General features: G+C 70.9%; 42 protein-coding genes (1 of these 42 running past the window's edge). 13 read left to right on the top strand and 29 right to left on the bottom strand.

Annotated elements, in window-relative coordinates; translation table 11 throughout:
* Nucleotides 1-486 precede the first annotated feature (486 nt).
* The 4 genes from ABZ833_RS15620 (at nucleotide 487) to ABZ833_RS15635 (ending at nucleotide 8,327) form a co-directional block, all read left to right on the top strand.
* Nucleotides 487-3,252, top strand: coding sequence for a P-loop NTPase fold protein (locus tag ABZ833_RS15620; protein ID WP_361046395.1), 2,766 nt, complete (start codon nucleotides 487-489; stop codon nucleotides 3,250-3,252).
* A 100-nt stretch (nucleotides 3,253-3,352) separates the two neighbouring features.
* Complete coding sequence (locus tag ABZ833_RS15625) at nucleotides 3,353-6,481, top strand: hypothetical protein (RefSeq protein WP_361046398.1); 3,129 nt, start codon at nucleotides 3,353-3,355, stop codon at nucleotides 6,479-6,481.
* A 231-nt stretch (nucleotides 6,482-6,712) separates the two neighbouring features.
* A complete protein-coding gene (locus ABZ833_RS15630) occupies nucleotides 6,713-7,345 on the top strand; it encodes a YceI family protein (RefSeq protein ID WP_361046400.1) in 633 nt (210 codons plus the stop codon).
* A 445-nt stretch (nucleotides 7,346-7,790) separates the two neighbouring features.
* Nucleotides 7,791-8,327 carry a hypothetical protein gene (locus tag ABZ833_RS15635; RefSeq protein WP_361046403.1) on the top strand — a complete coding sequence of 179 codons (537 nt, stop codon included), beginning with the start codon at nucleotides 7,791-7,793 and terminating at the stop codon, nucleotides 8,325-8,327.
* A 29-nt stretch (nucleotides 8,328-8,356) separates the two neighbouring features.
* Here the strand turns inward: ABZ833_RS15635 and ABZ833_RS15640 are convergent, their stop codons facing one another.
* The gene (locus ABZ833_RS15640; RefSeq protein WP_361046406.1) at nucleotides 8,357-8,962 is read right to left on the bottom strand and encodes a TIGR03086 family metal-binding protein; all 606 of its coding nucleotides are present in this window, start codon (nucleotides 8,960-8,962) and stop codon (nucleotides 8,357-8,359) included.
* A gap of 103 nt (nucleotides 8,963-9,065) precedes the next feature.
* Here ABZ833_RS15640 and ABZ833_RS15645 point away from each other — a divergent pair, with 103 nt between their 5' ends.
* Nucleotides 9,066-10,088 carry an SDR family NAD(P)-dependent oxidoreductase gene (locus ABZ833_RS15645; protein WP_361046409.1) on the top strand — a complete coding sequence of 341 codons (1,023 nt, stop codon included), beginning with the start codon at nucleotides 9,066-9,068 and terminating at the stop codon, nucleotides 10,086-10,088.
* 118 nt (nucleotides 10,089-10,206) lie between these two features.
* The gene (locus ABZ833_RS15650; protein ID WP_361046412.1) at nucleotides 10,207-10,407 is read left to right on the top strand and encodes a hypothetical protein; all 201 of its coding nucleotides are present in this window, start codon (nucleotides 10,207-10,209) and stop codon (nucleotides 10,405-10,407) included.
* Here the strand turns inward: ABZ833_RS15650 and ABZ833_RS15655 are convergent.
* From ABZ833_RS15655 to ureA, 9 genes are all read right to left on the bottom strand, one after another.
* Nucleotides 10,404-11,291: an alpha/beta hydrolase gene (locus ABZ833_RS15655; RefSeq protein ID WP_361046415.1), complete on the bottom strand. Its 888-nt coding sequence runs from the start codon at nucleotides 11,289-11,291 to the stop codon at nucleotides 10,404-10,406. The two genes, ABZ833_RS15650 and ABZ833_RS15655, sit on opposite strands and share 4 nt — an antisense overlap.
* A 157-nt stretch (nucleotides 11,292-11,448) precedes the next feature.
* Complete coding sequence (locus tag ABZ833_RS15660) at nucleotides 11,449-12,813, bottom strand: hypothetical protein (protein WP_361046418.1); 1,365 nt, start codon at nucleotides 12,811-12,813, stop codon at nucleotides 11,449-11,451.
* Between the two features lie 61 nt (nucleotides 12,814-12,874).
* Nucleotides 12,875-14,479 carry a citramalate synthase gene (gene cimA / locus ABZ833_RS15665; RefSeq protein WP_361046421.1) on the bottom strand — a complete coding sequence of 535 codons (1,605 nt, stop codon included), beginning with the start codon at nucleotides 14,477-14,479 and terminating at the stop codon, nucleotides 12,875-12,877.
* A 362-nt stretch (nucleotides 14,480-14,841) separates the two neighbouring features.
* Nucleotides 14,842-16,095, bottom strand: coding sequence for a hypothetical protein (locus ABZ833_RS15670; RefSeq protein WP_361046424.1), 1,254 nt, complete (start codon nucleotides 16,093-16,095; stop codon nucleotides 14,842-14,844).
* A gap of 169 nt (nucleotides 16,096-16,264) precedes the next feature.
* Nucleotides 16,265-17,317 (bottom strand): protein TolB, encoded by a 1,053-nt coding sequence (locus tag ABZ833_RS15675; protein ID WP_361047455.1) that lies wholly within the window; start codon nucleotides 17,315-17,317, stop codon nucleotides 16,265-16,267.
* 142 nt (nucleotides 17,318-17,459) lie between these two features.
* A complete protein-coding gene (locus ABZ833_RS15680; protein WP_361047458.1) occupies nucleotides 17,460-18,005 on the bottom strand; it encodes a TetR/AcrR family transcriptional regulator in 546 nt (181 codons plus the stop codon).
* Between the two features lie 88 nt (nucleotides 18,006-18,093).
* Entirely contained in the window at nucleotides 18,094-19,107 is a 1,014-nt protein-coding gene (locus tag ABZ833_RS15685) for an agmatine deiminase family protein (RefSeq protein ID WP_361046427.1), read from the bottom strand.
* A gap of 56 nt (nucleotides 19,108-19,163) precedes the next feature.
* Complete coding sequence (locus ABZ833_RS15690; RefSeq protein WP_361046430.1) at nucleotides 19,164-20,852, bottom strand: urease subunit alpha; 1,689 nt, start codon at nucleotides 20,850-20,852, stop codon at nucleotides 19,164-19,166.
* Nucleotides 20,849-21,529: an urease subunit gamma gene (gene ureA, locus ABZ833_RS15695; RefSeq protein ID WP_361046432.1), complete on the bottom strand. Its 681-nt coding sequence runs from the start codon at nucleotides 21,527-21,529 to the stop codon at nucleotides 20,849-20,851. Before ureA ends, ABZ833_RS15690 begins: the two co-directional genes overlap by 4 nt.
* A 162-nt stretch (nucleotides 21,530-21,691) precedes the next feature.
* On the opposite strand from ureA, the gene ABZ833_RS15700 reads away from it, so the two are divergent.
* Nucleotides 21,692-23,122 carry a cytosine permease gene (locus tag ABZ833_RS15700; protein WP_361046435.1) on the top strand — a complete coding sequence of 477 codons (1,431 nt, stop codon included), beginning with the start codon at nucleotides 21,692-21,694 and terminating at the stop codon, nucleotides 23,120-23,122.
* Here ABZ833_RS15700 and ABZ833_RS15705 read toward each other — a convergent pair.
* The 8 genes from ABZ833_RS15705 to hrcA all read right to left on the bottom strand — a co-directional run bounded on the left by ABZ833_RS15705 (nucleotide 23,103) and on the right by hrcA (nucleotide 32,847).
* Nucleotides 23,103-23,879 (bottom strand): class I SAM-dependent methyltransferase, encoded by a 777-nt coding sequence (locus tag ABZ833_RS15705; protein ID WP_361046438.1) that lies wholly within the window; start codon nucleotides 23,877-23,879, stop codon nucleotides 23,103-23,105. The two genes, ABZ833_RS15700 and ABZ833_RS15705, sit on opposite strands and share 20 nt — an antisense overlap.
* A gap of 356 nt (nucleotides 23,880-24,235) precedes the next feature.
* A complete protein-coding gene (locus ABZ833_RS15710; protein WP_361047460.1) occupies nucleotides 24,236-27,490 on the bottom strand; it encodes a S41 family peptidase in 3,255 nt (1,084 codons plus the stop codon).
* 51 nt (nucleotides 27,491-27,541) lie between these two features.
* The gene (locus ABZ833_RS15715; RefSeq protein ID WP_361046441.1) at nucleotides 27,542-28,114 is read right to left on the bottom strand and encodes a hypothetical protein; all 573 of its coding nucleotides are present in this window, start codon (nucleotides 28,112-28,114) and stop codon (nucleotides 27,542-27,544) included.
* Between the two features lie 156 nt (nucleotides 28,115-28,270).
* The gene (locus ABZ833_RS15720) at nucleotides 28,271-28,663 is read right to left on the bottom strand and encodes a VOC family protein (protein ID WP_361046444.1); all 393 of its coding nucleotides are present in this window, start codon (nucleotides 28,661-28,663) and stop codon (nucleotides 28,271-28,273) included.
* 27 nt (nucleotides 28,664-28,690) lie between these two features.
* Nucleotides 28,691-29,440, bottom strand: coding sequence for a 16S rRNA (uracil(1498)-N(3))-methyltransferase (locus tag ABZ833_RS15725; protein WP_361046447.1), 750 nt, complete (start codon nucleotides 29,438-29,440; stop codon nucleotides 28,691-28,693).
* Nucleotides 29,437-30,534 carry a nitronate monooxygenase gene (locus ABZ833_RS15730; protein WP_361046450.1) on the bottom strand — a complete coding sequence of 366 codons (1,098 nt, stop codon included), beginning with the start codon at nucleotides 30,532-30,534 and terminating at the stop codon, nucleotides 29,437-29,439. The genes ABZ833_RS15725 and ABZ833_RS15730 overlap by 4 nt, the downstream gene beginning before the upstream one ends.
* A 159-nt stretch (nucleotides 30,535-30,693) precedes the next feature.
* Nucleotides 30,694-31,830, bottom strand: coding sequence for a molecular chaperone DnaJ (dnaJ, locus tag ABZ833_RS15735; RefSeq protein ID WP_249589974.1), 1,137 nt, complete (start codon nucleotides 31,828-31,830; stop codon nucleotides 30,694-30,696).
* Complete coding sequence (gene hrcA / locus ABZ833_RS15740; RefSeq protein ID WP_249589973.1) at nucleotides 31,831-32,847, bottom strand: heat-inducible transcriptional repressor HrcA; 1,017 nt, start codon at nucleotides 32,845-32,847, stop codon at nucleotides 31,831-31,833.
* Between the two features lie 200 nt (nucleotides 32,848-33,047).
* Between hrcA and ABZ833_RS15745 the strand changes: the two genes are divergently transcribed.
* Nucleotides 33,048-33,791 (top strand): MBL fold metallo-hydrolase, encoded by a 744-nt coding sequence (locus ABZ833_RS15745; protein ID WP_361046455.1) that lies wholly within the window; start codon nucleotides 33,048-33,050, stop codon nucleotides 33,789-33,791.
* A gap of 34 nt (nucleotides 33,792-33,825) precedes the next feature.
* Nucleotides 33,826-34,650, top strand: a complete 825-nt coding sequence (locus tag ABZ833_RS15750) for a DUF3097 domain-containing protein (RefSeq protein WP_361046458.1) — start codon at nucleotides 33,826-33,828, stop codon at nucleotides 34,648-34,650.
* 173 nt (nucleotides 34,651-34,823) lie between these two features.
* Here the strand turns inward: ABZ833_RS15750 and hemW are convergent, their stop codons facing one another.
* Both hemW and ABZ833_RS15760 read right to left on the bottom strand, forming a co-directional pair.
* Nucleotides 34,824-36,056, bottom strand: a complete 1,233-nt coding sequence (hemW, locus tag ABZ833_RS15755) for a radical SAM family heme chaperone HemW (protein WP_361046461.1) — start codon at nucleotides 36,054-36,056, stop codon at nucleotides 34,824-34,826.
* Between the two features lie 51 nt (nucleotides 36,057-36,107).
* Nucleotides 36,108-38,030, bottom strand: coding sequence for a SpoIIE family protein phosphatase (locus ABZ833_RS15760; protein ID WP_361046464.1), 1,923 nt, complete (start codon nucleotides 38,028-38,030; stop codon nucleotides 36,108-36,110).
* Between the two features lie 270 nt (nucleotides 38,031-38,300).
* Here ABZ833_RS15760 and ABZ833_RS15765 point away from each other — a divergent pair, with 270 nt between their 5' ends.
* Nucleotides 38,301-42,395, top strand: coding sequence for a HAMP domain-containing protein (locus ABZ833_RS15765; RefSeq protein ID WP_361047462.1), 4,095 nt, complete (start codon nucleotides 38,301-38,303; stop codon nucleotides 42,393-42,395).
* Between the two features lie 12 nt (nucleotides 42,396-42,407).
* Nucleotides 42,408-42,992, top strand: coding sequence for a response regulator (locus ABZ833_RS15770; RefSeq protein ID WP_249593029.1), 585 nt, complete (start codon nucleotides 42,408-42,410; stop codon nucleotides 42,990-42,992).
* 50 nt (nucleotides 42,993-43,042) lie between these two features.
* On the opposite strand, the gene ABZ833_RS15775 is transcribed toward ABZ833_RS15770, so the two are convergent.
* Both ABZ833_RS15775 and lepA read right to left on the bottom strand, forming a co-directional pair.
* Nucleotides 43,043-44,932 (bottom strand): AMP-dependent synthetase/ligase, encoded by a 1,890-nt coding sequence (locus ABZ833_RS15775; RefSeq protein WP_361046468.1) that lies wholly within the window; start codon nucleotides 44,930-44,932, stop codon nucleotides 43,043-43,045.
* 230 nt (nucleotides 44,933-45,162) lie between these two features.
* A complete protein-coding gene (lepA, locus tag ABZ833_RS15780; RefSeq protein ID WP_249589966.1) occupies nucleotides 45,163-47,034 on the bottom strand; it encodes a translation elongation factor 4 in 1,872 nt (623 codons plus the stop codon).
* Nucleotides 47,035-47,324: 290 nt separating this feature from the next.
* On the opposite strand from lepA, the gene rpsT reads away from it, so the two are divergent.
* The gene (rpsT, locus tag ABZ833_RS15785; RefSeq protein ID WP_249589965.1) at nucleotides 47,325-47,591 is read left to right on the top strand and encodes a 30S ribosomal protein S20; all 267 of its coding nucleotides are present in this window, start codon (nucleotides 47,325-47,327) and stop codon (nucleotides 47,589-47,591) included.
* Nucleotides 47,592-47,863: 272 nt separating this feature from the next.
* Here the strand turns inward: rpsT and holA are convergent, their stop codons facing one another.
* A complete protein-coding gene (holA, locus tag ABZ833_RS15790; protein WP_361046472.1) occupies nucleotides 47,864-48,847 on the bottom strand; it encodes a DNA polymerase III subunit delta in 984 nt (327 codons plus the stop codon).
* A 91-nt stretch (nucleotides 48,848-48,938) separates the two neighbouring features.
* Here holA and ABZ833_RS15795 point away from each other — a divergent pair, with 91 nt between their 5' ends.
* Nucleotides 48,939-49,184: a hypothetical protein gene (locus ABZ833_RS15795; RefSeq protein ID WP_361046475.1), complete on the top strand. Its 246-nt coding sequence runs from the start codon at nucleotides 48,939-48,941 to the stop codon at nucleotides 49,182-49,184.
* 56 nt (nucleotides 49,185-49,240) lie between these two features.
* On the opposite strand, the gene ABZ833_RS15800 is transcribed toward ABZ833_RS15795, so the two are convergent.
* The 6 genes from ABZ833_RS15800 to leuS all read right to left on the bottom strand — a co-directional run.
* A complete protein-coding gene (locus ABZ833_RS15800) occupies nucleotides 49,241-50,068 on the bottom strand; it encodes a YceI family protein (protein WP_361046478.1) in 828 nt (275 codons plus the stop codon).
* A gap of 349 nt (nucleotides 50,069-50,417) precedes the next feature.
* Nucleotides 50,418-53,255 (bottom strand): ComEC/Rec2 family competence protein, encoded by a 2,838-nt coding sequence (locus tag ABZ833_RS15805; protein WP_361046481.1) that lies wholly within the window; start codon nucleotides 53,253-53,255, stop codon nucleotides 50,418-50,420.
* A complete protein-coding gene (locus ABZ833_RS15810; RefSeq protein ID WP_361047465.1) occupies nucleotides 53,252-54,124 on the bottom strand; it encodes a ComEA family DNA-binding protein in 873 nt (290 codons plus the stop codon). The genes ABZ833_RS15805 and ABZ833_RS15810 overlap by 4 nt, the downstream gene beginning before the upstream one ends.
* Nucleotides 54,125-55,238: 1,114 nt before the next feature.
* Nucleotides 55,239-56,084: a DegV family protein gene (locus ABZ833_RS15815; RefSeq protein WP_361046484.1), complete on the bottom strand. Its 846-nt coding sequence runs from the start codon at nucleotides 56,082-56,084 to the stop codon at nucleotides 55,239-55,241.
* 99 nt (nucleotides 56,085-56,183) lie between these two features.
* Nucleotides 56,184-56,948: a hypothetical protein gene (locus tag ABZ833_RS15820; RefSeq protein WP_361046487.1), complete on the bottom strand. Its 765-nt coding sequence runs from the start codon at nucleotides 56,946-56,948 to the stop codon at nucleotides 56,184-56,186.
* A 142-nt stretch (nucleotides 56,949-57,090) separates the two neighbouring features.
* Nucleotides 57,091-57,671: the final stretch of a leucine--tRNA ligase gene (gene leuS / locus ABZ833_RS15825; RefSeq protein ID WP_361046490.1), read on the bottom strand. Its footprint extends 2,320 nt past the window's final position; only the last 581 of its 2,901 coding nucleotides appear in the window; the start codon falls outside the window, past its right edge — the gene reads right to left on this strand; the stop codon is at nucleotides 57,091-57,093.

Genomic DNA, 57,671 nt, shown 5'->3' on the forward strand with positions numbered 1-57,671 from the left:
AGCTTGCCCTTCGCGTGCTGGGCCTTCGTCGCCTTCTCACTCGGGCCGCGCAGCGCCTCGGCACGGATCGCGTGCAGCTCCGCCACACGCCCACGCGCGTCGGTGGGCTCGCCCTGGGGAGAAGCGGTGTCGTCCAAAACGGTCATGTAGTGACCTTACGAAGTGGGCCTACGGAAACGGACCGTCGACTCTGAACAGTCTCCGGCCCGTTTTCCTGGCACCCCCGAACAGAAGCTCACTCCAGTGAGTCCGAAGTGACTGCTCAGAGGGCCATCACGCTGTAGGAATTCCACAAAGGGTCAGGTGAGAGACACCTCACACCATCCGGTCCCGCAACCCGGTTCGGCATCGACGACATCGCCCGCACCCTGGCACCGGCGTGGGATGCTGCGGGCGAGGCACGCTCCCCCGAGGAGACATGCGCCTGCCGGATGACCTGCTTGGAGCATCATGACCCACGCAGTAGTGCCCAGCTAGGCACGGACCGTGCCCTGGCCCTGGGAGAGCGACACCGAGGAACGCATCTACCAGGAGTCCGTCCGGGCCTGCCTGGAGGAACCCCGCACGGCGAAGCGGCTCGACGCGCGCCCGGGGATCTCGCCCGAAGCAGTGCTCGACGCCATGGGCACGCAGGCCAACGTCGAACGCTCACTCCAGTCCTGCGACGGGGCCCTCCGGGGCTACCGGGAATCCGTCGCCCGTCAGGAGCGCGTCGGGGAGGCGTTCGTACGCACCAGTGACGGAATCGAGCCGAACGCGCGGACCGCCGTCCTCTACACGCTGGCTCTGACCACCCTGGTCTGCTGGTTCGGCGGTGCCGACTTCCTCTTCACCCTCGTGGTCCTGCTCGCCCTCACCTCCATCGCCCTGGCCTTCGCTCTCCGGAATCCCGACTCGCGGGCGCAGTCCGGGCGTTGGGCGACGCTGGCCGTGCTCGGGCTCATCTGGGCGGCGCTGCGGGTTCCGGTCCGGGCCGGACGGCGTGCCTGGTCCAGGGAACTGCGCCGCGACGGAACGAACCACGTCGTACCGGGAGTTGTCGACGAACTGCTCGGCGACGACGCCGACGCGCTGCTCCTGCCCCGCAGCTCCCACGGGCTGCGCTCGCCGAGGGGCCGACGGTACATCGTCGAGAACGACACCCTGGCACGCCTGCAGCGGAAGCTCGAGCAGATCGACAGCGGGACCATCGCCGTCAGCGGACCCCGCGGGACTGGGAAGACGACGCTCCTGGAGAGCTGTCTGAAGGAGTCGGACTTCGCCGTCATCGAGCAGGCCCCGTCGACGTACGCCCCGCACGACTTCCTGTCCTCCCTGTTCGTGACGCTCTGCACGAGCTACATGCAGTACCAGGACTTCGCTCCCCCCGCGTTCGCCCGGCTGCCCACGTGGCACTGGTGGCTGCGCGTCCGCGTCGTCCAGCCGCTGACCCGCCTGGCCCGCTGGCTCGGATACGCCGTGCCCGCGGCGGCGCTCATCTTCCTCGGGCTGTACGCGGCGGCCAGGTCTCTCCAGGAGGAGTACGGCACGACCGTACGGAATCGGATCACCGACGTGTTCGACGCGGTCGGTGAGCGTGCGTCGGACGTCTGGCAGGGGCAGGCGGTGGGGACCGCACTCGTGGTGACCGGCGTCGGCGTCCTGGTGTGGATGCTGCGCTATTCCTCGACCCTCTCGTGGGTCCTGCGCACCCTGCGCCGCAGGCTGCCCGTTGTCATCGCGTACGGACTGATATGCGGTTCGGCCGTGTTGCTCGCCTTCGATCCCGATGTGCGCCGGCACGCGAGCGAGCTACCCCGCCACGGGACGCTGTACTGGCTGATCGCGCTGGCCGTCGCCTGGTGGATCTGCAACGACCAGTACTGGACGACCTGGTTCGAGACCCTGCGCGTCGGCCGGTGGTCGATACCGAAGAAGCGGATCTACGGCCCGCTCAACCAACTGTTCCTGCCGCTCCTCGCCCTGCTCCTGCTGATCTCCGTCGAACCGTCCAGGCTCATCCTCACCGACCCGGAGAATCCGGCGAGGCTCTGCGCATGGCTAGCCGGAATCCTGCTGCTCCAGCTCACGTCCGGTCCCTGGAGCCTGATGCGGCCGGAACCGGCCCTGGTCACCACCTGCCGCAACCGCCTCTACCGGCTGCAGACCGTGCAGAGTTCGTCGTCCGCCCTCAACACCGCCACCCTGCAGCTCCTCACCCTCGGTGCCACGCAGACGGCCTCGGTGTCCACCGTTCCGCCCAACTACCCGGAACTGGTCTCCGACTTCCGCGACGTGCTCGGTGACATCGCGCGGACCCTGCAACGCCGCGGCATCCGCGTGATCATCGCCATCGACGAGCTCGACCGCCTCGGCACCGATACGCAGGCCCTGGCCTTCCTCAGCGAGATCAAGGCGATCCTGGGCGTGCCGCACGTGCGCTATCTCATCTCGGTCGCCGAGGACGTCGGCGCCGCGTTCGTGCGGCGCGGTCTTCCGCACCGTGACGTCACCGACAGCTCGCTGGACGACGTCATCCACGTACAACCCGGGCTGCTCGCCGAGTCGACGAAGATCCTCACCAAGCGTGCTCCTGACATCACCGCCCCGTACATCCTGCTCGCGCACGCCCTCTCCGGCGGCATCCCCCGCGACCTCATCCGGTACGCACGGCGCCTGCTGGAGGTCCAGAAGGCGACCAGCGCACTCGAACTCACCTCCATATCCCGGTCGGTCATCGCGGAGGAGCTCTCCGAGACGCTCGCCGGGTTCCGCACGCTGCTCGCCAAGCAGCAGTGGACGCCCGAGACCAGCACGATCCTCGGCTCGTTCCGAAGCCTGGTCGGCTATCTGCGCACGACAGGACCGCACCGCGGCCGGGAGCTTCAGGCGGCCCTGGAACACTTCGCGATCCACGCGCCGCGGGGCCGGTGGGCCGAGCTCGGGGAAGGCGATCTGCCCGACGAAGCCCGCGTCCTCATCGACGAAGCGGCCACGTACGCCTACTTCTCCCTCACCCTGCTCGACATCTTCGGGCGCAGGGGGTTCAACCGCCGCCGGACCTCGGCAGCCGGCCGCGGCCCCGACGGCGACCCCGAACTTCTCGCCGAGGCGCGCCTGGAGCTTGCGGTGTCGCCCTACAGTGCGCGCCCGCTCATCGACGGGATACGGCAGGCATGGGGCCTGCTGCTGTCCCCGTCGGCGGACCCGTCGGACCCGCCTGCGGGGCCGGTTCCGCCGCCCTCCCGGCGTCCGCGGAGCCTCCGGGGCTAGGGGGCGGTCATCAACTCCCGCAACGGGAGCGGGGACAGGGGCGGCGGCACTGCGGCAACATGGGGTGCGGAACGGGTCGGCCTGTCAGGGGGAGGCACGGGTGAGCGGACGGAGCCAGCCGTCCCGGCTGGAGCTGGTGCGACGGCAGCGCCGGGACAGCTTCGTGGGACGAGGACACGAACTGGAGTTGTTCCGGGAGAACTTGGCGCGGGCGCCCGAGGACGCGGCGCAGTTCCTCTTCCACGTGCGCGGCCCGGCCGGGGTGGGCAAGTCGACGCTGATCAGCCAGTGGGAAGCGGCGGCCAGAGAACAGCGGGCCGTCACCGCCCGGGTCGACGAGACGGCCACCGGCGTGGCCGAGGCCATGGAGACGATCAGCGCGCAGCTCACGCACCAGGGCGCGTCCATGAACGGCCTCGACGATCTACTGAAGAACTATCGCGACCGGCAGTACGAGGCGCAGGTCGCGGCCTCGGCGGAGTCCGGCCCGGAAGGTGCGGCAGACCCGGGACAGTCGCAGCCCTCCGCGGCCAGTACGGTCACCGCACAGGTCCTGCTCGGCACGCTCGGAGCGGTGCCGGGCCTCGGACCGGTGGCCGGGGCGATCGACCCCAGCCAGGCGGCCATGATGCCGGACCGCATCCGACAGGCCTGGGCGAATGGCCGGCTCCGCAACCAGTCGGACGCCCAGCTCGTGCTCCAGCCGCTCCAGACGCTCGCACCGGTCTTCCTGAAGCACATCAACAAGGCGGCGGAGAAGGCCAGTTGGGTCACGATCTTCTTCGACGCGTACGAGCGGACAGGCCCCACCCTGGACGTCTGGCTGCGCGACACGCTGTTCAGCGACCGGTACGGGGAGCTGGCAGCGAACGTCATCGTCGTGCTCGCCGGTCAGGGCCGCCTGGAGACCCGCTGCTGGGGTGACCAGCTCGCCTTCATCACCGACCTGCCGCTGGACATCTTCACCGAGGCCGAGGCGCGACAGCTCCTGGCGGCGAAGGGCGTCGACGACGAGCGCGTGATGGAGGTGGTGCTGCACCTTTCCCGGCGGCTGCCCGTCCTGGTCTCGATGCTCGCCGACGGCCGCCCTGCGAGCGGTGAGGAGGTCGGCGACCCGAGCGGCACCGCCGTGGAGCGGTTCCTGAAGTGGGAGACCGATCCGGTGCGCCGGGGCGTCGCCCTTGCGTGCGCGCTGCCCCAGGAGCTGAACGAGGACATCTGCCGGACCGTGGTGGGGGCGGAGGGCGCCGAGCTGTTCGACTGGCTGCGCACCCTGCCCTTCGTGCAGGACAGCAGCGGGCGCTGCCGCTACCACGACGTCGTGCGCACCGCGATGCTGCGGCTGCAGCGCATCCAGTCGCCCAGCCGGTGGCAGGCGCAGCACGGCAACCTGGCCAACGCGTTCGCGGGCTGGCAGGCGCAGTTGGAGGACAACGACGGCAAGACCGACGAGGAACGCTGGAGGAGCCAGCGGTGGCGGGACCTCCATCTGCAGGCGACGTACCACCGGTTGTGCGGGGACGAACGAGCCGGTCTGGTCGCGGCCGTGCGCGCTCTGGTGCACGCTTACGTCACTGCGGACAGCGAGTTCCGCCGCTGGGTGCTGATGGTGGGCGCGGCAGGCGACGACGCGGACGCCCGCGCGGTACGGGACCTGGCGAAGCGACTGCTCGGCACCCTGGAGGGGGAAGCGGCGGACGACGGCGGGGCGCTGAACGTCCTGCTGGGGCGGGCCGAGCTGGACACGGAGACGAAGGCCCTGGCCTACACCCTGCGCGCCAAGCGGTGGGTGATCGTCGGCACTCTGGACCGGGCGCTGGCCGATTACGACGCGGCCATCGCCCTCACCCCCGAGTGGGAGCGCGCCTACCGGGGGCGCAGTGAGGTGCACCAGCTCGCGGGCCGCTCCGCACAGGCCATGGCGGACGCCGACCGCGCGGTGGAGCTCTGCCCGGACGAGCCTTCGCCCCTGGTCAGCCGCGCCATGCTGCATCTGCACGTCGCCCGTCATGACGAGGCCCGCAGAGACATGGCCCGTGCCACCGAACTCGACGCCGACCACATCGACACCGCGATGGGCCGGATGCTGCTGCAGGCCATGGACGGGGACGTCCATCGGACCCTCGACGAGCTCGTCGTCCTGCTGCGGGGATCCTCCGAAGAAATACCGGACGAGCTCAGCACCGCGATCCTGGCAGCGCAGGACGGGCGCGTGGACGACGCGAAGGCCGCCCTCGACGTACTGGAGAAGAAGTTCGCGCCGGAGGTGCGGACCGCGCTGGACGGGGTGCGGAGCCCCTCGCTCGTGGGCCTCGCCGGGCGCGTGGCCTCGGGCCGGGACGACGTCATCGCCGGCAACCCCGAACTGCACATGATGCGCGTGAGACGGGCCCAGGAGCACTTCCTCGCGGACCGCCACGACGAGGCGCTGCGCGACCTGGACCACGTCCTGGAGCACGTGCCGGACTTCGGGCAGGCCCTGCTCACCCGGGGAGCGGTCCACGCTCAGCTGGAGAACTACACGGCGTCCCTGCGGGATCTGAACGCCGGGATCAACCGTACGAGCGGCCAGCTCGATGCCTTCCTGGCGCGCGGGAGAGTGCTGGCCTACACCGGGCGCCTGGACGACGCCGAGGCCGACTGCGACGTCTATCTGCACACCTACAACCGGCACGCCGACGCTCTCGGTCTGCGCGCCGACATCCGCAAACAGCTGGGACGCCACGAGGAGGCCATCGCCGACTACACCCTGGCGCTCCGCTCCGACTCGGCAAGCGCGGACCTCCTCACCGGGCGGGCGAGGACGTTCCTGCTCATGGGCCGCTTCCAGGAAGCGCTGTCGGACGCAGGCAAGGCCGCCTGGCTGGACGGGGCGGAGGGGCTGCCCCGCTATCTGAAGGCCCTGGCGCTGCGGGCGACCGGCAAGGCTCGTTGGTCCCAGGTGCTGGCGGAGGCCGTCGCGCTCTACGAGGCCGACACCGCGTCGGACGACGAGAACCATGCCGCGACAGGCACCGGAAATCTCTTCCTGTGCGCGTGCACCGCCGGTGAGTGGGTGGACGCGTGGCGGCCCTTCGAAGAGTTCCTGCGGCGCGGCACCAGCGTCAGGCTGCTGCGTGACGCGGCCATGGCGATGCGGGAGCTGGTGGCCGCCCTGCCCGAGACCGAAGAGCGCATGGCGGACTTCCGGACGCGACTGGACGAGGTGCTCGCGGCGCGGCAGTCCTAGCTCGGCCGGGGCTGCGACCTGGGCGGGGTTCGCTGCATGGGCCGGGCCCACCGCCTGGGCGGGAGCCCCCGAACGGGTGCCTCCTCCCCTCCCTCGGCGCATCACGCCCCGCAACATGTTGAATGTTGAACGAGATGGGTCTATGGTGAATCTCGTTGAACCTTCAACAGATATCCCTCATAGCTCGCAGCCCGGGCTCACCGCCCGCAGCTCGTCCCCCAAGGAGCAGTCATGGGTCTCTTCGGCCGCAAGAACGAAACCGCCACCTCCGCCGCCTCCGCCGTCGGCACCGCCACGGCGCCCGCTCCGGTCAACCCGGACCTGGCCGCGCTGACCGGCGAGTACGCGATCGACCCCTCGCACACGTCGATCGGCTTCGTCGCCCGCCACGCCATGGTCACGAACGTCAAGGGCTCCTTCACCGACGTCGTGGGCACGCTGCACCTGGACGGCGCGGACCCGTCGCGCTCGACGGCTTCCATCGACATCAAGATGGACAGCATCGACACCGGCAGTGCGGACCGTGACGGTCACCTGAAGAGTGCGGACTTCTTCAAGATCGATGAGTTCCCGGAGATGACGTTCCGCTCCACGAAGGCGGAGGCGCTCGGCGGCGACGACTACCGCATCACCGGTGACCTGACGATCCTCGGCACCACGAAGCCGCTCGCCATCGACCTCGAGTTCAACGGCTCCGCCACGGATCCCTTCGGGAACGAGCGGGTCGGCTTCGAGGGCAAGGCGGAGATTCTCCGTTCGGAGTGGGGCCTCACGTGGAACGCGGCGCTGGAGACGGGCGGGGTGCTTGTCTCCGACAAGATCAAGCTGAACTTCGACATCTCCGCGATTAAGTCTGGCTCCTGAGCCTCGCTGGTTCTCTGGGCCGCCGCTTCGCGACGGATCACTCCCACCCACCCACCCGATTACCCCGCAGCACGCGGGGTGGGGTGGGTGGGTTGCCTCGTGTGGGCGCCGGGTGCTGGGGGTGGGTGTCGCCTCGCCTGCGTGCCAGGTGCGGTGGGTGGTTTGGCCTCGTGTGTGCGCCGGGGCGGTGGGTGGGTTGCCCCGCATGCGTGCCAGGCGCGGTGGGCGGGCTGGCCACGTACGTGTGCCAGGTGCGGTGGGTGGGTCGCGCCGCATGCGTGTGGCGTGGGGTGGGTTGCCCGCGTGCATGTGGCGTGGGGTGGGTTGCCTCGTATGTGTGCCGGGTGCGGGGTGGGGTGAGGTGAATCGCATGTGTGCCCGGGGGCCGTGCGTGGGTTGCTTCGCGCGCGTGCTGGGTGCGGTAGGGGTCCTATAGCGTTTGGGTGTGGTCGAGTTCATACAGCAACTGCCTGCCCTGATAGGCGTGATCGTCGGTGCGCTCGGGTCGTATCTGGCGATCACCCGAGGCGACCGGGCCCGCTTTCAGCGGGAGCAGGCCGCCCGTTGGGACGAGCGGCGGCTCACCGTGTACGGCGACTACGCCCGCGTCGTGAAGCAGGCGGTCACGCTCACCTACCGCGTCGCGGCGCACCTCGGCAACGACCCGCACCCGCACCCCCTGACCCCCGAAGAAGCAGCTCCCCACCTGGCGGAAGCCGCCATCGCGCGGGATCCGGCCGGGGAAGCACTGCTGATGCTCGGCACACCCGACGTGGTGGACAAGGCGCGGGTCTGGGTGCTCACGGTCGTCGAGATGGAGCGCTTCTTGCGCGCGGGCACTCACGATCCGGACGCGTGGTCCGTCCTGCTCGATCGTCAGCGGACCACACGCGAGGGCTACTACCAGGCGGTCCGGCGTGACTTGGCGCTCCCGCCCGGACATTCGGGGAGGTGGCGCCTTCCGTCGGCGGACGGCGCCTGAGCCCCCGGCCCTCGGCCTCCGGCTCCCGGCTACGCCCAGTCGGGCCTGCGGCCGAGGTACCTCAGGAGTTCGGCGGCCTCCCCCTTCTCCGCCCCACCCGCTTCCGCCTCAAGGGCAGGCGCGAACGCGAAGGCACGGACCGGCTCGACGATCTGCCGGGCCACGTCGAGCAGCTGCCTCGCCAACTCGTCGTCGAGCGGCGAGGGTTGGCCCGTGGCCACGGCCATGTCCCATGCGTGGACGGCCGCGTCGAGTGCGCACGCGCCGACGCCGAGGGGGGCCGTCATGGTGCCGGGCGGAAGCGGTACGCGTACCTCCTGGACCGACGCGTCGACCGTCCCCCATGCCGCCGCGGCGGCCGCGAGCGCCGGTTCCAGCAGGGCCTCCGGGGAATCCGTCAGCTTGCCGGAGGGTGCGAACGGGTTCTCCGTGGGGCCGGGGCCCCCGGTGAGGGACGAGGCATAGCCGAGCTGGTCGCCCGCGGCGTGCTGGAGGACCTGGGTGACGTTCCACTCCGCGCAGGGCGTCGGGCGGTCCCAGCCCCCGTCCGGTACGCCGGAGACAGCCGTGCGCAGCGCCGCGTGCGCTCGGTCGAGGATGGGCCAGGTGGTGCTGTTCGTGCCGTGCTCGCTCACTGTCTTCCCCCGCTTGCTTGTCGGTGTGCGCCCCGGAGAGAGCCCTCCGCCGGTCAGGGCTCACCTTGCCCTAGAGCGCGGTCCAGCTTCTAGCGTCACGCACATGACCACACAGCAGGGGCAACAGCAGGTGCGACAGCAGGCGCAACAGCACAGGATCGGCAGCGGGTTCGGCGCATCGAGCACGGCGGACGACGTACTCGCCGGGATCGACCTCTCGGGCAGGACGGCGCTGGTCACCGGCGGCTACTCGGGGCTCGGCCTGGAGATCACCCGGGCGCTCAGCCGTGCGGGCGCGCACGTCGTCGTCCCGGCGCGCAGGCCCGACACGGCGAAGCAGGCGCTGCGGGGCACGGACCGCGTGGAGGTGCGGGCGCTGGACCTGGCGGATCAAGAGAGCATCCGGCACTTCGCGGAACGCTTCCTGGCCACGGATCGCGCCCTCGACATCCTCATCAACAACGCGGGTGTGATGGCGTGCCCCGAGACCCGGGTCGGCCCGGACGGCACCTGGGAGTCGCACTTCGCGATCAACCACCTGGGCCACTTCGCCCTGGTCAACCGCCTCCACCCGGCGCTGAGTCCGGGTACCGCACGCGTCGTGTCCGTGGCCTCGTCCGGGCACTTCCTCTCCGACATCCGCTGGACGGACCCGCACTTCCACGAGGGCTACGACCGCTGGCTGGCCTACGCCCAGTCCAAGACGGCGAACGCCCTCTTCGCCGTCCACCTCAACTCATTGCGTACGACCGACTCATTGCGTACGGCCGACACCGGCCGCCCGCGGGCCTTCTCCGTCCACCCCGGCAGCATCCTCACGCCCCTGCAGCGCCACATCCCCCGCGAGGAACAGATCGCGCAGGGCTGGATGTCCGCCGACGGCACACCGGCACAGGGATTCAAGACCCCGGCGCAGGGTGCGGCCACCGCGGTCTGGGCCGCGACGTCACCGCTCCTGGACGCCCAGGGCGGCGCGTACTGCCAGGACTGCGACATCGCGGAGCCCGCCACCACGGAGGACATGCTGATCGGAGGCGTCAAGCCCTGGGCGACGGACCCCGATGCCGCGGCCCGCCTCTGGCAACTGTCCGCGGACATGACGGGGTTGGGCGACCTGGCATCATGACGGCATGACCCCGAACCGCCACGAGTGGATCACCGTCGCCGCGTACGAGAACACGTCCGGCGCCCCGCGGCCCCTTGCCGCCCTCCGCGCTTGACTGCGTGAGCGCGGCATCGACTGGATGCCGTTCACACCGGACGAGGTGTACTGGGACCACATGTGCGGCCGCGGCTCCGACGGCCACTGGCACGGCTCCTTCGTGATCCACGTCCGGGCGGACGCCCTGCGCCCCCTGGGCCTGCACCCGAGCCAGCCCTCGTCCCGGGCGGTCGGCCCCTCGCCACCGGGCTGGTGGCACGCGGCGGCGGAACGGCGAGGCTAGGCCCCGACGGCATCCGTGTGCGTCAGGATCGCCTCCGCGAGCGGGCCCTGCACCGCCGGGGGCAGTGCGTGCCCCATGCCCGCGATCTCCACCACGCGTGCGCCGCCGGCTCCGATGACCTGGGCCAGGTGGCGCGGGTGCGGGGGCGGGAACACCGGCTCGGCCGGGCCGGAGATGACGAGCGTGGGGACCTTCGTGTCGGCCAGTTCCTCGGTGCGGAGCATGTGGGAGTCGTCGGCTCGGGCGTGTGCGGTCGAGGCGACGTGGGTTCCTGTGTGCGCGATGATCCGGGCCTCCAGGTCGCGGAAGTACGCGTCTTCGACGGGGAGTTGGCCGCCGTTCAGGACACGCCAGTGCTCCACGCGGCGGTCCAGTTCGGCCTCCGGGCCCCTGTCCTCGACCGGGCGGGACCACATCTCCAGGACTTCCGGGGCGATGCCGGGGAGTTCACCGACGGGCACCCGCGTGCCGTCCGGCGCCTCGTACGGGGTCTCACTGAGCGCGCAGGTGCCGATCAGGGTGGCGCTGAGGACGCGCTCGGGGTGGTCGGCGAGGACCAGCTGGGTCAGCATGCCGCCGAGGGACATGCCCACCAGGTGCGCCTTCTCGACGCCGAGGCCGTCAAGGACCCGCACGGCATCCCGGGCCAAGTCGGTGATGGGGTAAGGGTGTTGATCGAAGGCGGTGGTGGAACGGCCGGTGTCCCGGTGGTCGTAGCGGATGACCTGATGCCGGGCCGCGAGCGCGTCGACCAGGGCGTCGGGCCAGCCGAGGCCGGAGGCCTGGGCGCCCATGACCAGGAGCAGTGCGGGGGCCTCGGGGGCTCCGCGCCGCTCCGTCCACAGGCGGACGCCGGGGGCGGTTTCGACGTACTGCTGCTGCATGGGGTGACCTTCCGGTTCGACGACGGCTCAACGGAACGAAACGTATCGTCTCGCTAACCCGCTGGAACGTCAACCCCGGCATCACCACATCACGGCATCACGGCGTCACAGACAGACCAGCACCCCCCGGCGCCCCCGCACCCCTCAGCCGATCCCCCTAGAACCCCCCACCCCCGAAGTCCCCACCACCCCCGAAGTCCCCACCGCCCCCAAAGTCCCCGCCACCCCCGAAGTCCCCAGGATTGAAGTCCGACCCCGAGTAGTCCCCGCCGTCGTACCCTCCCCCGCCCCCGAAGTCCCCGTACCCCGACCCGTAGTCCGCCCCGTACGCCGGGCTCGCCATCATTCCGCCCAGCATCGTGCCGACCAGGAGACCCGGCAGCATGCCGCCGCCGAAGTAGCCACCCGCCCACGGGCCGTAGGCCGGGCCCGCCTCCCAGTACGGGCGTCGCTCCCCCGACTCCGTGGTCACCGTCCGCGCCATCGGCTCCTCCCCGTCCGCGAGGCGCGTCGCGTCCGCCAGGCAGACCGGGACCGAGCGCTCGGCCCCGCCCTGCGGCGCCCACTGCGCGTCCTTCACCGACGGGCCGTGGCGCGGGTCGAAGAAGCAGGGGGCCCGCCGCTCCGGCAGCGGGCGGCCCTCGCGTCGTGCGGCCAGGAGCGCGAGCGAGAAGCGGCCGTCCTCCAGGGACTGGGTGACCGCCCGCACCTCCTCGGGCCGCTCCGCCGCCGCCATGAACGACTTCGCCTTCTCGTACGAGTCGAGGGCCCGTTCGTAGTCCGCGCGCATCGTGTCGTCGGCGCCCGCCTCCGCGGGGTGGAAGTCGAGACGGTCCAGCTCCTCGCCGTACGCCGTGATGTCCTCGTCCACCACGACCCGCAGCTTCTCCAGGGCGACCCGCTGCTCCTCGGCCTTCCGCCGCCGGTTGCGCCGGACCACCGCGTACGTGGCCCCGCCACCCGCGACGAGCACCGCGCCGACACCGATCAGCGCACCCACGGGAGTGCCGCCGTCAGAACCCGCGGCGTCGTCCCACGAAGCCGGCGCCGAGCCGCGCGCGTCCTTCACCGCCTGGTCGACGAAGTCGTTGAGCTGGGTCTTGGTGTCGCCCACGTCCTTGTACGTCGTGACGAGGTTCGCGACGGCCGCGTTGCTCAGGACCGCCCGGTCGGCCTTCGCGTCGAAGGCGTCACCGAGCCGTACCCCGTACACACCCGTCACACCGGTCTCGGTGCGCAGCTTCTGGAAGAGGTCCTGCTTCGGGAAGTCCGCGGGCAGGACCGCCACGAACACCGGCTTGTCGGCGTCCTTGATCTTCTCCGCGATGGCGTCCGCGTCGGACCCGGACAGCTGGTCCGATGCGGCCGGATCCACGTACACCGGGCTCTTCTCCCAGGCGTCGGCCACCGCCGGGACACCGGTGGCAGCCGCGGCCCCGGGCGCTGCGGTCAACGACACGGCACCCAGGGTCACGAGAAGCCCGGACAGCGCGACAAATATTCGCTTCGTCCCATTGCTCATACTTCGAAGCTAACTCAGTCGGGCCCCCGACGGAGGTCCGGGACGACCCCAGTTCCGGCGACTACTCCACCGGCTCGACGCCCGCCCGCAGCAGACCGAACGTGTACGCGTCCTCCAGCGCCTGCCACGACGCCGCGATCACGTTCTCCGCCACACCCACCGTCGACCACTCACCGTCACCGTCACTGGTGGAGATCAGCACCCGGGTCGTGGACGACGTGCCGTGCTTGCCCTCCAGGATGCGGACCTTGTAGTCGACCAGCTCCATCTTGGCGAGCTGGGGGTAGATCCGCTCAAGACCCACCCGCAGCGACCGGTCGAGCGCGTTGACCGGGCCGTTGCCCTCCGCAGTGGCGACGATGCGCTCACCCTTGGCCCACAGCTTCACGGTCGCCTCGTTCGCGTGCGTGCCGTCGGGCCGGTCCTCGACGATGGCCCGCCAGGACTCGACTCGGAAGTAGCGCCGGGCCCGCCCCTCGGCCTCTTCCCTGAGGAGCAGTTCGAAGGACGCGTCCGCGGCCTCGTAGGTGTAACCCCTGAGCTCCCGCTCCTTCACCCGCTCGACGACCCTGCCCACCAGCGCCCTGTCGTCGCCCAGGTCGATCCCGAGCTCCTTGCCCTTGAGCTCGATGGAGGCGCGCCCCGCCATGTCCGAGACCAGCATCCGGATGCGGTTGCCCACCAGGTCCGGGTCGATGTGCTGGTAGAGATCCGGGTCGACCTTGATCGCGGAGGCGTGCAGGCCCGCCTTGTGGGCGAAGGCCGAGACGCCTACGTACGGCTGGTGCGTGGAGGGCGTGAGGTTCACGACCTCGGCGATGGCGTGCGAGACGCGGGTCATCTCGCGCAGCGAGCCCTCGGGCAGGACCTGCTTGCCGTACTTCAGCTCCAGGGCACCGACCACGGGGAAGAGGTTGGCGTTGCCGACCCGCTCGCCGTAGCCGTTGGCGGTGCACTGCACGTGCGTGGCGCCCGCGTCGACGGCGGCGAGGGTGTTGGCGACCGCGCACCCCGTGTCGTCCTGCGCGTGGATGCCGAGCCGGGCGCCGGTGTCGGCGCGCACGGTGCCCACGATCGCCTGGACCTGGGCGGGGAGCATGCCGCCGTTGGTGTCGCACAGGACGACGACATCGGCGCCCGCCTCGGAGGCCGTGCGGACGACGGACTTCGCGTACTCGGGGTTGGCGCGGTAGCCGTCGAAGAAGTGCTCGCAGTCGACGAAGACGCGCCGCCCCTGGCCGGTGAGGTAGGAGACGGTGTCGCGCACCATCTCCAGGTTCTCCTCCAGGGTCGTGCGCAGAGCGAGCTCGACGTGCCGGTCGTGGGATTTGGCGACGAGCGTGATGACCGGGGCGCCGGACTCCAGCAGGGCGTTGACCTGCGGGTCCTTTGCCGCCGAGCCACCCGGGCGGCGCGTGGCCCCGAAGGCGACGAGCTGGGCGTGCCGGAAGGTGATCTCTTGCGATGCGCGGGCGAAGAACTCGGTGTCGCGGGGGTTGGCGCCCGGCCAGCCGCCCTCGATGAAGCCCACGCCGAAGTCGTCCAGGTGCCGGGCGATGGTCAGCTTGTCCGCGACGGTCAGGTTGATTCCCTCGCGCTGCGCGCCGTCGCGCAGCGTGGTGTCAAAGACGTGGAACGTATCGTCGGGTGTGCTGGTTTCCGTCATGCTGATCTGGCTCCTGTGTCGGATCTCGGTCTACCGGAATGACCGGCTCCACCGCCTCAATGATCCCTCGCGCTCCGCGTCCGGCTGATGTTGGGCCAGGAAACGAAAAAACCCCTCGTGGGTACGAGAGGTTTGCGCGCGGGTCGAGAGACGACGGTGTCCGCCCGTACATGGTGGTACGAGACGGTCACTGCGGACCGGCGCGCCTGCTGCCAATAATCATGGCGAACGAGAGCACGGTGGCAGCCTGCCACAGTCCGCACACACCGCGCTGCCCCGTCTCACGATGCGGGCGCACGTGGACCACGGCACGTTGCCGTACGGGCGGCGCGTGTGACGCGCCGCCCGCACGGCATGGGACGTCAGCGCACGTGGCGCACGAACGTGTCGTAGCCGTCGTTCGTGTCGCCGCTCAGGAGCGACGCGTCACCGGAGAGGAAGGCGATCCTGCGGCCGTCGGCCGAGATCCCGCCGGGGGCGACCTGGGCCGAGGCCGCGCCGCCCGTGGTGTCCGGCGTGACCAGCGTGGTGGTGCCCTTCTTCAGGTCACGCAGATAGACGGGCCACTCCTTGCCGTACTCCGATCCGGCTTCGGTCAGCTCCGACATGAACGTCAGGCGGCGGCCGTCGGCGCTGATCGCGGGCGAGCGGGTGTAGGCCTCGCCGGGGCCGCCCTGGGTGCCGTGGATCCGCTGGTTCTTGCCGGATGCGACGTCGTGCACGAAGACGTTCCAGGCCACGTCGTCGTCGTTCGGGACGAGATGCGTGTCGCGGGACTCGAAGACGACGGTGCGGCCGTTGCCGCTGATCGACGGCTCGAGGGACTCCTTCTCCGTCTCCGACCCGTCGTGGGAACGGTCGACCTCCGTCAGCTCACCGGTCTTGCGGTCCCGGAGCAAGACGTCGCTCCAGTCGTCGCCGCGCGGGCCGTTGAAGTAGTTGTACGCGTAGACGACACGGCTGCCGTCGTCGCTGACGGTCGCCCCGTGCGCGGTGCGCCCCTCCCTTGCCGGGTCGGCCTCGCTGATCCGCTCGGTCGTACCGGTCTTCCGGTCGCGCAGGAAGACGACGCCGCCGGGACTGCCCGCGCTCCGGCTGACGTCGAAGACGGCGTACCGGGCGTCGGGCGTCAGCGAGACGCTGCCCGCGCCCGCGGCGCCGTCGGGCAGCTCGACGTCGAGCCGTTCGGTCTTCTTGGTCCTGCGGTCGTAGAGCCGGACGTCGGAGTCCGAGTAGGAGCCCGCGGGGCTGGTGATCACCGCGACGTAGCGCCCGTCCGCACTCAGTGAGGGGCTCCTGACGTCACGCCCTTCGAGGGCGATCCGCTCGGTCTTCCCGGTGCGCAGATCGCGTACGAAGACGTCGCTGAGGCCGTTCGTGTCGCCCGCAACCAGATCGGTGGCCTCGGAGTCGAAGGCCGCGAACCGGCCGTCGCGGCTGATCACGGCGCCCGCCGAGCGGTCGTTCGCGGCCTTGCCGTCGGCCGTGACGCTGACGCCCTCGGTGCGGGGCGCGTCGGCGGCGGGCGCGGCGAAGGCGGCGGGCAGCGTCGTGGCCGTGACGGCGGCCACGAGTGCGGCGGCGGCCAGGGCGGCGCGGCGCTTGGTGCTGTGCATGGTCAAATCCCCCGTGTTTTCTTGGTGTTCGGTGCGGATGCCGCGTTCAGTGGCATGCGGCGTTCAGTGCGTGCAATGTCTGTGATACGCGAGATGGGCATATGGTTGCGGGCCTCGTGGAACTGTCCGCACGAAGATGTCCGCACGAAGATGCCGGAGCTGCCGTCCGTCAGCGCGCCGTCCACTTGAACACGTCGCCCACGCCGTTCGTGTCCCCCGGCACGATGTCCGCGTCGTCCGAGGAGTAGACGACGCTGCGCCCCTTGTCGGCGATCGCCCCCACCGCGGCGCCTCCGCCGTGGCCGATCGTCCGCTCATGGCCGCTGGGCAGGTGGCGCAGCCGGATGTCCGACCGGCCTTCTCCGTAGAGCCCGTAGACGAGCTGACGGCCGTCCCGGCTGACCGCCTGCGCGCTCGCCCCCGGGAAGTGCTGGGTCTTTCCGGTGCGCAGGTCCCGTACGTAGGCTCCGTCCGCGCCGTTCATCGCCACCGTGCGGCCGTTGACCTGCACCACCTTGGACGCGGTGCCGTCGTCGACGCGGGTGAGGCGGCCGGTGGTGCGGTCGTGGAGCCAGACCTCGCCGGTGCCCTTGTCCTCGTAGGCGACGTAGCGGCCGTCGGCGCTGATGGACGGGTCCACCATGTCGCGGGCCGAGTCGGGCGGTCCGTCGCTGACGACCTCGCGGGTGTCGCTCTCGCGGTCGTAGACCTCGACCCGCTGGGGGTCTCCGGGGTGCTGCGGCTGCAGGTCGTAGGCAACGTGGCGGCCGTCCGCGCTGATGGACGGCGAGGACGCGCTGTACTTGAAGCCCCGGCCGTCGATCTGCTTGATCTCCCCCGTGCTCAGGTCGGTGAGGAAGACGTTGATGCCGTGCGAGCCCCAGCCGGTGTGCGCCGCGTATCGACCGTCGTCGCTGATCACGGGGGCGGCCATGGAGTTCTTGAGGCGCTTGACCTCGCCGGTCTCCAGATCCTTCACGAACGCCCAGTCGTACGGCCCCTGATGACCCTGAGTCAGATTCTCCGCGTCGCTGTAGAAGGCGACGTAGCGGCCGTTCGCGGAGATGGACGCGGTGCGCGATGCGCCGTCGGCCTCGGTCCCGTCGGCCGCGGTGCTCACGCGCTCCACCTTCGGCGCCGGCGGCTCGTGCGGCGCGGCCTGCGCCGCGGCCGGTAACACCGTGGCGCCGAGCGCCGCGACCAGTAAGGCGCTCAAGGACACACGTCTTGCAGTGGACATGGCTTCCCCCAAAACCTGTCATTCCCCCCGGCCCGGTACCGAAGGCCCACGGGGATACAAGCGCACCGCCAGGTCACACGCAATCCGCCGGAACGCGTACAACCTAGACGGGGGCAACGCGGTCCTACGAGCCGGAGGCGAGTGCTCCGTCCAGGAACTCCCGTACATGCGCGAGGATCTGGTCACGTCCCGTGCCGCGCAGGCCGATGGCCACATGGATGGAGAACCCGTCGAGCAGCGCCCGCAGCCGCGCAGCGAACCGGTCGGGGTCAAGGGGCCCGAACTCACCCCGCGAGACGCCCTCGGCGAGCAGCGCCACCAGGTCGCGGTGCCAGGCGCTCTCGATGGCGACCTGCCGGTCGCGCTCGTCCTCGTCGGCGTTCAGGGAGCGGTTCCAGACCTCCAGCCAGAGGGTCCAGTGGGGGTCGCCGGGGGCGTCGGGGACATACAGGTCGACGTACGCGTCGAGCCGTTCGCGGGCCGTGCCCCGCCGGGCGAGCAGCCGGCCGCGCTCGGCGCCGAGCGCGGCCTCGCTCCACTCCAGGGTGCGCAGGAGCAGCTCGTCCTTGGTGCGGAAGTAGTAGAGGAGGTGGCCGCTGCTCATGCCGACCTCGCGGCCGAGCGCGGCCATGGTCAGCTTCTCCAGGCCGCGCTCGGCGATCATCTCCATGGCAGCGGCCAGCACGTCCTCGCGCGGTGGTGCGTTCTTCCGGCGGGCGGCCTGGGCCACGGGGACTCCTGCGGTGACTCGTCTGACGCTAGATCTTCGGCTGCTGCTGGGTGATGCAGTGGATGCCACCACCCCCGGCAAAGATCGTACGGGCGTCCACGAGCGTCACGGTCCGCTCCGGGAAGAGACGGCGGAAGATACCGGCCGCGATCTCGTCGCGCGGGTCGTCGAAGGCGCACAGGACGACGCCGCCGTTGCAGAGGTAGTGGTTGATGTACGAGTAGTCGACCCACCCCTCGTCGTCGGTGAGGACGGTCGGCGCGGGCACCTCGACGATCTGCAGGGTGCGGCCCCGGGCATCGGTCTGCCCTTGCAGGACCCCGATGATCTCCTTGCTGACCTCGAAGTCCGGGTGGGCGGGGTCCTGCTGCGAGTGGACGAGCACGATGCCGGGCGCGGCGAAGGCGGCGACGATGTCGACGTGCCCCCGGGTGCCGAACTGGCCGTAGTCGCCGGTCAGGCCCTTCGGCAGCCATAGCGCCTTGCGCGTGCCGATGCGGGCGTGGATCGCCTCCTCGGCCTGCTCGCGGGTCAGTCCGGGGTTGCGTCCGGGGTCGAGCTGGACGGTGTCGGTCAGCAGGACCGTGCCCTCGCCGTCGACGTGGATGCCGCCGCCTTCGTTGACCAGGGGCGAGGAGTGGACGGGCACGCCCGCGATGTCGGCGACGTGCCGGGCGATCTTCGCGTCGTGCTCCCAGCGGGCCCAGTCCTGGCCGCCCCAGCCGTTGAAGATCCAGTCCACGGCGGCGAGTTGATCGCCGTCGCGTACGAAGGTGGGGCCGATGTCACGCATCCACGCGTCGTCCAGGTCCCGCTCGACCAGTTCGATGTCGGGACCGAGGAGCGCGCGGGCCGACTCGCTCTGGCCGGTGCCGACGACCATCGTGACGGGTTCGAAGCGGCGTACGGCACGGGCGACGCCCGCCCAGGCGGCCCGGCCCTCGGCGAGCTCACGCTCATTGGTGAACGTGGGATTGGGGCCCGGCCAGGCCATCCAGGTGCGCTCGTGCGGGGCCCACTCGGCGGGCATGTGGAAGGTCATGGTGATCCCTACGGGAAGGACTGACGGGACGGACTGCAGGACTGACGGAACGGGAACTACAGGAAGTAGAGGCGGTTGAGCGAGACGGAGTCGGCGGGCTCGGACCTGACCGGGTCGCCGTCGAGCGTGACCAGGCCGGAGCGCTGGTCGACGTCGATGGATCCGGTGCGGGAGTTGAGCCGCAGATCGGCGGGGCCGATGCCCCGGGTTCCCCGCACGGCGACGCGGCGCCGCCGGGTCGGCATCTGGTCGTTGCCCTGGTCGACGGCGGCCTGCGCGACGAAGGCCACCGAGATGTCGGCGGGCGTCGCACCGTACGCCCCGAACTGCGGGCCGAGGACGAGAGGCTCGCACGTGTCGGTCGCGGCATTCGGGTCGCCCACGACGCCGTAGGCCGGGAAGCCGGACTTCAGCACCAACTGCGGCTTGGCGCCGAAGAATTCGGGCTTCCACAGCACCACGTCGGCCATCTTGCCGACCTCGATGGAGCCGACCTCGTGGGCCAGGCCGTGGGCGATGGCGGGGTTGATGGTCAGCTTGGCCATGTAGCGCAGGACGCGCGCGTTGTCGTCGCCCGCGCCGTCCCCGTCCATCGGACCGAGCTCGGCCTTCATCTTCCCGGCCATCGCGAACGTCCTGCGTACGGTCTCGCCCGCGCGCCCCATGCCCTGCGCGTCCGACGAGGTGATCCCGATGGCACCCAGGTCGTGCAGCACGTCCTCCGCGCCCATCGTCCCGGCCCGGATCCGGTCACGCGCCATCGCCGCGTCACCCGGCAGATCCGTCTTCAGGTCATGGACCGAGACGATCATCCCGTAGTGCTCGGCCACCGCGTCACGCCCGAAGGGCAGCGTCGGATTGGTGGACGAGCCGATCACATTCGGCACGCCCGCCATCTTCAGCACGTTCGGCACATGCCCGCCGCCGCACCCCTCGATGTGGAAGGCGTGAATGGTCCGCCCCTCCAGCACCTTCAAGGTGTCCTCGACGGACAGACACTCATTCAACCCGTCGCTGTGCAGGGCGACTTGGACGTCATGCTCCTCCGCCACCCGCAACGCCGTGTCGAGTGCCCGCGTGTGCGCGCCCATGTCCTCGTGCACCTTGAAGCCCGACGCACCGCCCTCGGCGAGCGCCTCGATCAGCGGGGCGTCGTGCGAGGACGAACCCCGGCCCAGGAAGCCGATGTTGACGGGCCAGGCGTCGAAGGCGTTGAACGCGTGCTTCAGCGCCCAGGGCGAGTTGACCCCGACGCCCCACACGGGCCCGAACTCCTGGCCGATGATCGTGGTGACGCCGGAGGCCAGCGAGGCCTCCATGATGCGCGGCGACAGCAGATGGACATGCGTGTCCACGGACCCGGCGGTGGCGATGAGCCCCTCGCCCGAGACGATGGACGTGCCGGTGCCGACCACGACGTCCACGCCGTCGAGGGTGTCGGGATTGCCCGCCCGCCCTATGGCGTGGATCCGCCCTTCCCTGATGCCGATGGACACCTTGCGGATGCCCTGCACGGCGTCGATCACCAGCACATTGCTGATCACGACGTCACAGGTCTCACGCACCGCGGCGGCCTTCAGGTGCAGCCCGTCACGGGCCGTCTTGCCGAACCCGGCCAGGAACTCCTCGCCGTACTCCTGCGAGTCGGACTCCACCCGGACCACCAGGCCCGAGTCGCCGAGCCTGACCCGGTCGCCCGCGCGGGGCCCATGGGTGGCGGCGTACGCGTACGGATCGATGCTCATCGCTCAGCTCCCAGATATCCGCAGGCCACGGCCCTGCGCAGGGCCTCTTCCTTGGCGCCGGGCGCATCGAGCGCACCGTCCACCAGACCGGCGAAGCCGATCGCGACACGCTCACCGCCGATCGGCACCAGCCCGACCTCGACACTCTCGCCGGGACCGAAACGGACCGAGGACCCGGCGGGCACCGCCAACCGCATGCCATAAGCGGCCGAGCGGTCGAAATCGAGCCGCGGATTGGCCTCGAAGAGATGGAAGTGCGAGGTCACGGAGACGGGTACGGACGCGGTGTTGTGCACGGTGAGCGTCACGACGGGCGTGAGCTCCGCGTGCTCGGGACCGGGCAGCAGTGCCCCCGGGGCCTCACTCCCCAGCCCCGCCCCGATGGGCTGCGAGACGACCGCGAGCCGGGAGCCGTCGTCGAAGACGGCCTCCACATGCACCTCGGTCACCACGTCCGCGACGCCCGGCAGGACGTCGTCGGGCCCGAGGACCGAGCGTGCCCGCTCGATCGCCTCGGCGAGCCTGGCCCCGTCGCGGGCCGCCTCGCACACCGTGTCCGCGATCAGCGCGGTCGCCTCGGGGACGTTGAGTCTGAGGCCGCGCGCCTTGCGGGCCCTGGCCAGCTCGGCCGCCCCGAAGAGCAGCAGCCGGTCGCGTTCCGTGGGGGTAAGCCGCACGCCACCACACCTCCATCGTTTGAACAACACTCTAACCACGAGATTGATCCGACGGAAACATTGACGTGCGAGCTTGACTCAGGTCACATAGAGCGGCACTCAAACAGTCGAACGGTGGCCTGTGTGCGCAGGCCGCCACGATCGAGCGTCAGGGGCACCCTCATGCCGATAGAACAGCGCGGAGTCGACACCATCCCGGACGGGGAACGCACCAGCGGCCCCCGCGATCTCATCTCGATCCTGCTCGGCTCCAACCTCTGTCTCGGGGTGATCGTCTTCGGCTGGCTGCCGGTGTCGTTCGGCCTCGGCTGGTGGGCGTCGGTCACCTCCGTGGTGGCGGGCACGGTGATCGGCACGGCCCTCACGGCCCCCCTCGCCCTGGTCTCGCTCCGCACGGGCACGAACCTCTCCACCTCCTCCGGAGCGCAGTTCGGCGTACGGGGCCGCCTGGTCGGCTCGATCGTCGGCCTCCTCCTCTCCCTCGGCTACACCGCGCTGACCATCTGGATCGGCGGCGACGTCATGGTGGGCGTCCTGCACCGTCTGATCGGGCTCCCGGCGGGCGGTCTGTCCTACGGGATCGTGTACGCGCTCCTGGCCGCCGCCACGGTGACGGGCGCGGTCTACGGCTACCGGGTCCTGCTGAAGCTCTCCCGCGTCCTCGCCGTCGGCATGACGGCACTCCTGATCCTCGGTGCGGTGGCCTACGCCCCCGACTTCACGACGTCGGCCCTTCCCGATGCGGGCGGCTACCTCCTCGGCTCCTTCTGGCCGACGTGGCTCCTCGCCCTGGTGGCGGCGGGCCTGAGCGGCCCGATCGCGTTCATCACGCTCCTGGGCGACTACACGCGCTACGTCTCGCCCACGCGCCACAGCTCACGCACGGTGCTGCGGGCGTCGTGGGTCGGCCTGCTCGCCGGGCTCCTCGTCCCCCAGCTCTTCGGTACGTTCACGGCGTACGCGGCGGGTGCGGCGCTCGACTACGCGGGCCCGCTGGTCTCCGCGTCCCCCACCTGGTACTTGGTCCCGCTCCTCCTGGCCGCCTCGGCGGGCTCGGTCGGCAACGCGGGCCTGATGCTGTACTCGATGGGCCTCGACCTGGACGCGATCCTGCCGCGGGCCTCGCGGGCACGGGCGACGTACACGGTGGCGGTGGTGGCCACGGGGTGCGTGTTCGTGGGCCATTACGCGTGGGAGGCACAGGACGCGATGACGTCCTTCGTCCTGCTCCTCACGGCGATCGGCACACCGTGGGCGGTGATCACCCTGATCGGCTTCGCGCGCTGCGGGGGCGTGTACGACGCGGAGGCGCTCCAGGTCTTCAACCGCCGCTCCAGGGGCGGGATCTACTGGTACCGCGGGGGCTGGAACGTCCCGGCGGCGACGAGTTGGGCGCTGGGCGCGGCGGTCGGCCTCGCGGCGGTCTCGCTGCCCTCGTACGAGGGCCCGCTGCTCTCGCTCACCGGCGGGGTGGACTGCAGCTTCCTGCTGTCGGGCGTGGTGGGCGGCCTTGCGTACGTGGTCCTGGAGCGGGGGAAGGTCACCGAGCCGAGCCCGGAGGAAGCCCCGGCGGTCAGCGTGCCGACGCCGTGATCAGCTCATGCAGATACCGCTTGACGATGATGCCGCCGTACGTGCCGTCGATCAACTCCCTCACACACCCGAGCAGTCCGGCACGGGTGTCGTGATCGAGGGCACGGTGGCCTGAGTAGGTCCGGAGCACGTCGATGTACTGATCGGCGGTGTAGGTGATGTCCCGCGCGAAGCGCCGCACGGTGACGGGGCCGAGGCCGTCCGTCCGCTCGATCTCACCGACGTCGGTCCGGACGGTGCTCTCCTCGGGCAGCCGCAGGCCGGGCTCGGTGGCATCAGGGTCCCACCGCTCATAACACCCCTGGACCTCGACCCAGAAGTCCGAACTCCCCCCGGCGACATGCTCGGTGGTGACAACGGCGAACGTCCCGCCACTCCGCAGCGCCGCCCTCATCTTGGGCACCCGCACGGCAGGGTCGAGCCAGTGAAAGGCGGTGGCGCACACGACGAGGTCATACGGCTCCGGAGGCAGAGTCCACGCCTCGAATTCGGCCACCTCGACGTGGGCCCGGGGATACGGGGCGAGGTTGCGCCGCGCCACGGCGGCGAGGGCGGGCCCCAGCTCCACGGCAGTGAGAACACCGCCGATCCGGGCCAGCGGCACGGTCAACTGCCCCGTACCCGGGGCCACTTCCAGCACCCTGCTGCGGGGGCTCAGCTGCGCCTGCTGGACCAGTGCCTCGATCAACCCGGAGGGATACCGCGGCCGAACCCGGTCATACAACTCGGCATCCCCATCAAAAATCCCACGCAACATCCCCCCACTGTCCCACCGCACCCCGCATCCACCCCGCCCGAACAAGCTCTCCCCCCACCCACCCGATTGCCCCGCAGCAACGAACGATGGGCCGCAGTCGGCAGCGCACCCGAGGGGACGTGCCGGTATGTCCGCCCGGAGCACGGTTCGCAGGACTCCCCCACCGAAGGAACTGCACGGCCACCGGACGATAGCGAGGACGGACATACCGGCACGGCCCCGCCCCCACAGACGGACCAGCCCCGCAGCACGAGTGCACCCGCAGCCGGCAGCGCACACGAGGGGACGTGCCGGTGTCCGCCCGGAGCACGGTTCCCCGCGCTCCCCGCCACAGCAGCCCCGCAGCACGCCCGCCCTCACACCCCCGGCAGCTCCGGCAGCTCCGGCAGCTCCGGCGCAGTCTTGGGCGGCGCAGTCTCCAGCGCGGCGAGCGCCAAGCGGATCGCCTCGTCCAGCTGCGGGTCCCGCCCCGCCGCGTAGTCCTCCGGGGTCGTCACCACCTCCACGTCCGGGTCGACCCCGTAGTTCTCGACGCCCCACCCATACCCCTCCAGCCAGAACGCGTACTTCGGCTGCGTCACCAGCGTCCCGTCCACCAACCGGTACCGGCTGTCGATCCCGATCACCCCGCCCCACGTCCGCGTCCCCACCACGGGCCCGATCCCGAGCGCCTTGATCGCCGCGTTCACGATGTCCCCGTCGGAACCCGAGAACTCGTTGGCGACGGCGACCACAGGACCCCGCGGCGCGTCCGCCGGATAGCTGTACGGCTGCGAACCCCGCGGCAGGTCCCAGCCCACGATCTTCCGGGCCAGCTTCTCCACCACCAGCTGGGACGTGTGCCCGCCCCTGTTCTCACGGACGTCCACCACAAGACCGTCCCGCGCCACCTCCACCCGCAGGTCCCGGTGGATCTGCGCCCACCCGGGCGCCTGCATGTCCGGCACGTGCAGATACCCGAGCCGTCCCCCCGACCGCTCATGGACGTACGCACGCCGGTCCACCACCCAGGCGTGGTACCGCAACGGCTCCTCGTCGTCGACGGGGATCACCACCGCGTGCCGCGGATCGCCCCCGCCCGCGGGCGACACCGTCAGCTCCACCGGCTTCCCCGCCGTACCCACGAGGAGCGGCCCCGGACCCGCCACCGGATCCACCGGCCGCCCCGCGACGGCGAGCAACGCGTCCCCGGCCCGCACCGCCACCCCCGGCGCGGCGAGCGGCGACTTGGCGGCGGGGTCCGACGTCTCGGAGGGGAGGATCCGGTCGATCCGCCATGCCCCGTCCGCGCCCCGCGAGACATCCGCCCCGAACAACCCCTGCCGCACCGCCGAACTCCCCCAGGCCCCGCCCCCCATGACGTACGCGTGCGACGTACCGAGTTCCCCCGCGACCTCCCACAGCAGGTCCACGAGGTCGTCGTGGGTGGCCACCCGGCCGAGGACAGGACGGTAGCGGTCGAGCACGCCGTCCCAGTCGACCCCGCCCAGGTCGGGCCGCCAGAAGTTGTCCCGCATGAGGCGTCCGGCCTCGTCGTACATCTGGCGCCACTCGGCGGCGGGGTCGACGGTCTGCCTGACCCGTGTGAGGTCGACGGTGATGTTCGATTCGGACTTCTCGTCGCCGGAGGCCCGCCGGTCGCTCGGCACGACCTTCAGCTTCCCGTCGGCCCACAGCAGCACCCGCTTGCCGTCCCCGCTGACGGCGAAGTGGTCGGCGTCCGAGGCCAGTTCCTCGATGCGCTGCTGGACCAGGTCGTACCGCTCCAGCTCGGTCTGCGGGTCAGGGTCCGACGGGGTGGCGCGGGACGCGCCAAGGACACCCCGCACGGGGTGCCGCAGCCACAGGACGCCGTCCTTGGCGGCCCGCAGCGTCGAGTAACGAGCGGCCTCGACCGGGAACGGCACGATGCGGTCCGCGAGCCCGTCGAGGTCGATGCGGGTGACGGGCGAGCCCTCGCTGTCCGGGGTCTCGTCCTTGTCGGGGGCCTCGAAGGGCCGCCCGTGCCGCTGCGGCCCGAAGGGCGAGGGCGTGGTGGCGGCCAGCGTGATCAGATGCGGCCGCGATCCGCCGACGAAGGCCAGGTCGAAAACGTGCTCGTCGTAGACGGGGTCGAAGGCCCGCGCCGACAGGAACGCCAGGTGCTTGCCGTCAAGGGTGAACGCGGGCGCGTAGTCACGGAACCGCAGCGGGGTCGCCTCGGACACCGAGAGGTCGGCCGTGTTCGCCAGCTTCAGTTGCCGCAGCGGACTCGGCCCCGGATGCGACCACGCGAGCCAGGCCGAGTCCGGCGAGAAGACGAGCCCACTGGCGTCCCCGTGCTCCCCTCGGTCGACCTCACGCACCTCCCCGCTCTCCCGCTCCACCAGGAGCACCCGCCCGTCGTGCGAGGCGACGGCGGCCTTGCTGCCGTCGGGTGCGATGGCGAGGGCGAGCACCCGGCCCAGCTGCCCGACGGCGATCCTGCGCGGCGTCGCCCCGGGCGCGAGCCCCGTGGCCGGCGCGAACTGGAGCGCGTCGTCGCCCTCCGCGTCCGTCACCCAGACCACGTGCTCCTCGCCGTCGACGCGGAACGTCCGCGGCAGCCGTGCCCGCACCCCGTGCTCGGCGGCGAGCGCGCGGGCGGGCCCCTCCCGGTGGGTCACCCAGTGCACACCTCCGCGCACGGAGACGGCGCTGCCACGGCCCGTGTGATCGGGAGCGGCGGCACCGAACCAGCGCGCCGCGGTCACCGGGAACGGCTGGAGGTCGGTGCGCTGACCGCCGAGGCGGACGTCGATGCGGCGCGGCTCGGCGTCCAACAGGTCGTCCAGGAGCCAGAGTTCACCCGCGGACGTGTAGACGACGCGCGTGCCGTCGGTGGCGGCATGGCGGGCGTAGAAACCGTCGACTCCCGTGTGCCGACGCAGATCCGAGCCGTCCGGCAGCGAGGAGTAGACGGCCCCGACGCCTTCGTGATCGGAGAGGAAAGCAATGCGATCCCCCACCCACAGCGGGTACTCGATGTTCCCGTCGAGCTCTTCATGGACGCGTACGAAGCGGGGCTCGCCGCCTTCCCCGTCCTGACCGCCCGCGCCCCCGCCCCGGATCCAGAGCTTGCCCGCCGTGCCGCCGCGGTACCGCTTCCACCAGGCGGCCTCGCGCCCCATCGGCGCGGAGAGCAGCAGGACTTGGCCGTCCTGCGGGCCGTGCGCGACATCGCCCACGATGCCGTACGGCAGGGTGTCCGCGGGCCCGCCGTCGAGCGGAACGGCCCGTGCCCAGCTGCGGCGCAGCGAGGCCTGGCCCGCCGTGCTGACCGCGAGGACCTGTCCGTCCGGGGTCCAGCCCCGCACCGAGGTGCGTGAACTGCCCCAGTACGTCAGGCGTTTGGAGGAACCGCCGTCGACCGGCGCGACATGCACCTCGGGGGCGCCGTCACGCGTGGACGTCCAGGCGACGGTCGTCCCGTCCGGAGAGATGCGGGGATGGTTCACCGGCATGTTGTCGGCGCTGACGCGCCACGCCCGGCCGCCGTCGAGAGGTGCGACCCAGACGTCGTCCTCAGCGGTGAAGGCGACCAACTCGCCGCGCAGATGCGGAAACCGAAGATACGCAGGGTGCCCAGTCAGTGTCACACAGCCAGCCTAAGCAGCCACGGCGGAGCCGGTCAGCGTTTTGGATCACTTGCCCTTGAAGCACGAGCATGTCGGATCGGGCGCCTGCGGCGGCGGATCGGCCGTGACGGTCACCGTGGCCGTCGCTCCGGGCGGCTGTTCCGGCGGCTGGGTGGGCTTGTCACCGTCGTGGTCGTCACCGCCGTTGCCTCCGCCGTTGCCGCTCCCGTCGTCACCGCCGGAGCAGTCGCCGAGCACGTCCACCCGGAACCACTCCTTGCCGTCGACCTTGGCGGTCAGGTTCCCGCGTACGCAGTGTCCGTCGACGACCGACCACACCGTCCCCTTGACGGTGATGTTGCTGGTGTCGTCGGACCCCTTCCCGTTCCTGGCCTGCCCCTGGCAGTCCACGGTGGCGACGGTTTCGGGCGTCGGGTCACCGCTGGACGGGGTGACCTTGTCCTTGAAGCGGGCGGTACAGCTGATCCACAGCACGTCGAGGTGCTGCCGCTCAAGCTCCTTCGTCGCCATCTCGTCGGTGGTGATCGCGATGGCCGCGGTGTTCATGTCCCCGTCGACCGGATCGCACGCGGCGACCCCGATCACCGCCGCCCCCGCGAACCCGACGGCGTACAGCACCCGTCCGCGCCGGCCACGTACGTCCCCTGCACGATCACGTAAGCGCCTCAATGCCCCCATAGGCGGCAGAGTGCCACTGCGAGCCGCCTGACGATAGTCCCCTTTGCGTCCACTCCGGCCGGACCCGTCCGCCCGGCCGTCGACGCGGCGGCGCCCCTAGCCGCGCATCAGCAGCCACTCCTGCAACTCCACCAAGTTCCCCTCCGGGTCCTTGAGATGGGCCACCCGCATGCGGTCCGTCAGCGGCGCGGGCCCCTGGACGATGGCCCCGCCGCGCTCGACGATCTTCGCGCAGTACGCGTCGAGGCCGTCGACCCGCAGCACCACCAGGGAGCGGTGCCCGGTCGCCGACTCCTCCAGCTCGTCGAGGAGCCGGGCCATCATCGAGCGGTCCTGGAGCGCGATCCCCGCGGAGCCGGTCGCGGGGCTGAATTTCTCGTACGGCCCGTCCACCGCCCCCGACTGCGGCTTGAGGCCGAGGATGTCGGCGTAGAAGTGGTAGCAGGCACTGAAGTCCGATACGAGCAGCCGTACTTGGGCCAGTTCCACGGCATCCCCCTTGCTCGGCGCGGGGGTTCAGGACCAGCGGCCCGTGCGCCCCAGGAGCAGTGCGGCCGCCGCCGTCCCCGCGGTCGACGTACGCAACACGCTACGCCCCAGGCGGTACGGCTTGGCTCCCGCGTCGGCGAACGCCGCGAGCTCGTCCGGGGACACGCCGCCCTCGGGGCCGACCACGAGGACGATGTGCCCGGCGGCCGGAAGCTCCGCGGTGGCCAGCGGTTCGCTGCCCTCCTCGTGCAGGACCGCGGCGAAGTCGGCCGCGGCGAGCAGCGCCGCCACCTGCTTGGTCGACGCGGCCTCCGCCACCTCGGGGAAGCGCACCCGGCGCGACTGCTTGCCCGCCTCGCGCGCCGTGGCACGCCACTTGCCGAGCGCCTTGAGCCCGCGCTCGCCCTTCCACTGCGTGATGCAGCGCGAGGCGGACCAGGGCACGATCGCGTCGACGCCGGTCTCCGTCATGGTCTCGACGGCGAGTTCACCGCGGTCGCCCTTGGGCAGCGCCTGCACGACGGTGATCCGGGGCTCCTGCGGCGCCTCTTCCGCCACGGAGTCCATCCGCAGGACCAGCCGGTCCTTGCCCTCGGTGTCCAGGACGACGCACTCGGCCCAGCGCCCGGCGCCGTCGGTCAGGACGACGTCCTCACCGGCGTGCAGCCGCTTCACGGAGACGGCGTGGCGCCCTTCGGGACCATCGAGTACGTAGCGTCCGTCGCCGCCCGCGGCAGTGTTCTCGAAGCTCTCGACGACGAAGACGGGAGCGGTCACACCTGGCTCCCGGGCTCGGTCCCCTGCTGGCCTTCGGCCGCCAACGCAGCCTTGGCCTCGGCCAGTTCGGCCGCGAGGACCTCCACGAGCTGCCCGGCCTCCAGCTCCCGCGCCATGCGGTGTCCCTGCCCGGCCCACAGCGCCATGCCCTGCGCGTCACCGGCCTTGGCCGCGGCCTTGCGCAGGCCGCTGGTGAGGTGGTGGATCTGGGGGTAGGCGGCGGGGGCGTAGGGGCCGTGCTCGCGCATGAAGCGGTTGACCAGGCCCCGCGCGGGGCGGCCGGAGAAGGCGCGGGTCAGTTCGGTGCGGGTGAACAGCGGGTTGGTCATGGCCTGCTTGTGCAGGACGTTCGCGCCCGACTCCGGACAGACCAGGAAGGCCGTGCCGAGCTGCGCGGCGTCGGCGCCCGCGGCGAGCACCGCGGCGATCTGCGAGCCGCGCATCAGGCCGCCTGCCGCGACGATCGGGATCTGCACGGTCTCGCGCACCTGCGCGATGAGCGAGAGCAGGCCGAGCCCGGCGCCGTCCGTCTCGGGGTTGTCGCGGTGCGTGCCCTGGTGACCGCCTGCCTCGATGCCCTGCACGCACACGGCGTCGGCGCCGGACCACTGGGCGGTCTGCGCCTCTTCGGGGGTGGTCACGGTGGCGACGGTGATGGTGCCGACCCGCGCGAAGGCGTCGAAGACGTCGCGGGTGGGGCAGCCGAAGGTGAACGACACCAGCGGCACCGGGTCCTCGACGAGGATCGCGAGCTTGGCGTCGTAGTTGTCGTCGCGGCCGCTGTCCGGATCGCCGAGCTGCGTCTCGTACCAGGCGGCCTCACCGGCGAGCTGGTTGCGGTAGACGTCGACGGCGGCGGCGTCGGCGTACTCGGGCTGCGGCATGAAGAGATTCACGCCGAACGGCCGGCTCGTGAGCCCCCGCAACTGTTTGATCTCCTGGTACATCCCGTCGGCGGTTTTGTACCCGGCGGCGAGATATCCGAGCCCCCCGGCCTCGGAGACGGCCGCGGCGAGCTGGGGGCACGAAGCGCCGCCCGCCATGGGGGCCTGCACGATCGGAAGGCGGGAAAGACCGGTCAGCACGGAGGACATGAACGCATCGTGCCATGCCCCGCGCGGGCCGCCGAATCGCGCCCCGAAGGGGCGCGGGGAACTGCGCGAGCAACCAAGGACGGTCCGCAGCCGAAGACGACAAAGCGCCCCCGGCGGCGGTTATCCGCCACCGGGGGCACCAAGCCACTGCTTCAGGCGCTACCGCCCGTTGAACGCGTCCTTGAGGCGCGAGAACAGGCCCTGCTGCCCCGGCTGGAACTGCCCGGTGGGCCGCTCCTCGCCGCGCAGCTGCGCCAGCTCCCGCAGGACACGCTCCTGCTCCGCGTCCAGCTTGCTCGGCGTGAGGACCTCGACGTGCACGATGAGGTCGCCTCGCCCGCCGCCCCGCAGGTGCGTGATGCCCCTGCCGTGCAGCGGCACCGACTGGCCCGACTGCGTGCCAGGCCGGATGTCGACCTCTTCGAGGCCGTCCAGCGTCTCCAGGGGCACCTTGGTGCCCAGAGCCGCGGCGGTCATCGGGATGGTGACCGTGCAGTGCAGGTCGTCCCCGCGCCGCTGGAACACGGCGTGCGGCAGCTCGTGGATCTCCACGTACAGGTCGCCGGCGGGGCCGCCGCCGGGGCCGACCTCGCCCTCGCCCGCGAGCTGGATCCGCGTGCCGTTGTCGACACCGGCAGGGATCTTCACGGTGAGCGTCCGCCGCGACCGGATGCGGCCGTCGCCGGCGCACTCCGGGCACGGGGTGGGCACGACCGTGCCGAATCCCTGGCACTGCGGGCACGGCCGTGAGGTCATGACCTGGCCGAGGAAGGACCGCGTGACCTGCGACACCTCGCCGCGACCGCGGCACATGTCACACGTTTGAGCGGATGTCCCCGGGGCGGCACCTTCACCGCTGCAGGTCGTACAGACGACCGCCGTGTCGACCTGTATGTCCTTGGTGGTCCCGAAGGCCGCCTCGTCCAGGTCGATCTCGAGCCGGATCATGGCGTCCTGGCCACGGCGCGTGCGCGACCGGGGGCCACGCTGCGACGCCGTCCCGAAGAACGCGTCCATGATGTCCGAGAAGTTGCCGAAGCCACCGGCCCCGAAACCGCCCGCACCGCCGCCGCCCGCCTGGGACAGCGGGTCGCCGCCGAGGTCGTAGACCTGCTTCTTCTGCGGGTCCGACAACACCTCGTACGCGGCGTTGATCTCCTTGAAGCGCTCCTGAGTCTTCGGATCCGGATTCACGTCCGGGTGAAGCTCACGGGCCAGCCTTCGGAAGGCCTTCTTGATTTCGTCCTGGGAAGCGTCGCGGCGCACGCCTAGTACGGCGTAGTAGTCCGTGGCCACTTACGACTCCGCCAGGATCTGTCCGACGTAACGTGCCACTGCGCGTACTGCTCCCATCGTTCCCGGATAGTCCATGCGGGTCGGGCCGACCACGCCGAGTTTGGCTACTGCCTCGCTGCCCGAACCGTAGCCGACGGAGACCACGGACGTGGAGCTGAGTCCCTCATGGGCGTTCTCGTGACCGATCCGTACGGTCATGCCCGAATCTGTGGCCTCGCCAAGCAACTTGAGCAGGACGACCTGCTCCTCAAGGGCCTCGAGGACAGGCCTGATGGTGAGGGGAAAGTCATGTCCGAAGCGGGTGAGATTGGCCGTTCCGCCGATCATCAGCCGCTCTTCGGTCTCTTCGACGAGGGTTTCGAGGAGGGTGGAGAGCACCGTCGCGACCGTGCCCCGGTCCTCCGCGTCGAAGGACTCCGTCATGTCCTGCACCAGCTGCGGCACGTCCGCGAAGCGGCGGCCCGCGACCCGGCTGTTGAGCCGCGCCCGCAGGTCCGCGAGCGAGGTCTCGCCGAACGGGGCGGGACAGTCGATCATGCGCTGCTCGACCCGGCCGGTGTCCGTGATCAGTACGAGCATCAGACGGGCGGGAGCAAGGGAGAGCAGCTCCACGTGCCGCACCGTCGACCGCGTGAGGGACGGATACTGCACGACCGCGACCTGCCGGGTCAGCTGCGCGAGCAGCCGCACCGTACGAGCGACCACGTCGTCGAGGTCGACGGCGCCGTCGAGGAAGTTCTGGATGGCCCTGCGCTCCGGCGCCGCCATCGGCTTGACGCCCGCGAGCCGGTCGACGAAGAGGCGGTACCCCTTGTCCGTCGGGATGCGCCCCGCACTCGTATGAGGCTGGGCGATGAACCCTTCCTCCTCCAGCGCCGCCATGTCGTTGCGGACCGTGGCCGGTGAGACCCCGAGGCTGTGCCGCTCGGTGAGCGCCTTGGAGCCGACGGGCTCCTCGGTGCCGACATAGTCGTGGACGATGGCGCGCAGCACCTCGAGCCTGCGTTCATTGAGCATCCGCGCACACCTCCACCTTTTGCCCTGAATCCTGCCTGCCCTGATGTCTCGCCTGGCACTCACCTGGGGCGAGTGCCAGCCTTCACCGGGCCCAGTGTACGGCCGCGAGGTACGGCCCCGGCAAGGGCCGGACCACCTGTGTCGGTCCGACGGGTGGGCCAGCGGCTGCCAAGCCGCCCGTGCGGGGCTAGCGTCGGCTCATGGACGTGGCACTGGCTTGGGACGAGGCGGGTTGGGAGCGGCTCGCGCCGCATGTGGGGCGGCGGCGCCTGCCGGTGTGGGACTGCACGGCGGGCCTTGTCGTCGGCGGCGAATCGGCGCTGATGATCGAGGCGGGCGCGACCCTGCGCGAGGGGGCACAGCTGCGCACCCAGGCGCGCGGCATCCTCGGCGGCGGCCGCCGGGTCACCCACCTCGCCCTGACGCACCCGCACTTCGACCACGTCCTGGGCGCCGCGGCGTTCGCGGGCGTGGAGGTGTACGGCGCGGTCGGCATCGACACGCTCCTCACGAAGGGCCGCGACGAGCTGCGCGACTCGGCGGTCCGGCACGGGGTCGCCGCGGACGCCGCGGCGGAGGCCGCCGACCTGCTCGTCCGCCCGCACCACCTGGTGTGCGGGGAGTGGACGCTCGACCTGGGCGGCGGGGTGCAGGTCCTGCTCGCCAACGTCGGTCCCGGCCACTCGGGCCACGACCTTGCGGTCCTGGTCCCCGGCACGGACGGCTCTCCGGAGATCGTCTTCTGCGGCGACCTGGTCGAGGAGTCGGACGAACCGCAGGCGGGGAACGACGCGGTCCCGAAGCGGTGGCCGGCCGCGCTCGACCGGCTTCTCGACCTGGGCGGGGAGGACGCGTTGTACGTGCCGGGGCACGGCGCGGTGGTCGACGCGGCATTTGTCCGTGCGCAACGCGCCACACTGGCGGCCCGCTTCGGCGTGTCGTAGCCGGTCGTACGCCGTTTCTCCTATCGTCATGCGAATGCGCCAGTACTCCGCAGACCTCACACCGCCGTGGAAGAAGCCGAAGTCCGTGCCGGAGGTCGCCGCGGAGGCGGACCTCGTGGTGGAGGAGCTCGGCACCGGCTTCTGCGGGGCGGTGATCCGCTGCGAGAAGACGGCGGAGGGTCCGACGGTGACCCTGGAGGACCGCTTCGGCAAGCACCGCGTCTTCCCGATGACTCCCGGGGGCTTCGCCCTGGAGGGCCGGACGGTCACACTGGTCCGCCCGTCGGCAGCGTCTCCTCTTGTACGTCCCACGCGCACCGCATCCGGTTCGGTGGCCGTGCCGGGGGCGCGGGCCCGGGTCGCCCGTGCGGGGCGGATCTACGTCGAGGGGCGGCACGACGCGGAGCTCGTCGAGCGGGTGTGGGGCGACGACCTGCGGATCGAGGGCGTGGTCGTCGAGTACCTGGAGGGCATCGACGACCTGCCCGCCATCGTCGCGGATTTCTCCCCCGGCCCCGACGCGCGCCTGGGCGTCCTGGTGGACCACCTGGTCCCCGGCTCCAAGGAATCAAGGATCGCGGCGCAGGTGGGTTCCCCGTCGGCTCTGGTGGTGGGGCACCCCTACATCGACGTGTGGGAGGCGGTGAAGCCTTCGTCGGTGGGCATCGAGGCGTGGCCCCGCGTCCCGCGGGGCCAGGACTGGAAGACGGGCGTCTGCGAGGCGCTGGGCTGGCCCCTGAACACGGGCGCCGCGTGGCAACGGATCCTGGGCTCGGTGCGGAGCTACCGGGATCTTGAACCGGCGCTGCTGGGCCGCGTGGAGGAACTGATCGACTTCGTCACCGGCGGCGAGTCCTAGCCCTCCGCTCCGCGGGGGATCTTTCCCGCCCACCCACCCGATTGCCCCGCGGCTGCCCACCCAGCCGACGCAAGCTCTCCAGCCGAGCCGGGATCATTCCAGCCCGTCCGGCGTTTGAGGACGAACTCGGCGGAGCCGGTGGTGACGCCAACCAAGGCCCCGCGCCCCGAGCCTCAGTCCACCAGGTCCCGCACCACGCCATCCGCCAGCAACCGCCCCCGCAGCGTCAACACCGCCCGCCCCTCCTCGTAAGGCCCACCCTCAAGCAACCCCTCCTCCAACGCCCGGCGCGAAGCCGCGAGCCCCGCGGGCCGGAGCAAGCTCAACGGACACCCCTCGAGCAGCCGCAGCTCAAGCAGGATCCGCTCCACCCGCCGGTCCTCCGCAGCCAGGACCTCCCGCCCGGCCCCGGGCGAGCGCCCAGCGGCCAGCGCCCCCGCGTACGCCCCGGGATGCTTGACGTTCCACCACCGCACGCCCCCCACGTGGCTGTGGGCCCCCGGCCCGGCCCCCCACCAGTCGGCCCCCCGCCAGTACAGCTCGTTGTGCAGGCACCGCCCGGCCTCGGACGTGGCCCAGTTGGACACCTCGTACCAGGAGAATCCCGCACCCCCCAGCACCTCGTCCGCGATCAGATACCGGTCCGCGTGCACGTCGTCGTCCGTCATCGGCACCTCGCCGCGCCGGATCCGCCGCGCCAGCTGCGTACCCTCCTCGACGATCAGCGCGTACGCGCTGACGTGGTCGGGCCCGGCGCCGATCGCCGCGTCCAGCGTGGCCCGCCAGTCGTCGTCGCTCTCGCCCGGCGTGCCGTAGATGAGGTCCAGGTTGACGTGGTCGAAGCCCGCCGCACGCGCCTCCGCCACGCACGCCTCGGGCCGCCCGGGTGTGTGCGTACGGTCGAGCACCTTCAGTACGTGCTGCTTGGCGCTCTGCATCCCGAAGGAGACGCGGTTGAAGCCCCCGGCCCGCAGCTCGCTCAGGTACGCCGGATCGACGGAGTCGGGGTTCGCCTCGGTGGTGATCTCGGCGTCGTCCGCGAGCCCGAACTCCTCCCGCACGGCCCCCAGCATGCGGACGAGATCGGCAGCGGCGAGGAGCGTCGGCGTACCGCCCCCGACGAAGACGGTCTGCACCGGGCGCGGATCGTCGCCCAGGGTCTTGCGGGCGAGCCGCACCTCGTCGATCAGGGTGTCCGCGTAGTTGTCGCGTGAGGCGAGCACGCCGCCGGAGCCGCGCAGCTCGGTCGCCGTGTACGTGTTGAAGTCGCAGTAGCCGCAGCGCGTGGCGCAGTACGGGACGTGGAGGTAGAAGCCGAGCGGACGGGCCCCCGCTCCCTGCAGGGCGGACGCGGGCAGCGCGCCGTCCTCGGGCATGGGCTCACCATCGGGCAGTGCGGAAGGCATACCTTCGATTGTCCCGCACCGCGGAGGAACCCGACGCCGCGCACGAGACCACTACTGCGCCTGTAGCACGAGCACCGCCAGATCATCGTCCGGCGGCCTCTCCGAGAACGCGTGCACCATTCTCTTGATCCGTTCCGCCACCAGGTTCGCGTCAAGACCCGCACAGCTCGCGAGCGCCGTCGCGAGGCCGTCGCCGTCGTCGAACATGTTCCGTCCGGCGCGGCGCTCCGTCACCCCGTCCGTGACGCAGAGCAGTGTGTCGCCCGTCCGAAGCTCGAACGTTTCGCTTGTGTACGTCGCGTAGTCGACGACCCCGAGCAGCAGCTGGGGCGTGGCCGCCGGCTCGACCGTCCCGTCCGGGGAGAGCAGCAGCGGCAGGGGGTGCCCGGCGCTCGCCACCGTGCAGCGGACGCCGCCGTCGTCCATGGGCACCAGCTCTCCGTAGAGGAGGGAGAGGAAGCGGGAGGTGGCGCCGTCGGGCGGCAGGCCCTGGCCGCCCGCGACCGCGACCACCGCAGCCGCCGCGTCCGCCGCCTCCGTCGCGTCGTCCAGGAGGAGCTGGTTGAGGCGGTCGAGGACTTCCGCGACCTCGTACCCCTCGCGGGCGAGCAGCCGCAGCCACGGCCGGGCGAGGCCGATCACTACGGCCGCCTCGACGCCCTTGCCCTGGACGTCGCCGAGCGCGAAGCACCAGCGGCCCTTGCCCGCCTGGAACACGTCGTAGAAGTCGCCGCCGGGGCCGCCCTTGTCCCGCGGCTCGTACACGACACCGCTGTTCATTCCGGGGATGTCCGCGACGGAGCTCGGCAGGAGGCCGCGCTGGAGGACCTGGCTGATGGTGGCCTGCCGCTGATAGCGCCGCGCCGTGCTGATGGCAAGCGCGACGCGGCGGCTGAAGTCCTCGATGAGGCCGGTGACTTCGTCCGCGAACCGCATCATCCCGGCCCGCCCGATGACGAGCGTGCCCAGTGCGCGGCCGCCCGCCATGAGGCGGTAGGCCAGGGCCGTGCCCGTCGCCTCGCCTGCCGGGCCCTCGCCGGGCCACGGCACGGGGACGGCGCCGGAGCCGACCGCGTCGAGCAGCAGGGGCGGGTCCTTCTCCAGGCTGCGGCGCAGTTCCTCTATCCGCTGCTCGCTGGTGTGCCAGACGCGGGCGAGCCGGGTCCCCGGGGCCCCGCTCGCGGCGCCGCGCGGCGCGACCTCCGGTTCGTCGTCGAGCCACACCGCGCACCAGTCCGCGAGCCGCGGCACGAGCAACTGCCCGGCGAGGGCGGCCACCAGATCCTCGTCGAACTGTCCGGCGAGCAGGTCGGAGGCCTCGGCGAGGAAGGTGAGCGCGCCCCGGTTGACCCACTCCGTGTCGTGCGTGATCCGCTTCGGCAGCGGCGCGAGGATCTCGCTGGCGCGCAGCCCTCGGTGCATCGCCTGTTCGCTCGCGTACGACTCGATCTCCTGTACGGCCTGTACGCCGCCGACGGGGAGGCGGGCCCAGACGGCCTTGGTGCCGGTGCGGTAGGTGATGCCCCAGGAGTCGGAGAGGGTCGCGACGAGCTGCAGGCCCCTGCCGTACTCGGGTGTGCCGGGCGGCTGGGGCGCGGGCTCGCTGCGGACCGCGCGGGCGGGGTGGTGGTCGGAGACCTCGATGACCAGGGTGTCGCAGCTCTCCCCCAGGCCCGCCTCGTCGAGCCGGCACAGCAGTTCCACCGTCGTGCCCGCGTGCACGACGGCGTTCGTGACGAGTTCGCTGACCAGCAGCACTGCGTCGTCCGCCAGCCGGTCGGTGATGCCCGCCGCAGCGGGCACCTCGAGCTCGGCCCAGTCGGCGAGCGCCGCGCGCACAAACCTTCGTGCGGCGGCGGGCGCCATCGGGTTCCCGGGCAGCGATGTGCACACCACCGCCGGCGGGCCGGGCTGGTGCCCCGGCTGGGCGGACGCACGGAAAGTGGTCTCCCGTTGCATCGGAATGGACCCCACGTTTCGGCTCCTGAGCAGTTCGGTCGAATACGCCTCAGGCGACACGAACAGAGTGACAGACTGGCCACGCCCATAAGCACCGAGTTACTGAAGTGGGCCGTTATGAGTGAGAACAGTGCTACGCCCGCGCTCGGTTACGGTCGGATTCCGGCCCCGAAACGAGCTCCGACACCCGCGTCGCCGTCCGGACATGCTCCGGACACGACGCCTGAAATCACCCCGGAGACCGTTCCGGAAGCGATCTCCGACCTGCGCCCGCTCCTGTCCGCCATGCGGGCCGCGCGGGACGGGGACTTCACCAAGGTCCCCGTGACCGGCCACGGCATGACCGCCGAGCTGCACTCGGTGTTCAACGAAATGCTGGACCGCTCCCTGCACTTCGACGGCGAACTCGCCCGCGTGCGACGGGAGATCATCCGGCACGGCCATCTCAACGAACGGTTCTCGGCGAGCCCGGGGCACGGCAGCTGGGCCACGCGCGTCCACGACGTCAACTCCCTGCTCGACTCCCTGGTCGCCCCCGCGGCCAACGCCACCCGCGTCCTGAACGCGGTCGCGGGCGGCGACCTCACCCAGCGCGTGGACCTGCACGACGGCACCCGCGAGCTGCGGGGCGACCTGCGGCGCCTGGGCCGCGCGGTCAACACGATGGTCGACCAGCTCTCGCTCTTCACGGGCGAGGTCACCCGCGTCGCCCGTGAGGTCGGCACGGAGGGGCGGCTCGGCGGGCGCGCCAAGGTGCGCGGCCTTTCGGGCAGTTGGCGCGACGTGACGGAGGCCGTGAACACAATGGCCGCCCGGCTCACCGCCCAGGTGCGCGACATCGCCCTGGTGACGACGGCGGTGGCACAGGGCGATCTGACTCGCACGGTCACGGTCGAGGCGACGGGCGAGCTGCTCGAACTGAAGCTGACCGTCAACACGATGGTCGAGCAGCTCTCCGCGTTCGCCGCCGAGGTGACACGTGTGGCCCGCGAGGTGGGCACCGAGGGTCAGTTGGGCGGCCGGGCGCAGGCGCGCGGTGTGTCGGGGGTCTGGAAGGACCTCACGGACAACGTCAACTTCATGGCGTCGAACCTCACCTCTCAGGTGCGCAACATCGCTCAGGTCACCACGGCCGTCGCCAACGGCGACCTGAGCCAGAAGATCACCGTCGACGCCCGGGGCGAGATCCTGGAGCTGAAGTCGACGGTGAACACGATGGTGGACCAGCTCTCCGCCTTCGCGGACGAGGTCACCCGCGTCGCCCGCGAGGTCGGCACGGAAGGAAACCTGGGCGGCCGGGCCCAGGTGCGCGGCGTGTCGGGGGTCTGGAAGGACCTCACCGACAACGTCAACTTCATGGCGGACAACCTCACCTCACAGGTGCGGAACATCGCGCTCGTGTCGACGGCCGTCGCCCAGGGCGACCTCGGCAAGAAGATCACGGTCGAGGCGAAGGGCGAGATCCTCGAACTGAAGTCGACCATCAACACGATGGTGGACCAGCTCTCCGCCTTCGCGGACGAGGTCACCCGCGTCGCCCGCGAGGTCGGCACGGAGGGCAACCTCGGCGGTCAGGCCCAGGTGCGCGGCGTCTCCGGCGTATGGAAGGACCTCACCGACAACGTCAACTTCATGGCCCTGAACCTCACCTCTCAGGTGCGCAACATCGCCCAGGTCACCACGGCCGTCGCCAACGGCGACCTGTCCAAGATGATCACGGTGACGGCGCGCGGCGAGATCCTGGAGCTGAAGGACACCGTCAACACGATGGTGGAGCAGCTGCGCGCCTTCGCGGACGAGGTGACCCGCGTGGCCCGCGAGGTGGGCACGGACGGCCGGCTCGGCGGCCGGGCCCAGGTGCTCGGGGTGTCGGGCGTCTGGAAGGACCTGACCGACAACGTCAACTACATGGCGGACAACCTCACGGGACAGGTCCGCAACATCGCGCAGGTCGCGACGGCGGTGGCCCAGGGCGACCTCTCCAAGAAGATCGACGTGGACGCGCGCGGCGAGATCCTGGAGCTGAAGACCACCATCAACACCATGGTGGACACGCTGTCCTCCTTCTCCTCGGAGGTCACCCGCGTGGCCCGCGAGGTCGGATCCGAGGGTCAACTGGGCGGCCAGGCACGGGTCGAGGGCGTCTACGGCACCTGGAAGCGCCTGACGACGAACGTGAACGAACTCGCCCTGAACCTCACCACGCAGGTCCGCGCGATCGCCGAGGTCGCATCGGCCGTGGCCCAGGGCGACATGACCCGCTCCATCACCGTCGAGACCCGCGGCGAGGTCTCCGAGCTCAAGAACAACATCAACGTCATGGTCTCCAACCTCCGTGAGACCACCCGCGCGAAGGACTGGCTGGAGTCGAACCTCGCCCGTCTGGCGGGTCTGATGCAGGGCCACCGTGACCTGATGGAGGTCGCCGACCTCATCCTGCGCGAGCTGACCCCGCTGGTGAACGCCCAGTACGGCGCCTTCTTCCTGGCCGACCCGGAGGCAGGGGACGCCGCGACGCTGCAGACTCCCCCGGTCAAGGGGCTCGCCTTCATCGCCGGGTACGGCTCCGCGCAGGGCTCGGTCGTCGACACGGGCGCGATGCCCGCGCACGGCCTGGTGCGCCAGGCGGCCCTGGAGAAGAAGCGGATCCTCGTCGACGAGGTGCCGCCCGACTACATCAAGATCACTTCGGGGCTCGGGGACGCCGCACCGGCCAGCCTGGTGATCATCCCCATCCTCTTCGAGGACAAGCTGCTCGGCGTGATCGAGCTGGCCACGTTCTCCCGCTTCTCGGACGTGCACCTGGCGTTCTTCGACCAGTTCGTCAGCACCATCGGCGTCGCGATCAACACCATCATCGCCAACTCCCGTACGGAATCACTGCTCAGCGAGTCCCAGCGGCTCGCCACCCAGCTCCAGGACCGCTCGGACGAACTCCAGCTCCAGCAGGCGGAGTTGCAGCGCTCGAACGCCGAACTGGAGGAGAAGGCGGCGCTCCTTGCCACCTCCTCGCAGTACAAGTCGGAGTTCCTCGCGAACATGTCGCACGAGCTGCGCACCCCGCTGAACTCGCTGCTCATCCTCGCCCGGCTGCTCTCCGACAACCCCGACAGCCATCTCTCCGACCAGGAAGTGCAGTTCGCGACCACGATCCACCGCTCGGGCTCCGACCTCCTCCAGCTCATCAACGACATCCTCGACCTGTCGAAGATCGAGGCGGGCCGGATGGACGTACGCCCCAAGAAGCTCCCCCTGATCAAGGTCCTCGACTACGTCCACGCGACGTTCCGCCCGCTCACCCTCGACCGCGGGCTCGCCTTCGAGGTGTCGGTCGGCGAGGACGTGCCGCGCGAGATGTTCTCGGACGAGCAGCGGCTCCAGCAGATTCTGCGCAACCTCCTGTCGAACGCGGTCAAGTTCACCGCGAGCGGCGGCGTCGAGCTGCGCGTGAGCCGCGTCAAGAAGACCGGCGACCGGCTGCACGACGGCGGCGACCGGCTCTGTTTCGCCGTCAAGGACACCGGCATCGGCATCCCGGCCGACCAGCTGCCCGCCATCTTCGAGGCGTTCCAGCAGGCCGACGGCACCACCAACCGCAAGTACGGCGGCACCGGCCTCGGCCTCTCCATCAGCCGCGAGATCGCCGGGCTCCTCGGCGGCCGCATCACCGCACAGAGCACCCCGGGCCAGGGCTCCACCTTCACGCTCTACGTCCCCGTGGTGCACCCCGGACACGGCCCCGCCGCCGCCGCGTACGCGGCGACCAGGTCACTCACGACCCCGGAGCCGCACGACGACCGGGTCGCCATGACCCCGCACACCTTCCACGAACAGAACGACAGCTGGCCCACTCCCACCAAGCTGGAGGAGTACAGGGAGGGTCCGGCCGGCCGCATACTGCGCGGGCGCCGCGTCCTGATCGTCGACGACGACATCCGCAACGTCTTCGCGCTCACCCACGTCCTGAGCCGTGTCGGCATGCCCGTCCTGTACGCGGAGAACGGCCGCGAAGGTATCGAGACCCTGGAGCGCAACCCCGATACCGACCTGATCCTGATGGACATCATGATGCCGGAGATGGACGGCTACGAAACCATCACCGCGATCCGCCGAACCCCCCGCTGGACAGGCCTTCCCATCATCGCGCTGACCGCCAAGGCGATGCCCGGCGACCGCGAGAAGGCCATCGAGCAGGGTGCCAGCGACTACGTACCCAAGCCTGTGGACGTGGACCAGCTGCTCTCGGTCGCCTGCGCCCTTCTGGCCCCCGAGGGCGACGGCGGGACAGAGCCGGAGTCGCCCACCACAGCAGAGAAACCCGTTGCAGCGGAACCGGCGGACGCTCCCGGGGAGCCCGCCGTTCCGCCGACGACCGAGTGAGGCATGGTCACCATGAGCACCGAGGTCATGACCGACAACCGCGCGAGCATCCTCCTTGTCGATGACATGGAGGACAATCTGATGGCGCTGGAAGCCGTCCTGGGGTCACTCAACGAACCACTGGTACGCGCCCGTTCCGGCGAGGAGGCGATGAAGGCACTCTTGCGGCAACGATTCGCCGTGATCCTCCTGGACGTCCGCATGCCGGGGATGGACGGCTTCGAGACCGCGTCGAACATCAAGCGGCTCGACCAGACCAAAGACGTGCCCATCATCTTCCTGACGGGCACCGACAATGACGCGGGCTACGCCTTCCGGGGCTATGCGACGGGCGCCGCAGACTATCTCACCAAGCCGTTCGACCCGTGGGTGCTGCGCGCCAAGGTCACCGTCTTCCTCGAACTGCACCGAAAGAACCAGCAGTTGGAGAAGATCCTGGCGCGCGAGCAGCAGCAGTTCGACGAACTGGCGGCCCGCCTCTCGGCGATCGAGGCGCACATGGCCGCCAGCAGCCTGAACGACGTACTCGAACTGCGCCACCACGTGACGCACATGGAGGAGCTGGTGAAGGAGATGCGGCGCGGGCGGGGTGCCTGACGTGACACGTCAGGCACCCCGCCCGCACAAGCAAGCAAACAGACAGAGGCTCAGGCCTCGCGCGATCCCGCGTACATCTCGTCGATCAGGTGCTGGTACTCGCGCTCGACGACCGGGCGCTTCAGCTTGAGGCTCGGCGTCAGTTCGCCGTGCTCGATGTCCAGGTCGCGGGGCAGCAGCTTGAACTTCTTGACGGTCTGCCAGCGCTGCAGACCTTCGTTGAGCTGCTTCACATAGCCGTCGATGAGTTCGACGGTCGCCGGGGCCGCGACCACGTCGGCGTAGCTCTTGCCCTCCATGCCGTTGTCCTTGGCCCAGGCCAGGATGGACGGCTCGTCGAGCGCGATCAGGGCGGCGCAGAAGTTCCGGTCGGCGCCGTGCACCAGGATGTTGGAGACGTACGGGCAGACGGCCTTGAACTGGCCCTCGACCTCGGCGGGCGCGATGTACTTGCCGCCGGAGGTCTTGATCAGGTCCTTCTTGCGGTCGGTGATCCGCAGATAGCCGTCCGCGGACAGCTCGCCGATGTCCCCGGTGTGGAACCACCCGTCGGACTCCAGGACCTCGGCCGTCTTCTCGGCGAGACCGTGGTAGCCCTCCATGATGCCGGGGCCGCGCAGCAGGATCTCGCCGTCGTCGGCGATGCGGACCTCGGTGCCGGGCAGCGGCTTGCCGACGGTGCCGGTGCGGTAGGCCTCGCCGGGGTTGACGAAGGACGCGGCCGAGGACTCGGTGAGGCCGTAGCCCTCCAGGATGTGGATGCCCGCGCCGGCGAAGAAGTAGCCGATGTCGGGCGCGAGCGCGGCCGAACCGGAGACCGCGGCGCGCAGCCGGCCGCCGAAGGCCTCCCGCAGCTTGGAGTAGACGAGCGCGTCGGCGACCTTGTGCTTGGCGCCGAGCCCGAAGGGCACCGAGGCGGAGCCGGTCCTGCGGAAGTTGTCCTGGCTGACCTTGGCGTACTCGCGGGAGACCTCGGCCGCCCACAGGAAGATCTTGTACTTGGCGCCGCCGCCTGCGCGCGCCTTGGCCGCGACCCCGTTGTAGACCTTCTCGAAGATGCGCGGCACGGCGGCCATGTACGTCGGCTGCACCACCGGCAGGTTCTCGATGATCTTGTCGACGCGGCCGTCGACCGCGGTGACGTGCCCGAGCTCGATCTGCCCGGAGGTCAGCACCTTGCCGAAGACGTGTGCGAGCGGCAGCCACAGGTACTGCACGTCGTCCGGGCCGAGCAGACCGGTCGACGCGATGGCCTTGGCCATGTACGACCAGTTGTCCTGCGGCAGGCGCACGCCCTTGGGCTTACCCGTGGTGCCGGAGGTGTAGATGATCGTGGCGAGCTGGTCCTTGGTGATCGCCGCGATGCGCTCCTTGACCGCCTCCGGGTTCTTCTCCAGGTGGGCGGCGCCGCGTGCCTCCAGGTCGGCGAGGGTGAGCACCCAGCCCTCGGGGTCGCCCTCCGCGGGGCCCGCGCCCTCGGTGTCGATCACCACGACATGCCGGAGATCGGGCAGCTCGGCGCGCTTCTCGCGCGCCTTGGCGAGCTGCTCGGCGTTCTCGGCGATCAGGACCCGGCTGTCGGAGTCGGCCAGGATGTAGGTGGACTCCTCGGCGTTGGTCTGCGGATACACCGTGGTGGTGGCCGCGCCCGCGCAGAGGATGCCGAGGTCGGCGAGGATCCACTCGACGCGCGTGGACGAGGCGAGCGCCACGCGGTCCTCGGGGGCGAGGCCGAGCTCGATGAGGCCCGCGGCGATGGCGTAGACGCGCTCGGCGGCCTGCCCCCAGCTCAGCGACTTCCACTCGTCGGGCCCCTCGCCCGAGGCCGCTGGCACGGGATAGCGGTAGGCCTCGGCGTCGGGCGTGGCCGCCACGCGTTCCAGGAAGAGGTGCGCCACGGACGGCGGACGGTTCTCGATCAAGGTCTGTGTGTCGCTCACGACATCCTCCGGACCCGCGACATGGCGGCGACTGGCTGGCGGCTGCTGGTCTTGTTTAACTTGCGAGTAACCTACGAGCAGTGATCAGAGTAGAGCGCTGAAGCCCAGCGCGTAAGGGGCTTCTGCCTGTCACTTCATACAAGAACGGGTCCGCCGCGCAAGAGCGCGACGGACCCGTTGAGATGCCTGTGTGACGCCCGTGTCGGACGGGACGGCGGCTGAGGCGTGGGCTACTTCTTGGCCTTGCCCGGACCGCTGTCGTCACTGGAGAGCACCGCGATGAAGGCTTCCTGCGGCACCTCGACGGAGCCGACCATCTTCATGCGCTTCTTGCCCTCCTTCTGCTTCTCGAGCAGCTTGCGCTTACGCGAGATGTCACCGCCGTAGCACTTGGCGAGGACGTCCTTGCGGATGGCACGGATGGTCTCGCGGGAGATGACCCGGGAGCCGATGGCCGCCTGGACGGGGATCTCGAACGCCTGGCGCGGGATGAGCTCCCGCAGCTTGGCCACGAGCCGCACGCCGTACGCGTACGCGGCGTCCTTGTGGGTGACGGCGGAGAACGCGTCGACCCGGTCGCCGTGCAGCAGGATGTCGACCTTCACGAGATCGGCGGCCTGCTCTCCGGTGGGCTCGTAGTCCAGGGACGCGTAACCACGGGTCTTGGACTTCAGCTGGTCGAAGAAGTCGAAGACGATCTCGGCGAGGGGGAGGGTGTAGCGGATCTCCACCCGGTCCTCGGAGAGGTAGTCCATGCCGAGGAGGGTGCCGCGGCGGGTCTGGCAGAGCTCCATGATCGCGCCGATGAACTCGCTGGGCGCGAGGAGCGTGGCACGTACGACGGGCTCGAAGACCTTGTCGATCTTGCCCTCGGGGAACTCGCTCGGGTTCGTGACCGTGTGCTCGGTGCCGTCCTCCATGTCCACGCGGTAGACCACGTTCGGAGCGGTGGCGATGAGGTCGAGTCCGAACTCGCGCTCGAGCCGCTCACGGATCACGTCGAGGTGGAGCAGACCCAGGAAGCCCACGCGGAAACCGAAGCCGAGAGCGGCCGACGTCTCCGGCTCGTAGACCAGCGCGGCGTCGTTGAGCTGCAGCTTGTCGAGGGCCTCGCGCAGGTCCGGGTACTCCGAGCCGTCCAGCGGATACAGACCCGAGAAGACCATCGGCTTCGGGTCCTTGTAGCCGCCGAGGGCCTCGGTCGCACCCTTGTGCAGGGAGGTGATCGTGTCACCGACCTTGGACTGACGGACGTCCTTCACGCCGGTGATGATGTAGCCCACCTCGCCGACGCCGATGCCGTCGGCGGGGGTCATCTCGGGGGACGACACCCCGATCTCAAGGAGCTCGTGCGTGGCACCGGTGGACATCATCCGGATCCGCTCACGCTTGTTGAGCTGACCGTCGACGACACGGACGTACGTCACGACGCCCCGGTAGGAGTCGTACACCGAGTCGAAGATCATCGCGCGGGCGGGCGCGTCCGCGACGCCGACCGGCGGCGGGACCTCGGCGACGACCTTGTCGAGCAGCGCCTCGACGCCCATGCCGGTCTTCGCGGAGACCTTCAGCACGTCGGCCGGGTCGCAGCCGATGAGGTTGGCGAGCTCCTCGGAGAACTTCTCCGGCTGGGCGGCCGGCAGGTCGATCTTGTTGAGGACCGGGACGATCTTGAGGTCGTTCTCCATCGCCAGGTAGAGGTTGGCGAGAGTCTGCGCCTCGATGCCCTGCGCGGCGTCGACGAGGAGGACCGTGCCCTCACAGGCCGCGAGAGAGCGGGACACCTCGTACGTGAAGTCCACGTGACCCGGGGTGTCGATCATGTTGAGGATGTGGGTCTTGCTCTGCTCGGGGCCCTCCGTGGGGGCCCAGGGCAGACGCACCGCCTGGGACTTGATCGTGATGCCGCGCTCGCGCTCGATGTCCATGCGGTCGAGGTACTGAGCACGCATCTGCCGCTGCTCGACCACACCGGTCAGCTGGAGCATGCGGTCGGCGAGCGTGGACTTGCCGTGGTCGATGTGCGCGATGATGCAGAAATTACGGATCAGAGCCGGGTCGGTACGGCTCGGCTCGGGCACATTTTTAGGGGTCGCGGGCACGCAGGGTCCTGTCTCTTGAGGCGCCTGTCGCCTCGGGTCGGATCTATACGTAGGTTCCATGGTCCCACGGGTGGGGCACTGGACCCGGTCTGGGCCGGTCCGAGCGGGGATCGGCCCCATGAGGGCGGGGAGCACCGCCCGGATTGGGCCGGTCGGAGGGCGGCTGGTAATCTGGGCAGCTGTGTCTCCTGACCCTCTCGGGCCCTCGCGGTTCCGATGGCCCTGAGGCACGTGTCAAAGAAACTCATCTGCAGTACCTCTGCAGTACCTGAACCTGAAAAGGCTCTTTCGTGGCGAACATCAAGTCCCAGATCAAGCGGATCAAGACCAACGAGAAGGCGCGTCAGCGCAACAAGGCGGTCAAGTCTTCCCTGAAGACCGCGATCCGCAAGGCCCGCGAGGCCGTTGCCGCTGGTGACTCCCAGAAGGCCATCGAGGCGACGCGTGAGGCTTCGCGTCAGCTCGACAAGGCTGTCTCCAAGGGTGTCATCCACAAGAACCAGGCCGCCAACAAGAAGTCGGCGCTTGCTTCGAAGGTCGCGACCCTCCAGGGCTGAAACCCTTGCCCCGGCTCGCCGGGGCGCTGATCAATCCTCCCGCGAGGGTAATTCGAGCCCTCTACCTCGAATCGCGGACAGACCACGCAGTACGCCACGCTGCGACAATGCCCCCGGCCCACTCCGGGGGCATTGCTGTGTCCGGGGCCGGTTCTTCAGGGACGCGGGGCCCCTTCAGGGGCGCGGGGCCCCTTCAGGGGCGCGGGGAACTGCGCGACCAGCCAGGGACGGCCCGCAGATACCGAACCGGCGGGCGTTGTGTCCGCGCAGTCTCAGCGACGCGACCTCGCCGCGCGGGCGATGGCGACGACGGCCTTCTCCAAGGCGTACTCAGGGTCGTCGCCCCCGCCCTTGACGCCCGCGTCGGCCTCGGCGCAGGCCCGCAGAGCCACTGCCACCCCGTCGGGAGACCACCCCCGCATCTGCTGCCGGACCCGGTCGATCTTCCAGGGCGGCATGCCCAGCTCACGGGCGAGGTCGGCGGGCCGCCCGCCCCGCGCGGAGGAGAGCTTGCCGATGGCCCGCACGGCCTGGGCGAGGGCGCTGGTGATCAGGACGGGAGCGACGCCGGTCGACAGGGACCAGCGCAACGCTTCGAGCGCCTCGGCGGCCCGCCCCTCCACGGCTCGGTCGGCCACGGTGAAGCTGGAGGCCTCGGCACGGCCCGTGTAATAGCGGCCGACGACCGCCTCGTCGATCGTGCCCTCGACGTCCGCCACCAGCTGCGACACCGCCGAGGCGAGCTCCCGCAGATCGCTGCCGATCGAGTCGACCAGGGCCTGGCACGCCTCGGGCGTGGCCGAACGGCCCAGGGTGCGGAACTCGCTCCGCACGAACGACAGCCGGTCCGCGGCCTTGGTCATCTTGGGGCAGGCGACCTCGCGGGCCCCCGCCTTGCGGGCGGCGTCGAGCAGACCCTTGCCCTTGGCCCCGCCCGCGTGCAGCAGGACGAGGGTGATCTCCTCGGCCGGCGACCCGAGATACGCCTTCACGTCCTTGATCGTGTCGGCCGACAGATCCTGCGCGTTGCGGACGATCACGACCTTGCGCTCGGCGAAGAGCGAGGGGCTTGTCAGCTCGGCGAGCGTGCCGGGCTGCAACTGGTCGGACGTGAGGTCGCGCACGTCCGTGTCCGAGTCGGCTGCACGGGCGGCCGCGACCACCTGCTGCACGGCGCGGTCGAGGAGGAGGTCCTCCTGGCCCACGGCGAGCGTGAGAGGAGCGAGCGGGTCGGCGGTATCTGTCTTCCTGGCCATCGCGGTCAAGCATCCCACGCGGCACTGACAGCCCGTCCCGTACGGCCGGGCCGGTTCCCGGGCGGCTCGCCGCGTACCGGAGAATGGGCAGGTGACCGACGTACGACATGTCCTGGTGCTGCCCGACCGCGATGCCGCGGAGGAAGTGGCCGAAGAACTCCCCGACCGTTTCGGCGTGCGCGAGCAGCCTCAACTCGTCCGCGACGCCCTGGCGGGCGAGGACGACGCCGAGGACGCCCAGTGGCTGGTCGTGGTCGAGGACCCCGAACGACGCCTCGACCGCACGGCGCTGGACGACCTGGCGGCAGAGCACGAGGGCTGGCTCGAGGCTCCCTAGGCGGGGGCCGGTGGGCCAGGTGGGGTCTGGTGGGGCCCGATGCCAGCTATTAGCTCTTAGCTCTTGGGCAGGACCTGGATGTCGAGGTCGATCGTGATGCTGGGTCCGACGGCCGCGATGCCGCGGGCGAGCATCGTCTGCCAGTTGATCGTGAAGTCGTCGCGGTGCAGCTCGGTGGAGGCGCGGCAGGCGACGCGGGTCTCACCCTCAAGGCCCTGGCCCACCCCGAGATACTCCGTCTCCAGCGTGACCGTGCGCGTCACGCCGTGCAGCGTCAGACCGCCCGTGATCGCCCAGCGGCTGCCGCCCTTGTGCACGAAGCGGTCGCTGTAGAACTCCATCGTCGGGAAACGCCCCACGTCGAGGAAGTCGCCGGACCTCAGGTGGTCGTCGCGCATCTGCACCGCGGTGTCGATGGAGGCGGCGTCGATGACGACATGCATCGCGGACTCCTCCATCCGCTCCCCCAGCCGGATGGCACCCGCGAAGCTGTTGAACCGGCCGTGAATACGGGCAAGACCGATGTGCCGCGCGGTGAAGGCGACCGAGGAGTGCAGGGGGTCGATCTCCCAGTCGCCGGGCTCCGGCAGCGCCGGGGGCGGGGCGATCTGGAGCATGACGTCACCGAGCGAGGCGTGCGCGCTCTCCCCGACCGTGGCGTTCGCCCGGTACGGAGTGAACCCTTCCGCCGAGACCGCCAGGCGGTAGTCCCCGGCAGGAACGGTCGCGACGAACGAACCGAACGGATCAAGGCCCCCACCGACGACCTTGCGCCCCATGGCATCGCTGACCGCGAACTCCGCGTGCCGCACGGGCTCATTGACCGGGTCGAGCACCCGGCAGCTGAGCACTCCCGCACTGGGCGGAACCGCCACGGCGGACAAGGGCCCCCCGGCCCGACCAGCCCGCCCTGCCCTGCCGGCCGGGCCGCCTCGGCCTGCCCCACCCGCTCTTCCCGCCCCACCGGCTCGATTCGTCCGACCGGCTCGGTTCGTACGGTCTCCCAGCCAACGGCCGAACATCTGCGACATACCCCCGCGCACCTTGACAACTCCTGTCCCGAAGAGGCATTCGATCACCGTTGCGGCATTCGATGCAACACGAACCCACTTCGCTGGAATGCGGCGCTAGCACTTGAAGTGTCACGAGTAGCCCGAATTAATCACCGCCGGGGCGCGAGGGAAGCAGAGGGAACCAGAGGGCAGCAGGACAGGGCTGGACGAACACCGCCCGCTAGGGCGGCCGCGTAGCCACCTCCAGGACCGGAGCCGCCCCGTCCGCCAAACCGCCCGCCGATCCGCCGGTCGGTCCGCCGGGCGGTCCGCCGGGCGGTCCGCCGGGCGGTCCGCCGGGCGGTCCGCCGGTCGGTCCGCCGGGCGGTCCGCCGGTCGGTCCGATGACCGCGATCGAGCCGTCCGTGTCCGTCCGGAACACCTCAGCTCCCCCGGCCCGCAGCGCCGCGACCGTACGGGGTGCCGGGTGTCCGTACGAGTTGTCTCTTCCCGCACTGATGAGGGCGAGGCGCGGCGCGGTCCGCCGCAGGAGCCCGGGGTCCTGATAGGCCGATCCGTGATGGGCGACCTTGAGGACGTCCACGGGTGGCAGCGCCGCCACGGCCGGCGTGCGCAACAGGGCGCGCTGGGCGGGCGGTTCGAGATCGCCGAGCAGGAGCAGGGTCACTCCCCGGGCGCGTGCGAGCAGGGTGACGCTGGCGTCGTTCGGACCATCGGGGGTCGGCATCCGGCCCGAGCCCTCCGCCGTCGGCCACAGCACCTGCCAGTCGAGGACGCCACCACCCGCACGGCGCCGCTCCCCCGCCACGGCCTGGCTCACCGGAATCCGGCGGACGGCCGCCTGTTCACGTACGAACCGCGCCTGCACGGAAGGCTCTTGATACCCCGTCGTCTGGATCGCCCCGACCGAACGCCCCCGCAGCACACCCGGCAGCCCCGCCACATGATCGGCGTGGAAGTGGGTCAGCAGCACGAGCGGTACACGGGTCACGCCGAGCGAACGCAGACAGCGGTCCACGAGCACCGGGTCGGGCCCCGCGTCGACGACCACTCCCGCCCCGTCACCCGCGGCGAGCACGGTGGCATCTCCCTGGCCCACATCACACATCGCGAACCGCCAGCCCGGCGGCGGCCAGCCCGCGATCACCCTGGTGAGGGGCGGGGGTTGCACGATCGTCAGGAGGAGCAGCAGAGCACAGGCCGCGCTGAGCCAGGGATGCCTGACGAGCCTGCGGCCGACCAGCACCACGCCGACCGTGGCGAGGGCGAGCAGCAGACCGCCACGCCAGCCGCCGGGCCAGTCGACGCCACTGCCGGGCAGCGCCGCACCCGTACGGGCGATGTCCGCGATCCATGAAGTGGGCCAGCTCGCACACCAGGCAAGGAACTTGGCGACCGGCATCACCAACGGCGCCGTCGCGAGCGTGGCGAAGCCCAGGACCGTGGCGGGCGCGACGGCCACCTCCGCGAGGAGGTTGCAGGGCACCGCCACCAGGCTCACCCGCGCCGCGATGACGGCGACGACGGGCGCGCACACCGCCTGCGCGGCAGCCGCGGCGGCCAGCGCCTCGGCCAGGCGCGGGGGAACCCGGCGTCCTTGAAGGGCGGCGCTCCATCTGGGCGCGAGGGTCAGAAGGGCGCCGGTGGCGAGCACAGAGAGCAGAAAGCCGGGGCTGTGGGCCAGCCACGGGTCGTACAGGACGAGCAGCAGGACGGCGGCGGCCAGGGCCGGGATCAGCGAACGGCGCCGTCCGGTGCCGATGGCGAGCAGCGCGATCAGCCCGCAGGCCGCGGCCCGCAGCACACTCGGGTCCGGTCGGCAGACGATGACGAAGCCGAGGGTGAGAGCGCCGCCGATCAGCGCGGTCGCCCGCAGCGGAATCCCCAACCGTGGCGCGAGACCGCGCCGTTCGGCACGCTGAGCAAGGCCGGGCGGGCCGATGAGCAGGGCGAGGACGATGGTGAGATTGGCACCGCTGACGGCGAGGAGGTGCGTCAGATCGGTCGCCCTGAACGCCTCCTCCAGCTCGGGCGGCACGCGGGAGGTGTCCCCGACCACGAGGCCGGGCAACAAGGCCCTGGCATCGGGCGGCAACCCGTCCGTGGCCTCCCGCAACCCGCCCCGCAACCGCCCCGCCAGGCGCTGCGGCCCCGACGGCGCCTCGATCACCCGCGGCGTCTGCCCTCCTTCCACTCGGAGCACCGCCGCTACACGGTCGCCCTCCGGCAAGGGAGGCGCGAGGGCTGCCCGGACGCGAAGCCTGGTCGAGGGCAGGATCGCGAGCCAGCGCGCCCTGGACCAGGGTCCTGCGGAATCCTCGCCGCCTGCCCCGCCCTCACGTCCGCGCCCGTTGCCCGCCCTCTCCGACTCCCCCTCCCCCTCCTCCCCGGCGAAGACCAGGACCGGGGCGCGGGTCACGGAGGTCCTGCCGTCCGCCGGCGTGACCCGGACGATCTCCGCGTCCAGCATGACGGAGGGTGGCACGGCATGGGCTCCCGTGACGCGGGGCCGGGTGAGCCGGGGGTCGGAGGTGACCTCCAACTCGATCTCCGCTTCGGCATAGTGACGAGCCAGGGCAGGGACCGGCCCCCGGTGCAGGTCGGCCCCGTGCAGCGCCGCGGAGCCTGCGCCCGCCGCGGCGCAGAGGAGAACGGCCGCCACCGAGACCCGGCGCCAGGGCTGCCGCCACCCAGCGGCCTGAGCGGGCTCAGGAGCATCCTGCCGCGCTCCACCAGCAGCGTCAGCCCGCACTGTCCGTACCGGGTGCGTCCGCACTGTCCGTACCGGGTGCGCCCGCACCGTCCACATCACCAACAGGGCAGCGGCCACCGCCACACAAACGATCACGGCTGCGATCACCCACCGGGGCGGGGCATCCACCGCCAGGGCCGCCGTCCCCCAGGCCGCGAGGGCGGGTGGCACAAGGCGCAGGTCCAGTGGGCCTTCCTGGCGGGGGTGGGCGTCCCCGAGCCGACGCCCGGACGGGGCGCGAACGGCGGGGTCGGGTGGGTCCGTTGAGGCTCCGGACACCACTGCCGCCTGCCTCCGCGACCTCATGGCCGCACCAGATTCTGCAGGTCTGCATAGCGCCTGTCGCCGATTCCATTGACCTCGCGCAGCTCATCCACCGAGCGGAAGCCGCCGTGTTCCGTGCGGTAGTCGATGATGTGCTGGGCCAGCACGGGGCCCACACCCGGCAGTTCGTCGAGCTGCTCGGCAGTGGCCGTGTTGAGGCCGACCGGGGCGGCAGGACTCGCTCCCGTCGGCCCGGCGGCTGCCCCGGCGCCAGGCGTCGCCGGAGCCGATGGAGCGGATGCAGCCGCCGGTGCGCCGACCACCACCTGTTCGCCGTCGATGAGCAGGCGGGCACGGTTGAGGCCGTCCGTGTCCGCGCCGGGGCGAACCCCGCCCGCGGCCTTCAGGGCATCGGCGACCCGGGAGCCCGCGGGCAGCCGCAGGATTCCGGGGCTGCGGACCTTCCCACTGACGTCCACGACGACCCCACCGCCGCCGGCACCTGGCGCACCGCTCGCGCCGACCGCCGGCCGGCCGCCACCCTCCGAAGGAGGCGGGGCTCCGGGGGACGGAGACGGCTCCGCGCCCCGATCGCGCGCCGCCCCGACCACGTCCGGAGCCCGCACCGGCTGCGTCCGCCCCGCCCAGAAGTGCTGGGCGGCGAACACCGCGGCAAGGACGAGAACCACCGTGAGCGCGACCAGGCTCCGTCGCTCAAGACCACACCGCAACTGCAGCCACAACGGCAACCGCTCCCGCACAGCAAGCCCCACCCGCCCCCGCAGGGGCGCCCCCAACGCACCTCCGTCCGCTCCGCCAGCCCCACCTGCGGACGACCCCGACTGCTGGGACTGGGCTTGAGGCAGGGGCTGGGGCTGCGCTGAGGTCTGAGGCTGATGCTGGGCTCGGATCTGGGGCTGGGCCTGTGCCAGGGCTTGAGGCCGAGCTTGGGTCCGGGTCTGAGGCTGAGCTTGGGTTCGGGTCTGAGGATGAGCCTGGGCTCGGGTCTGAGGATGAGCCTGGGCTCGGGTCTGAGGATGAGCCTGGGCTCGGGTCTGAGGATGAGCCTGGGTTCGGGTCTGAGGCTGAGCCTGGGCTCGGGGCCAAGCCTGCGCTTGGGGCCGGGGATGCGACTGGGCCCGAGGCTGCAACACGGCCTGAGGCCCCAGCCCGGCCTTCGGATCCGGCTGCGGCTGCGGCTGCGGCTGCGGCTGCGGCTGCGGCTGCGGCTGCGGGACTGGAACGGCCCCCGCCTCCGACACCGACCGCGGTCCCGGCCCCGCCCCCACCTCGAACTGCCGTACAACCCGCGATTGCCGCACGGCCTGCGGCTGCGGTCCCAGCCCGGCCCGCTGCCGCGCAGCCCCCAATTGCCCCACGGCCTCCGACTGTTGCGAGTCCGACCGAGGTAGCTGCGCGTTCTGCTGCTCCTCTTGCCACAGCGCCTGCAGCACAGCTTGCGCTCGCCCCACGGCCTCCGGCTTCCCCACGACCTCCGCCTGCCGCACCCCCTGCGGCTGCGTCACCGGCCGAGAGTGCCCCAGGGCACCCGGCGGCGGCGCTCCCGACCTCAACCCGCTCTCGCCACCCGCCCGTTCAGGCTCGGCGAACAGCGTCTCCGCGCGCTGCCGCAACGCCTGTGCCCTGGCCCGCGCCTCCGCCGAAGCGTGTCCGCGCCGGAGCGCCCGCCTGCGGGCATGGCCGTATCGCTCGCGACCGCCAGAAGCAACGCTGCCTGGAGCGCCGTCGGCAGAAGCGCCGCCAGCAGAAGCGCGAGTGCCCGAGCGAGTGCCTGGAGCGCGGCCGTCGGACCCGGGGCCTCGCCCAGGTCCACTCGTCGCGGCAGGGGTCCGTGAAAGTGATCGAAGTTCCATGCCGACGACGCTAGAGACCCCGGCAGAACAATGTTGATCTTGCTCAATTCCCGTGGATTACCCAGCGGTTGTGGATAACTCCGTCACCCACAAGCCCCGCGCGCGCACCGACGCGCCGACGCACCGGTACACCGGCGCACCCACACACCCCTCACCAGGGCGAAACCACAGCCCCCAACAACCCCGGCCCCGTATGCGCCCCGATCACCGCACCGACCTCGCTGACATGCAGCTCCGCAAGGCCCGGCACCCTGTCCCTGAGCCGGTCCGCCAGGGCCGATGCGCGTTCCGGCGCCGCCAGGTGATGCACCGCGATGTCGACGCGGTGGGTCCCGGCTCGCTCGATCACGATCTCCTCGAGCCTCGCGATCGCCTTGGACGCCGTCCGCACCTTCTCCAGCATCTCGATCCGCCCGCCGTCCAGCTGGAGCAGCGGCTTCACCGCCAGCGCCGAGCCCAACAGCGCCTGCGCCGCGCCGATGCGGCCACCCCGGCGCAGATAGTCCAGCGTGTCGACGTAGAAGTACGCGGACGTGTTCGCGGCCCGCTTCTCCGCCGCGGTCACCGCCTCGTCCACCGAGCCACCGGACTCGGCGGCCTCCGCCGCCGCGAGCGCGCAGAAGCCGAGGGCCATCGCGACCATTCCGGTGTCCACCACCCGCACCGGCACCGGCGCGTCCTTCGCCGCGAGGACGGCTGCGTCGTACGTGCCCGAGAACTCGGCGGACAGATGCAGCGAGACGATGGCCGTCGCGCCCGACTCCGCGACCTTGCGATAGGTCTCCGCGAAGAGTTCCGGGCTCGGCCGCGAGGTGGTCACAGAGCGCCGCTTCTGCAGCGCCAGGGCCAGGGAGCGGGCGGAGATCTCCGTGCCCTCTTCGAGCGCCTGGTCACCGAGGACCACGGTCAGGGGTACCGACGTGATGCCGTGCCGCTCCATCGTCCGCTGCGGCAGATAGGCCGTTGAATCCGTGACGATCGCGACATGACGGGACATGCGGTGGAGATTACCTGCCTGGGCCCGACGACGGCAGCCCGACCCCTTGCGGGCCAGTCTGCCAGCCGTGATCCCGGCCGTGCCAGGTCACCCGCCCGCTCACGTCGTGCTCTCGGGCCTGGCCTGCTTCTCCCAGGGGTACGAGGGCCGCGGCGTCGGCGGCGTGATGGCGGGCCGCTCCGGCTCGTCCGCCGATGCGGACGGCTTCGGCCGCTCCGGCTGCTCGGACGGCTCTGTCCACGTCTGTTCCGCGCCCTTGCCCGCGTCCGCCGCCGGTTCGGGCTCGGGCCACGCGGCGGGTGTCTGCGTGGGCGCCGGCTCCTTCGTCCAGTGCCGCAGCGCGCCCGCCTCCAGGTCGATCTGCGTGCTCAGCGAGTCCAGGTCGTCGTCCGCGAACCGGTGGGCGCGGTCACGCGCGGACCACCGCAGCGAGTCCGCCGACTTGGTGATCTGCTCCGTGCGCTCCCGCAGCGCGGGGAGCCGCTGGGCGAGGGCCGCCTTGTCCGGGTCCCGCTCGAGGCGCCGCAGCTCGTCATCCAGCTCGTGGCCGTGCGCGCTGAGCCGCTCGAAGAGTCCCAGGGACTCCTTCAGGGAGGCGTCCTCGGCCACGCCCGCCTGCAGGGCGTCCTGCGTGGCCCGCATCGACGTACGCAACCTGATCCGCAGCTGGGCCAGTTCGGCGGCCGTGCCCACCTGCGCGAAGCTCCTCGCGCGCAGCGTCGTGTCCTCGACCGACCGGCGCGCCTGCGAGATCGTGCGGTCCACGCCGCGCTTGGCGGCACCGATCGCCTTCACCGTCATGTACGCACCAAAGATCACGAACAGCAACACGAGCAGCGCCACGATCACGCCCACGGCTTCCATGACGCTCCCCTCAGGTCCTGCGGCGGGTTCCGCACCGACTCTTCAACGGTAAACGCAAAGGGCAGGCGGAGGGTTCCAGCGGAACCCCCAACCTGCCCGTAGGGGACTACCCTCATGCCCCCTCGCGCGACTCTCCCGCGGCTCAGGCCGGGACGATGTTCACCAGCTTCGGCGCCCGCACGATGACCTTGCGGATCCCGGCGCCGTCCAGCGCGGCCAGCACCCTCTCGTCACCCAGGGCCACCTTCTCCAGCTCCTCGTCCGAGATCGACGGGGAGACCTCCAGGCGCGCCCTGACCTTGCCCTTGATCTGCACGACGCAGGTCACGGTCTCGTCCACGACGTACGCCGGGTCGGCCACGGGGAAGTCCTGGTGGACGACCGAGTCGCCGTGACCCAGCTTGCGCCACAGCTCCTCGCCGACGTGCGGGGCCAGCGGAGCGATCAGCAGCACCAGGCGCTCGGCGACCGAGCGCGGCAGCGTGCCGCCCTCCTTGGTCAGGTAGTTGTTCAGCTCGGTGATCTTGGCGATGGCGGTGTTGAACCGCATGCCGTCCAGGTCCTGGCGCACGCCGTCGATCGCCTTGTGCAGGGCACGCAGCGTACCCTCGGCGACATCGGACTCCGCGACGTCCGCGACCGTGACCTCACCGGTCGACTCGTCGACGATCAGACGCCACATGCGCTGCAGCAGGCGGTACTGGCCGACGACCGCGCGCGTGT

Source organism: Streptomyces sp. NPDC047525 (genome assembly GCF_040643025.1).
GTDB lineage: Bacteria > Actinomycetota > Actinomycetes > Streptomycetales > Streptomycetaceae > Streptomyces > Streptomyces durmitorensis.

Excerpts from the sequence above, each read along its gene's own strand:
- ABZ833_RS15630 (WP_361046400.1), top strand. The coding sequence starts at position 6,713 with ATGGGTCTCTTCGGCCGCAAGAACGAAACCGCCACCTCCGCCGCCTCC.
- ABZ833_RS15645 (WP_361046409.1), top strand. The coding sequence starts at position 9,066 with ATGACCACACAGCAGGGGCAACAGCAGGTGCGACAGCAGGCGCAACAG.
- ABZ833_RS15650 (WP_361046412.1), top strand. The coding sequence starts at position 10,207 with ATGCCGTTCACACCGGACGAGGTGTACTGGGACCACATGTGCGGCCGC.
- ABZ833_RS15655 (WP_361046415.1), bottom strand. The coding sequence starts at position 11,291 with ATGCAGCAGCAGTACGTCGAAACCGCCCCCGGCGTCCGCCTGTGGACG.
- ABZ833_RS15660 (WP_361046418.1), bottom strand. The coding sequence starts at position 12,813 with ATGAGCAATGGGACGAAGCGAATATTTGTCGCGCTGTCCGGGCTTCTC.
- cimA (WP_361046421.1), bottom strand. The coding sequence starts at position 14,479 with ATGACGGAAACCAGCACACCCGACGATACGTTCCACGTCTTTGACACC.
- ABZ833_RS15670 (WP_361046424.1), bottom strand. The coding sequence starts at position 16,095 with ATGCACAGCACCAAGCGCCGCGCCGCCCTGGCCGCCGCCGCACTCGTG.
- ABZ833_RS15680 (WP_361047458.1), bottom strand. The coding sequence starts at position 18,005 with ATGGAGATGATCGCCGAGCGCGGCCTGGAGAAGCTGACCATGGCCGCG.
- ABZ833_RS15685 (WP_361046427.1), bottom strand. The coding sequence starts at position 19,107 with ATGACCTTCCACATGCCCGCCGAGTGGGCCCCGCACGAGCGCACCTGG.
- ABZ833_RS15690 (WP_361046430.1), bottom strand. The coding sequence starts at position 20,852 with ATGAGCATCGATCCGTACGCGTACGCCGCCACCCATGGGCCCCGCGCG.
- ABZ833_RS15700 (WP_361046435.1), top strand. The coding sequence starts at position 21,692 with ATGCCGATAGAACAGCGCGGAGTCGACACCATCCCGGACGGGGAACGC.
- ABZ833_RS15705 (WP_361046438.1), bottom strand. The coding sequence starts at position 23,879 with ATGTTGCGTGGGATTTTTGATGGGGATGCCGAGTTGTATGACCGGGTT.
- ABZ833_RS15730 (WP_361046450.1), bottom strand. The coding sequence starts at position 30,534 with ATGTCCTCCGTGCTGACCGGTCTTTCCCGCCTTCCGATCGTGCAGGCC.
- hrcA (WP_249589973.1), bottom strand. The coding sequence starts at position 32,847 with ATGCTCAATGAACGCAGGCTCGAGGTGCTGCGCGCCATCGTCCACGAC.
- ABZ833_RS15745 (WP_361046455.1), top strand. The coding sequence starts at position 33,048 with ATGGACGTGGCACTGGCTTGGGACGAGGCGGGTTGGGAGCGGCTCGCG.
- ABZ833_RS15750 (WP_361046458.1), top strand. The coding sequence starts at position 33,826 with ATGCGCCAGTACTCCGCAGACCTCACACCGCCGTGGAAGAAGCCGAAG.
- hemW (WP_361046461.1), bottom strand. The coding sequence starts at position 36,056 with ATGCCTTCCGCACTGCCCGATGGTGAGCCCATGCCCGAGGACGGCGCG.
- ABZ833_RS15765 (WP_361047462.1), top strand. The coding sequence starts at position 38,301 with ATGCGGGCCGCGCGGGACGGGGACTTCACCAAGGTCCCCGTGACCGGC.
- ABZ833_RS15770 (WP_249593029.1), top strand. The coding sequence starts at position 42,408 with ATGAGCACCGAGGTCATGACCGACAACCGCGCGAGCATCCTCCTTGTC.
- holA (WP_361046472.1), bottom strand. The coding sequence starts at position 48,847 with ATGGCCAGGAAGACAGATACCGCCGACCCGCTCGCTCCTCTCACGCTC.
- ABZ833_RS15805 (WP_361046481.1), bottom strand. The coding sequence starts at position 53,255 with ATGAGGTCGCGGAGGCAGGCGGCAGTGGTGTCCGGAGCCTCAACGGAC.
- ABZ833_RS15815 (WP_361046484.1), bottom strand. The coding sequence starts at position 56,084 with ATGTCCCGTCATGTCGCGATCGTCACGGATTCAACGGCCTATCTGCCG.
- ABZ833_RS15820 (WP_361046487.1), bottom strand. The coding sequence starts at position 56,948 with ATGGAAGCCGTGGGCGTGATCGTGGCGCTGCTCGTGTTGCTGTTCGTG.